Source organism: Burkholderiales bacterium (assembly GCA_036262035.1).
GTDB lineage: Bacteria > Pseudomonadota > Gammaproteobacteria > Burkholderiales > SG8-41 > JAQGMV01.
The window spans coordinates 283374-339711 of record DATAJS010000018.1; the positions used below are offsets into that span (position 1 = coordinate 283374).

Genomic DNA, 56338 nt, shown 5'->3' on the forward strand with positions numbered 1-56338 from the left:
CGCCGGCGACAGCGTCGCCCAATCGCGGAAGCACAGACACAGGCGCCGCCGCGCCCAGTCGTCGGCCAGGGCCGCTATCTCGTAGCCATGCCGCCGCCGGTAGCGGCGAGCGATCCCCCGCGGCAGGACGCCCAGGCCGATTCGGTTCGCCACCATTTCGCACAGGCCTTCGAACGTCTTCATGCGAATGCGCAGCGTGAGCGGGTGTCCCGCAGCGCGCGCATGGTCGTCGATGTGATCCTGCAGCGCATTGCCCGCCGCCAGGCCGACGAAGGGTTCCTGGAGAACGTCCGCCAGGCAGACGCTGTCTCGTTGCGCCAGACGGTGTCCGGGAGGCACGATCAGGACCAGGTGATCCCTGGCGACGGGCTGCAGCTGCAACCCCGCCGCATCGACCGCATCGGAGACGATGCCGGCTTCGGCGAGTCCGGTCGCGATGGTGCGCACGATCTCCACGCTGGTGCGCTCCTTGAGCTCGAGACGCAGGCGCGGCCGATCGCGCAGCCACACCGCGAGCCTGGACGGCAGGAACTCGGTCAGCGCGGCGGTGTTGGCGTAGAGATGAAGCGTGCCGCGCGCCCCATCGGCGAAATCCCGCAGCTCGCCCTTGAGCAGCGCCTGCTGGCGCAGGATCAGGCGCGCATGGTGCGCCAGCGCTTCTCCGGCCTCGGTGGTGAACACGCCGCGCGGACGGCGCTCGAGCAGCGGCACGCCCGCATCGTCTTCGATGTTGCGCAGGCGCTCGCTCGCCGAGGCCAGCGCCAGGTTGGCGCGCGCGGCTCCCTGGGTGATGCTGCCCGCCTCCACCACACACAGGAACAGGCGCAGGTCCGCAAGATCGAGGCGCACGGCGACACCGCCCTTCGGATCGCCCGAAGGCTCGAGGGTAAAAACCGCATTGTGCCGAGGGCCGCGGGCCGCTTCAATAACGCGCATGCACGCAACCTTCTTTTTCGTTCTGCTGACGCTGACCTTCCTGTCTGCCGGGATGGTCAAAGGCGTCACCGGCATGGGTCTGCCGACGGTGGCCATGGGACTGCTGGGCGCCGTCATGCCGCCCGCGGCGGCCGCAGCGATACTGGTGATTCCCTCCTTCGTGACGAATGCCTGGCAACTGCTCGCCGGGCCTGCGACTGCGCGCGTGACGCGGCGTCTGTGGGCGATGATGCTGGGCATCGTGCTGGGCACGCTCGGCGGCGCGGCGCTGCTGGTGCGCGTCGATCCGGAGTGGTCGGCGTTTGCGCTGGGTCTCGCGCTGGTCCTGTATGCGGCCTATGCGCTGATCTCGCCTACGCTGGCGGTACGGCCGCGCGCCGAGCCGTGGCTCTCGCCCCTCGTCGGGCTCGTCACCGGCGCGATCACCGGCGCCACGGGCGTGTTCGTGATGCCGGCGGTGCCCTATCTGCAGGCCCTGCAGCTGGACAGGGACGAGCTGGTGCAGGCGCTGGGACTGTCGTTCACCGTCTCGACGATCGCGCTGGCCGGCGGCCTGGCGGCGCACGGCGCATTCAGGCTGGATCAATTGGGCGTGTCGGCGCTGGCGGTGATACCGGCTCTCGCGGGAATGTGGTTCGGCCAGAAGGTCCGCGCACGCATCACGCCCCAACGCTTCCGGCAGTGCTTTCTCGCGTTCCTGCTGCTGCTCGGACTCGAGCTGGCTTCGCGACCTCTCTTCTAGCGTTCTACGCGCGTCTGACCGTCCGCACGTTGCCTCGACGGCATCGCGCGCCGCGAAGCGCTGACGCCCGCGTGGCTCGCCGGCGCACTCAAGACCGCGAACGTCAGCGTCGAAGCGGACGCCCGTTGAAGATCCTCGTGACCGGCGCGGACCTCGCGCCCGAAGCCCGCGAAGCACTGGCCAGCGGGCACCTGCTCGCGGCCGGGCTGGATACTTTTACGACCGAACCGCCGCCTGCGGAGCTTGCGTTGCGCGGCGTTCCCGGCATCATCATGACACCCCACGTCGGCGGCGTGACGAGCGACGCCTATCGCAACATGGGCACGGCCGCCGCTACCAACGTACTGGCCGTGCTGAACAAAACCCCGGAGGAGATCGAATGAAGCGCACTTTCCAGATTGCGGCCGCGCTCTGCGCAGCCTTTGCGGCGGCGCCCGCCGTTTACGCGCAGGCCAACTATCCGACCAAGCCGATCCGTTTCATCGTCCCGTTCCCGCCCGGCGGGGGCACCGACATCCTGTCGCGGCTCGTCGGCAACAAGCTCACCGAGACGCTGGGCTGGCAGGTCGTCATCGACAACCGCGGCGGCGCCGGCGGCAATATCGGCCTGCAGGCCGCCGCGCAGGCCTCGCCGGACGGTTACACGATGGTGATGGGTCAGACCAGCAACCTCGCGATCAACCCGGCGCTGTACAGCAAGCTGCCGTACGACCCGGTGCGCGACTTCGTGCCGGTGTCGCTCGTGTCGGCGTCGCCGGTCGCGCTGGTCGTGTCGTCGAAGTCGCCTTACAAGTCGCTCGGCGATTTCGTGGCGGCTGCCAAGGCGAAACCGTCGCAACTGACCTTCGGCTCGCCCGGCAGCGGCACGGTCTCGCATCTCACCGGAGAGCTGTTCCAGCGCACCGCCGGCATCAAGTTCGTGCACGTCCCCTACAAAGGCGCCGCCCAGGCGCTGCCGGATCTCATCGGCGGCAGGATCGACCTGTATTCCGGATCGCTCGAGACCGCGATGCCGCACATCAAAGCCGGAACGATCCGCGCGCTCGCCGTGACGTCGGCGCAGCGGGTCCTGGTCGCGCGCGACATCCCGACCGTCGCCGAATCGGGCTACGAGGGCTTCGAGGCGACGACGTGATTCGGCATCCTCGTCGCCAAAGGCACGCCCGACGCGATCGTCAACAAGCTCACCGCCGAGATCACCAAAGTGCTGAATTCTCCCGACGTGAAGGAGCGCATGGCGGCGAGCGGCGGGCTGCCGGTGAAGACCGGGCCGAAGGAGTTCTCGGCGCTGCTCAAGACCGACATCGAGCGCTGGGCGAAAGTGGTCAAGGAATCGGGCGCGAAAGTCGATTGATCGAGCGGCTGTCGCTCGTTCCGCGTAGGGTGCGTCAGTCGTACTGTGTCATCGCGAGGCTCGCACAGCGAGCCGTGGCGATCTCGTGGCGCACGAGCCGTCCCGAGCGCCTCGGGATTGCTTCGTCGCCGCGCGCGCGGCTTCTCGCAATGACCGGCGTAACGCAGTCACGGGGCCGGGAATGACGTGCTACGGCGTGCGGCGCATTCCCGGCGCCGGCCGTGTGCAGACATACGTCCCCACGCAGAGGAAGAGGACGCCGGTGATCGCAGGCACCCAGGGCGACGACGTGACGAAGAGCATGATCAGCCAGCTCATCAACATGAGCGTGCACGCGATGACCTTCGCGCGCGTCGGCACCGCACGCTCGTCGCGCCAGGCGCACAACGAAGGGCCGAAGCGCGGATGGCCGTGCAGCCACGCGTCGAGGCGCGGCGAGCCGCGCGAGGCGGCCCACGCCGCGACGATGAGAAAAGGGGTCGTCGGCAGCAGCGGCAGGACCACGCCCGCCGCGCCGAGGCCGACGCAGACATAGGCGAGGACGATGTAAGGGAGGCGGCGGCGCCGGTCGCCGGGGCTTTCGGTCATGTGCCGCCCGGTTGCAAGAATGAAACCACAGCCGCTCAGATGAGGCTCGTCCCGGTCGGCGCAAAGTAGCCGAGCCCGCCGGCGCGACGGGCGCGCCACGGCACCGTGACGTGGTTCATCGCTTCGTCGTCGCCAGGCACCGGGAGCGCCGCTTCGGCCGTGCCTTCGATCTCGTCGCCGCGCACGCGGCCGACGAAGGCGATGCTGGTGTAGCCCGTGCCGGGCAGCGTCATGCGCACGCTGAACTGCAGCGCCTCGCCGCGCAGGAGCACGTTCTGGAAGAGCTCGCGGCGATTGCCGACGCGCGTCACGCCTTCGGCCTGCTGCATGCGCTGCTCGAAGAGCGCGCTGAAGCGATGGGTGCGGTCCTCGATCGTGAGGTCCCATTCCCACGCGCCTTCGATGCGCGCCGGCACGATCCACTTGCGGATCGCCGGCGCGCCGCCCTGGTCGTCGACCGCGTCGGGCGGCCACGATCCGAGGTCCCACGTCGCGGTGATCACGCGCGTGCCGGGCTTCGCCTGCGCCAGGAGCTTGGGCCGCAGGAGCCGCATGAGCTCGGGAAAGAGCCACATGAAGACGACGTCGACGTTGGCGAGGTCCGCGTCGAACGCGTTCTGGTGGATGAAGCGCGCGCGGTCTGCAAGCCCCTTCGCTTTCGCGGCCGCGTTCGCCTTCTGCACGAGCTCGGCGTTGATGTCGACTCCGATGCCGCGCACGCCGGCGCGTCCTTCCAGCACCGCGAACACGATGCGGCCGTCACCGGAGCCCAGGTCGATCACCGTCTCGCCGGCACGCGGCGCGCCGAGCTCGACCATGCGTCTCACGTTCTCGAGGTTGCTGCCGACGAAGGGCGAGAAGCGCTCCTGCGCGCGTGCCTGCACGCTGCGCAGCGCGGCGGCGGCAGTGACGAGCGAAAGAAACGAGCGGCGGGTGACCATCGATTCCTCCGTTGTTGTGGCAACGGAGTATCCAATGTTTACCTCAGGTGGAAAAGGGAGGGAGGTTCAAGGAGGGAACCGCAGGTTTCCTCCTTGGCGTAACCGGGCGCCTCGCGCCAGCGAGGGAACCGCAGGCTCCCCCCTTGGCGTTCACCGCTCGCTGCAAGCGCGCACGGCGGTGTCAGACACCGCGAGCGCCGCTAGGTGCTCTCGCGCAGTCTGACACGAAGCCGTGCAATAGCTTGCGTGTGGATCTGGCACACGCGCGATTCGGAGACACCCAGCACTTCCCCGATCTCGCGCAGATTCAGCTCCTGCTCGTAGTAAAGGCCCATGACGAGCTTCTCGCGCTCGGGCAGCTCTTCGATGCCGGCGACGAGCGCTTCGCGCAAGCCCCGGTCCTCGAGCACGTGCAGCGGGTCGGCTTCGTGGTCGACGGCGTAGCGATCGAGGAAGGAGTCGTCCTCGTCGGCGCTGAAGTCCTCGTACGAGACGATCTGGTAGCCGCGCGCGTCCTGAAGGAGCTTCTGGTAGTCGGCGAGGCTCATGTCCATCGCTTTGGCGAGCTCGGCCTCGGTCGGCGGGCGTTTGTTCTGCTGCTCGAGGCGCGAGATCATCTTCTCGACCTCGCGCAGGGAGCGGCGCACGCCGCGCGGCAGCCAGTCGCACTGGCGCAGCCCGTCGAGCATGGCGCCGCGGATGCGCTGCACCGCATAGGTCTCGAACTGCGCGCCTTCCGAGGTCTGGTAGCGGCGCGCGGCGTCGAGCAATCCCATCATGCCCGACTGGATGACGTCGTCGATCTCCACCGACGGCGGCAGCGCCGCCATCATGTGATGAGCGATGCGCTTGACCAGGGGGGCAAGCTCTCGCACGCGGGTTTCGACTTCTTTTTCGGTTGCTGCGGCGTACATGATCAAACTCCTGGGCCGGCCATCGCGAGCCGGCTCACCGTAATGGCGCGTTGCATGAAGTTATCGAGGCGGCTCGCGTCGTCCTGGGGAGCGGCCCAGCGCAGCATCGCTGCGGCCTTTCCTTCGAAACGACGCGACGCGTCGGCATAAGGCGTTGCGTGCACGGCGGGCACGAAGCGCTGAGCCGCTTCGGGTATCGCCGCGTCCTGCGGAATCGCGCCCATGAATTCGAGCGCCACCTCGAGATGCTTGCTGGCTGCGTGCGCCATGTTCTTGTTGATGACCTCACCGGTCTCCGCGTCCGCAGCGCGGTTGACCAGCAGGCGAAAACGTTTGCGTCCGGCGGCGCGGCTCATGCGCTTGATCGCGGCATAACCACCGGTGATCGAGCTCGGCCCGGGCGAGACCACGACGACGACTTCCTGTGCGGCGTTCGCGAACGCCGACGCGTCCTTCGCGTCGTTGCGCGCGTCGAGCAGCACGATGTCCGCCGCGTCGTCGAGATCGGCGAAGCACGACACCGCGCGCCGCTGCGACATCGAGTCGAGCCTGGGCAGAGCGTTCACCGCGCGCGACGCCGCAAGCAGCGTGAGCCCCGCAGGCCCCTGCACCAGCGCGTCCTCGAGCGCGCAGTCGCCCGCGATCACGTGGCCCAGGTCGTAGCGCGGCTTGACGCCGAGCATCTGGCCCACGTTCGGGTTCGTGTAGTTCTCGTCGACGATCAGCACGCGCCTGCCCTGCTTCGCCAGCGCGGCGCCGAGGTTGACGACGCACGTCGTCGCACCGGCGCCGCGCGCGCCGGCGACGACCGCGATCGTGCGGGCGCGCGCGAACTTGAGCATGCGGCGCAGGCCTTCGGCCTGGTCGGTCTTGAAATCAACCAAGGTCGGCTCCGGGCGCGTCCTGCGAAAGCTTCGGCATCATGAACGGCAGCTCCTCGGGCATGAGGTCGAACGCGTCGGCATCCGCCGCGGGGGCGAGCGCTTCGCGCACGAGCGACATCGCATCAGGAAGCTGGAGGTCTTCGGGCACGCGCTGGCCGTCGGTCACGTAATGCACCGGCAGCTGATGGCGGATCACCACGTCGAGCGCGGGCCCGATGCTCGCGGCCTCGTCGATCTTGGTGAGGATGCAGCCTTCGACGCCGGTCTTCTTGTAGGCGGTGACGACCTGGTCGAGCGTGCGCGCGTTGGCGGTGGTGTGCACGAGCAGCAGGCGCTTGACGTCGCCGCTGCCCGAGAGCATCGCCGCCTGCTCGGCGAGCGCCTGGTCGCGCTGGCTCATGCCGATGGTGTCGATCAGCACCAGGTGGCGGTCGGAAAGGTTCGCGAGCACGCTGGCGAGCTCTTCGCCGTCGCGTACCGAGTGCACCGGCACGCCGAGGATGCGGCCGTAGATGCGCAGCTGGTCGTGCGCGCCGACGCGATAGCCGTCGGTGGTGAGCAGCGCGACTTTCGACGCGCCGAAGCGCACCACGGCGCGCGCCGCGAGCTTGGCGACGGTCGTCGTCTTGCCGACGCCGGTCGGACCGACGAGCGCGTAGATGCCGCCGTTGTTGACGATCTCGTCGTCGCCGGCGATCCACAGCTCGCGCTCGATGCATTCGGCGACCGCGTCGATCGTCGGGTCGTTGGTGAAGGTGCACACCTCGTCCGCCACGCGGCGCGAGAGGTACGGGGAGAAACCCGCGTTGAGCAGCTCGTGCATCACCTGCGGGCGGCCCGAGGTGCCGGACGTGGCATCGTTGCCGAAAGCGGCGAAGTCGCGCTGCTGGAGCAGGCTCTTCAGCGTCTTGATCTCGTTGAGCAGCGCGTTGTCGGCGGGCGCCGCGGCCGCAGGCGCGGGCGCGGCAGGCGCGCTCGCCGGGGCGGCGGGCTGCGCGACGACCGGCGCAGGCGCGGCGACCGGGGGAATGACGATCGCCGGGCTCACCGTGGCGCGCGTCATCGCCGACGATACGAACGCCGCGGGAATCGCGACGCTGCTCGCGACCGCGACGGCGGGCGCGTGTAGCGCAGGCGCCTCGCCTGCAGCAAAGGGCGCCGGTGCGACCCGGGCCGGAGCGACCGGCGCTTCATACAGCGGCGCGGGCTCGCGCACCGGCTGCTCACGCGACCGCTCGTTGCGGCGGACGAAATCCAGGAAGGCGGCGCTCATCTCGGCTTCGCCGCGGTCCGAGGACGGCTCGTCCTCGTAAGCAGGGGCACGCGACGGCGCGGCACGGCCGCGCGGCTCGACGCGCGAGAGTCCGTCGACGTAGCCGTCGTCCTCGAGCGCGGCGGCGAAATCGCGGCGAGGCGCGGGCGCGGCACGGCGCACCGGCGCCGGATGCTCTTCCGCGACCACGTCGCCGGTGACGGCCACGATCTCGATGCGGCCGTTGACCTCGCGGTTCGACAGGATCAGCGCGTCCTCGCCCAGCGCCTGCTTCACCTTCTGCAGGACTTCGCGCGAGGTCGCGCCCGTGAATCTCATGGTCTTCATGCTTGATTCCCCACTATCGAAACGACTTTGATGGCACGCGTGTCAGGAATCTCCGCGTGCGACATGACTTTGAGCTGCGGTATGGCGCGCCGCAGGAAACGCGAAAGGAGCAAACGAAGCTGCGCCGGCACCAGCAGGCACGCCGGCAGGCCGAACTGCTCCTGCTTCTCGGACGCTTCACGCGCGTCCTCGACCAGGCGCTCGGCGAGCGAAGGCTCGATCACCGCGTTGTCCATCTGCGCGGCCTGGAGCAGCGTGCGCTCCAGCGCCGGGTCGAGCACCATCACCTGCATGTCCGAATTGCCCGGGAACATGTTCTGGGCGATGGCGCGGCCGAGGGCGACGCGCACGTCCGAGGCGAGCTGCTCCGGCGACTGCGTGCGCGCGGCGGCGGTGCCCAGCGCGTCGACGATCGTGCGCATGTCGCGGATGTGGACGTTCTCTTCGAGCAGGTTCTGCAGCACTTTCTGCAGCGTCGCGAGCGGCAGCAGCTTCGGCACCAGGTCCTCGGTGAGCTTCGGAAACTCTTTCGAGAGATGGTCGAGGAGCTGCTGGAGCTCCTGGCGGCCGAGCAGCTCCGCGGCGTGGTTGCCCAGGATCTGCGACAGGTGCGTGGCGATGACCGTGCTCGCGTCGACGACGGTGTAACCCGCCGCCTGCGCGGCGTTGCGTTGATCGGCCTCGATCCACACCGCGGGCAGGCCGAACGCCGGATCGGTGGTCGCGATGCCGGGCACTTCGGAGACGACGCGGCCGGGGTTGATGGCGAGGAACATGCCGGCGTGCGCTTCGTGGTGCGCGATCTCCACGCCTTTCAGCAGGATGCGGTACGCGGCGGGGCGCAGCTCGAGGTTGTCGCGGATGTGGATCGACGGCGGCAGGAAACCGATGTCCTGCGCGAACTTCTTGCGGATCGCCTTGATGCGCTTCAAGAGCTCGCCGTCCTGGCCGCGGTCGACCAGCGGCACGAGGCGGTAACCGACTTCGAGGCCGAGGATGTCGACCGGCGTCACGTCTTCCCACGACACGTCCGGGTTCTCTTTCGGCGTGACGTCGGGCATGACGACGGGGGGCGCTTCGGCGGCGGCTTTCGCCTTCTTCTTCATGAAGTGGGCGATCGCGGCGAGGCCGGCGGCGAGCAGCAGGAACGAGAAGTGCGGCATGCCCGGGACGACGCCCATGATGCCGATGACGCCGGCGGTGATCAGGAACGCTTCGGGACGCTTGAAGAGCTGGCTCGCGAGCTGCTGCGAGACGTTCTGGTCGGAACCGACGCGCGAGACGACGAGGCCGGCCGCGGTCGAGATGATCAGCGCCGGGATCTGCGCGACGAGGCCGTCGCCGATCGCGAGGATGATGTAAGTCTTCGCCGCCTGCGCGATCGGCAGGCTGTGCTGGATCATGCCGACCAGCATGCCGCCGATCAGCGAGATGAAGAGGATGAGGATGCCGGCGATCGCGTCGCCGCGGACGAACTTGCTCGCACCGTCCATCGAGCCGAAGAAGTCCGCTTCCTGCGCGACTTCGGAGCGGCGGCGCTTGGCTTCGTCCTCGCCGATGAGACCGGCGTTCAAGTCGGCGTCGATCGCCATCTGCTTGCCGGGCAGCGCGTCGAGGCTGAAGCGCGCGCCGACTTCGGCGATACGGCCCGCGCCTTTGGTGATGACCACGAAGTTGATGACGGTGAGGATCGCGAAGACGACGATACCGACGGTGTAGTTGTCGCCGATGACGAAGTGGCCGAACGACTCGATCACCTTGCCCGCCGCGCCGGGGCCGGTATGGCCGTCGACCAGCACGACGCGGGTCGAGGCGACGTTGAGCGACAGGCGCAGCAGCGTGGTGACGAGCAGCACCGTCGGGAAGATCGCGAACTCCAGCGGCTTCACGGTGTACATCGCGGTGAGCAGCACCATGACCGCGAACGCGATGTTGAACGTGAAGAACAGATCCAGGAGCAGCGGCGGCAGCGGCAGGATCATCATCGCGAGGATCATGATCACCAGCAGCGGGCCGGCGAGGCTGCGCATCATGGCGGGGCCGCCGAGACGCATCACGAGCGCGCTCATGCGGCCACCTCATTGTTGGGATCCATGTCCGCCGGCACTTCGACCTCGCCGAGCGGCTTCATGCCCGACACGCCGTGGGTCTTGAGCTGGAACACGTAGGCGAGCACTTCCGCGACCGCCGTGTACAGGCGCTCGGGGATCTGCTGGCCGAGGTCGGTGTGCGTGAAGAGCGCGCGGGCGAGGGGCGCGGCTTCGAGGATGGGCACGTTCGCCTGCTCGGCGATGCCGCGGATGCGCGCGGCGAGCAGGTCGGCGCCCTTGGCGATGACGGTCGGGGCGCGCATCGACTCGTCGTACTTGAGCGCGACCGCGTAGTGCGTCGGGTTGGTGACGATCACGTCCGCCTTCGGCACGTCGGCCATCATGCGTTTCTTGGCGGCTTCGCGCTGCGCCTTGCGGATCGCCGACTTGATGTGCGGGTCGCCTTCGGCTTCCTTGTATTCCTGCTTCAGCTCTTCCTTCGTCATGCGCAGCTGCTTGGCGTAGCGCCAGAGCTGCAGCGGCACGTCGACCGCGGCGATGAGCGCGAGCACCGCGCCGATGGTGAACGTGCTCACCATGACGAGGCTGCCCATCGTGCCGACGGCGGCGTGGAACGGCTGGCCGGCGAGCTCGATCATCGACTCGCGCGAATTCCAGAGGACGATCGCGCCGACGCCGCCGATGAGGCCGGCCTTGAGCAGCGCCTTGCCGAGCTCGGTCACGCCGTGCATCGAGAACATGCGGCCGAAGCCCGACATCGGGTTGATGCGGTTGAATTTGGGGGCGGCGGCGCCGGGAACGAACGACCAGCCGCCGATCGCCATGGGCGCGAGGAGCGCGGCGAGCACGGTCACCGCGAGGAGCGGCGCGCCGATCATCAGGGCTTCGGAGGCGAAGGCGTAGAGGCGCTCGGTCATCGCGCCCGGCTCGCGCACGATCGATCGGTCGAGCGTCAAGCCGCTCACCATGAGGCGCTTCATGCCCTCCATCAGCGGCGCGCCCATGAACCAGATCACCGCCATCGCGGAGATCGTCACCGCAAAAGCGGACAGCTCGGGCGAGCGGGCGATATTGCCCTCCGCGCGAGCGTCTTCCAGGCGCTTTTGCGATGCGGGTTCTGTGCGTTCTAGTTCGGAGTCTTCGGCTGCCATGACGGATTACCGTTTGGATGGCAGCGATTATGGTTTCGAGACCCCTAAAGCAGCGGCCCGAATACGGCCGCTAAACGACCGCTTTTCCAGAAACTGAAGTCGCTGACGCGACTTCTTTTCGGGAAAAGTTTCCGGTGTACGCCAAGGAGGGAAACCAAGGTTTCCTCCTTGCGGACCTGCCTTCCTTCAACCCGCGTCACCGCGGAGGGGTCGGCAAGAACGCCCCCTCCCCCTCAGGGGGAAGGGTCAGGGTGGGGGCGGGTTCAGACCACCAGGCCGGTGATGGCCGGGGGGATGCCGTAGGCTTCGCACGCCGGCGCGGCCTTGGCGGCGATCTTGAGGATCCGCTCCCGGGCCCCGTCGGGAGACAGGCCGATCAGGCGGCCGATCGCGGCGAAATCGTCGGGGAGCGCCGCGTCGTCCCAGCCGTGGGCGCTGTGGCGCGCCAAGGCGACCGCCAGGCTCACGTTCAGCGCCCGGGGCGTCAGGGCATGGCGCTCGTCCATGAGCTGGCAGATGAGATCCGGGAGCTGCCAGGCGTGGGCGAGCTCGAGCTGGAGCGCGATCATGGGGAAGCCCAGGGTCTCGCGCTGCACCGCTTCGCTGCGCTTCTGGAACAGCCGCCGGGTGTCCTCCATCTCGACCGCCGTCGTCGGCGCGAAGCACCAGAGCAGGAGTTCGGCGAAGTCGTGCAGCAGCGCCGCCGTCGTCACCTCGTCGATCTCGATGTCGTGGCGCAGCACCGCCCAGTCGCGCGCGTAGAGCGCGGCGTGGCGCGCCCGGCTAATCACCGAGCGGGCGCCTTTGAGGGCCATGGGGTTGGCCGCCAGCCTCGATTCGAGCGGTTCCTGGTCCGCGAAATGCGCCATGAACGGCTCGATCCCCAGCATCATCAGGGAGTGGGAGATCGTCGTCACGTCGCCGGTCTGGCGGCGGCTGCGGCGCTGCTGGATGTAACGCAGCACCTTGAAGGTCATCAACGGATCGTGCATGACGGCGTCGGCCAGCCGCGGCATGGAGACGTTGTCGATGTCCTGCCGGACCGCGTCCAGCGCGGCGATGGTCTGCGCCAGCACCGGCAGCTCGGACTGGCCGAAGCGGGAAATCCAGGATTGGGGGGTGCGTAATTCGCTCATCGTGGGCCTGCGCGCATCGTCCAGACGTGCAGCCGGGTATCCATCGCGTCGCCGACGTCGATCTCGCGGTCGGCCGTCACTCCCGGCACTGCAAACGCGCTCACGAGCTTAGTGCCCGGGCGCATCTCGCGCTGTGCTTTTTCCCACAGCCGGGGCATCACGGCCGGCGAAAGATAAGCGTAGACGACGTCGTACTGCGAAAGATCCGCCGCCCACAGGTCGCCGCGGACGACCGCGCAGTCGCCCTGGGCCATGCGGCAGCGGACCCGCGCCATCAGCCACGGCACCAGCGCCTGCTCGACCCCGTCGAACCGGCTGCCGGCGCGCGAGGCGGCGAGGCGCGCGATGACCCGGGCGTCGCCGCAGCCCAGATCGAGAAAACGGACGGGCCCTGCCGGCAGCAGCCGGGCGAGCGCGTCCACCGCGCGCGCCGTCGAGAAGAAGAGCGGCACCCGGCTTTTCCAGATGCGGCCGTAGAAGAGGAGCAGGCCGACGAGCGCCGCGAGCGCCCAGCCCGAGCCGATGTCGAGGGAGAGCCCGAACGAGAGCGCCGGCACGAACAGCGCGTTGATCGCGAGCCACCACGGCGGAAGCCCGACGAGCCAGGACAGCCCGGCCGCGATCGCGGCGACCGCCAGCTCCCACGGCACTCCCGCCGCGGCGGCGAAACCCGCCGCCGGCAGCGCCGCGAGGTAGATGGCAGCGATACGGCCCACCGGCAGCCGCGACGCCGTCGCCGCGCTCATTCCTGGCTCTTGGTGAGCGTGGGCTTGATGTCTTCGACCGAGCCCACGTCCGCCGGCCCGCTCACCTTCTCCACCGCCTGCGCCGTTTCCTTGTTGAGCACGATCAGGCTGATGCGGCGGTTCATCGGGTTGCTGGGGTCGTCCTTGTCGAGCGGCGCGGCGGACGACATGCCGTAGACGCGCACGACGCGCTTTTCGTCCATGCCGCCGGCGACGAGCGCCCGGCGCGACGCGTTGGCGCGGTCGGCCGAGAGCTCCCAGTTGCTGTAGCCCTTCTCGCCGGAGGCGTACTGGCTGGCGTCGGTGTGGCCGGCCACGCTCACCTTGTTGTCGACGGCGTTCAGCGTCTTGCCGATCTCGAGCAGGATGTCGCGCGCGTACGGCTGGAGCTCGGCGCGGCCGAGCGCGAACATCGGGCGGTTCTTGTCGTCGACGATCTGCACGCGCAGGCCTTCGCTCGTGATGTCGAGCAGGAGCTGCTTGCGGTACTGGCGCAGCTGCGCGTTCTGCTCGATCGCGTTCTCCATGCGGCGCTTGAGCTCCTGGAACTTCATGACCTCCATCTTGAGCGCTTCGGTGGTCGGCCGGGACTTCGCGCTGGCGTTGGGCGAGGTCATGTCGCCGCGGCGGCGCTGGCCGTCCGAGCGCGTGAGGTCCTGGCCGCCGCCCTTGATGATGCTCGTCGCGTCCCCGGCGCCGCTGCCGCCCTGGAGGGCGACTTTCAGCGGGGTACGGAAATAGTCGGAGATGCCGTTCAGGTCGCCCTTGGCGGTCGAGCCGAGCAGCCACATGAGCAGGAAGAAGGCCATCATGGCCGTGACGAAGTCGGCGTACGCGATCTTCCACGCGCCGCCGTGGTGCCCGCCGCCTTTTTTCTTCTTGCGGCGGACGATTATCGGCCGTTGAGCGTCGTCGGACATGGTTACTTGGCCGCCGGCGCCTTGCGCTTCACGTGGTTCTCGAGCTCACTGAACGACGGGCGCTCGGTCGAGAACAGCACTTTCCGGCCGAATTCGACCGCGACCGCGGGGGAGTAGCCGTTCAGGCTGGCGAGCAGCGTCACTTTGATGCACTCGAACATCTTGGTGGATTCGGCGAGCTTCTGCTCGAGCACGCTGGCGAGCGGCGCGACGAAGCCGTAGGCGAGCAGGATGCCGAGGAAGGTGCCGACGAGCGCGTGGGCGATGAGCATGCCCAGCTCCGCCGGCGGCAGGCCGACCGAGCCCATGGTGTGCACGACGCCCATGACGGCGGCGACGATGCCGAACGCCGGCATGCCGTCGCCCGCTTTGGAAATGCAGTGGACCGGGATCTCGCCCTCGTGATGGTGGGTCTCGATCTCGTTGTCCATCAGGTTCTCGATCTCGAACGTGTTCAGGTTGCCGCCGACCATGAGACGCAGGTAGTCGGTGATGAACTCGAGCACGTGGTGATCGCCGAGGATCCTGGGGTACTTGCTGAACAGCGCGCTTTTCTCGGGCTCCTCGACGTCGCTCTCGATCGTCATCAGGCCTTCCTTGCGGACTTTGGCCAGGATGTCGTAGAGGAGGGCCATCAGGTCCATGTACGTGTCTTTGGTGTACTGGGATCCCTTGAGCGTCTGGGGCAGCGCCTTGAGCGTCGCCTTGATCGCCTTCATGCCGTTGCCGACGACGAAAGCGCCCGCGGCGGCACCGCCGATCATGAGCAGCTCGATCGGCTGGAACAAAGCGCCGAGATGGCCGCCGGCGAGCGCGAAACCGCCGAAGACGGAACCAAGGACGACGAGATAACCAACGATGACCAGCACGGGCCTGACCCTCCGACTGTGTTGCTTCGGCGCATGGCGCGCGCCGGCTGTGACAGCCTTAACGGCTGCACGGAGCCAGGGTTTAGTCGAGCCGGCGGTTTAAAGGAAAGGGAGGTTCAAGGAGGGAAACCTTGGTTTCCCTCCTTGGCGTTTACTGCCCGAAGGGAGCCGAAGGCTCCCTCCTTGGCGTTTACTGCCCGAAGGGAGCCGAAGGCTCCCTCCCTGGCGTTACCGGTTCTTGACGGCCGAGGTTTCCTCGGCCGTCGGATCTTCATTCTGGAGCCCGCCAGAAGCCTGGTCGAGGCGTCAGGTGGCGGCGGCGGCCGCGCCGCGCCTAGCCTTGGGGCTCATCGCGGCGCCGAGCAGGAAGCCGTGGCTCTCGGGGACCGGCGCGCACACGGCGGGTTTCGCCTTGACCGGCTCTTCGGCGCCCTTCTTCTTGGTCTTGCCGGCGCGCGAAGGCACGTTGCACAGGCCGCATTCGTAATCCTTGGTGAGGTCCATGGTGTGCACGACGAACTTGCCGCCGCAGCACTTGCAGGCAGTGGTCTCGAGGAGCTTCGCCTCGAAGAAGCGCGCCAGGCTCCAGGCGCGGGTGAACGAGAGCACCTTCTCCAGGCCGTTCAGCTCGACGTGCTCGATATACAGCTTGTAAGCGGTGATGATCGCCCGGATGCCTTTCGCCTGGGTGTGCCGGACGAGGTAGGCGTGGATGTTCATGAAGATCGACGCATGGATGTTCGGCATCCAGCTCATGAACCAGTCGGTCGAGAACGGGAGCATGCCCTTGGGCGGCGACTCGCCGCGCACTTCCTTGTAGAGGCGCAGCAGGCGCTCGCGCGACAGGTTGGTCTCGGTCTCCAGCACCTGGAGGCGGGCGCCCAGGCGGGCGAGTTGGGCGGCGAGCTGAACCTGCTCGGCGTCGGATACGACACTCTTCATGCGTGCGGTCATTGTTGTCCTCTCCCGTTCGGCCGCGTTCAGGAGCTCAGGCCGGCGGCCGGCTGCGCCGCCATCAGCACCGCAGCGTGGGTGCCGGCCATGAGCTTGGAGTTGCCGTAGTCGGAGAGCATATCGACGATCATGCTGTCGTCGAAGCGGAACCGGAACAGGAGCTGGTTGGTCGACGCCATCCGCAGGATCTGGGCGGGCGAGAGCTTCTCCAGAATGTTCGCCACCTCCTCGCTGACTCCCAGGCGGAAGATCGCGGTGTCCTTGTCCGCGCGGATCATGTTCTGGGCGAGCATCAGATACGACAGGTTCGCTTCGCGGATTTCGTTCAGCAGCTGCTCGTTTTTCATCTTCGCTCCGGGGAACGTTGGTCGGTCGGGATGGATTGCATTGTGCAGGCGCCGCAAAAAATCCTGAATTGGAGCGCGGCTGGAAAAACCGTGAGAAAGTTGGCCGACCTTACGTACGAGTTTGTCCTACAAAACGGCCTAGACCGTTCTAGGACCTGCGGCCGAGGGCGGAAGCCGCGGGGCCTTCCGCCCTCCCCCGGAAGGCCTAAAAACCGCGCCTTCCGGGGGCCTACGTTTCCCACACGGTGACCCATCCCGACGGGTCCGTTTGCCCCAAACCGGGTGCAAGCTGCGTGCGCGGCGCCGCGGACTCGCTGCAACCCGTTGATTGACTGAGATTCTCCGGCGCGGCCCCGGGGGCACCCTGCGCTCAAGCCGCGGTGCTGCAATGCCGTAAGACTGAAGGGGTGCGCGCTTCCCGCCGCGCTGCGCACGGCCCGCGCAACCTGCCCCGACGAATTTCCAGAAGGATTAGCGGGACGTTTGCCGCCCTTTTCGCGGCTTGGTTGCACGAAGCCGCTTGCTAACCTGCGCACCGTAAAAAAAGTCCCAGGGACTCATGTTCCGGTGTCTCAAGGAATCGCGCGCGCCGGCCGTAACGCAGTTTGCACGCCTCCTTCGGGGCGGGCGGTAGCTTCAATTATTCGAATGCATTAGAGGACTGGTCACAATGTTGAAAAACCTGAAGATTTCCACGCGCCTGCGGCTGATGGCCGTGCTGCCGCTCGTGTTCCTGCTGGCGATCTCCGCCTTCGCGTGGTCGGGCCTGAAGCTCGGCGCCGAAGGCCTGAACACCGTGCAGAAGGACGGCGAATCGGGCGCCATGCTGTCCGGAATCATCACCGACATGTACAACATCCGCGCCCTGCTCGGTAACGCGATCGTCGTGGACGACGCCGACGAGCGCTCGCGCAGCATCCGGAACACCGACGAGCGGATGACCGAGATTCTCAAGAGCTGGAACACCTTCATCGACCTGCCGATGAGCGCCGCGGAGAAAGAGCTCGCTCAGAAGATCGGCAAGGACCTCGACAAGATGCTCGACGGCTACGTGCAGCCCACGGTCGTGGCGCTGCGCCGCGGCGACAAGGAAGCCGCGACCCAGGTCCTGATGAACCCCGAAGCGCGCGATTCGATCGCCCGCGTCCGCGACCAGCTCCTCGGCCTGCAGGACACGCAGAAGAAGCGCGCCGCCGAGATCTTCCACGGCGCCGAGCAGCGCGCGATGATCTTCACCTACGCGATGATCGGCGTGTTCGCCGCCGCCGCCCTCTTCCTCGGCATCTTCTCGTGGCTCGCGATCCGCGCGATCCGCACCCCGGTCGAGAGCATGCGCAAAGCGCTGGTGACCGCGCAGCAGTCGAACGACCTCACGCAGCGCGTGAAAGTCATGGGCAAGGACGAAGTCTCCGAGATGGCGCGCGCTTTCAACGCGCTGATGGAAAGCCTGCAGTCGTCGCTGAACCAGGTGATGGCCGACGCGCACGAAGTCTCGAGCGCCGCCACGCAGATGGCGACCGCGTCGAGCCAGATGACCGAGACCTCGCGCGTGCAGTCCGAGTCCGCCGCCTCCACCGCCGCCGCGGTGGAAGAAGTGACCGTCAGCATCAATCAGGTCGCCGACAACACCCGCGAGACCCGCAGCGTCTCCGAGCAGGCCGCCGAGCTGTCCATGCACGGCGAGAAGAGCGCCCGCGCCGCGGCCGAGCAGATGCTGGGCACCGCGCAGTCGGTCGGCCACTCGATGCAGCTCATCGAGAAGCTCTCGCAGCGCTCCAACGAGATCTCGGGCATCGTCAAGGTCATCCGCGACATCGCAGAGCAGACCAACCTCCTCGCCCTCAACGCCGCCATCGAAGCGGCGCGCGCCGGCGAGCAGGGCCGCGGCTTCGCGGTCGTGGCGGACGAAGTGCGCAAGCTTGCCGAGCGCACCTCGGCGTCCACCTCGGAGATCTCCGAGATGATCGACGCGATCCAGACCGAAGTCGGGCGCGCCGTCGACAACCTCAAGACCAACAACGAGCAGGTCGCGCAGGGCAAGTCGCTGGCCGAAGACGTCGCCGCGACGCTCGCCCGCATCAACGAAGGCGCGCGCCTGACGATGGAGCGCATCAACGACATCAGCTCCGCCGCCGCCGAGCAGGGCACCGCCTCGAACGACATCGCGCGCAACGTGGAAAAGATCGCGCAGATGACCGAAGAGACGAGCGCCGCGATCTCGCAGGCTTCTTCGACCGCGGTGCAGCTCGAGGCCCTCGCGTCCAAGCTGCACGCCGAAGTCGCCCAGTTCAAGACGGCGTGACGCAACACCAGGTGTAGACGCATCCGGGCGGCAAGCCCGGATGCGTCACCGCGATAGAGCAACCGACCAATGTCCGAATTACTGAAAAGCGTCGACGGCAGAACCAAGCTCGCGGGCACCAACCGCCTCGAGATCCTGATGTTCACGCTCGGCCAGGACCCCGCGAACGGCCGCCGCGAGATCTTCGGCGTGAACGTGTTCAAGGTGCGCGAAGTGATGCGCACGCCGGTGATCACGCGCGCGCCCGATATGCCGCCCGCCGTCGAAGGCATGGTCAGCCTGCGCGGCAAGCTCGTGCCGGTGATGGACCTCGCCAAGTACGTGGGACTGTCGTGCGGGCAGAAGCCCGAGATCATGATCGTCACCGAGTACAACGGCCAGACCCAGGGCTTCCTCGTGCACGAGGTCGACACGATCCTGCGCGTGGACTGGGCCAGGATGCGCGTGCCCCCGCACATGCTCTCGGGCAAGACGGCGGGGCTCGTCACCGCGGTGACCGAGCTCGAGAACGGCACGCTCGTCATGATGCTCGACGTGGAGCAGCTCCTCGCCGAGTTCAACGACATCGACCAGAGCACCGCGCTGGAGACGATCGACGCGACGGCGGTGCCGCCGAATCGCACGGTGCTCTTCGCCGACGACTCGACGGTCGCGCGCGGCCAGATCGCGCGCACGCTCGAAGCGATGGGCGTTAAGCACGTGGTGACGCAGAACGGCGCGCAGGCGTGGGCCGAGCTCACGCGCATCGCCGACCAGGCGCGCGCCGCCGGCCGCGACGTGCGGGATTACGTCCAGCTCGTGCTGACCGACGTCGAGATGCCCGAGATGGACGGCTACATGCTCGCCAAGCACGTGAAATCCGATCCGCGCTTCAAGGGCGTGCCGGTGATCATGCACTCGTCGCTCTCCGGACAGTCGAACCAGCAGCTCGGCGTGTCGGTCGGCATCGACGAGTACGTGTCCAAATTCGAGCCGGCGAAGCTCGCGGCCGCGATCGCGCGGCTGCTCGCGGCGCCCGCGCACGCGTAACGCCGGAGATTCAGTGGAAAACAGTATCGACAACCGCAGCATGCTCGATTCGGTCGACGCGCGCACGCGCCTGGCCGGCTCGAACACCATGGAGCTCCTGCTCTTCTCGCTGGGCACGAACGAGATCTTCGCCATCAACGTGTTCAAGGTGCGCGAGATCACCCGCACCCCGTCGATCACGCGCGCCCCCAACCTGCCCCAGGCGGTGGAAGGCGTGGTGTCGCTGCGCGGCAGCATCATCCCGGTGATCTCGCTCTCCAAGGTGATCGGCGTGGGCGCACAGGCGTGCAGCAACCAGACCATGATGGTCACCGAGTTCAGCCGGCACGTTCAGGGTTTCCTGATGAGCGGAGTCGACCGCATCGTGCGCGTCGAGTGGAGCAAGGTGCGCTCGCCCGATCCGATGATCGTCGGCGACACCGGCAACATCACCGCGATCACCGAGCTTCCCAACGGGCAGCTCGTCTCCATCCTCGACGTCGAGCAGGTGCTGGCGAAGGTCTACGGCGAGTCCGAAGTGCCCGAGCTCGAGCCCGCCCCGGCGTCGGACGCGTCGATGTTCTTCGTCGACGACTCGGCGGTCGCCCGCAAGGAGATCGTCAAGGTGCTCGACCAGCTCAAGGTCAACCACCAGCACGCGAGCAACGGCCGCGAGGCGTGGGACCGCCTGCAGGCGATGGCGAACCGCGCGCAGGCCGAAGGCGAAGACCTGACGCGGCGTCTCCACCTCATCCTCACGGATGCCGAGATGCCCGAGATGGACGGCTACGTGCTCACGCGCAACATCAAGAGCGACCACCGGTTCAGGGACATCCCGGTCGTCATGCATTCGTCGCTGTCGTCCGAAGCGAACCGTTCCATGGGCAAGAGCGTGGGCGTGGACGCCTACGTCGCGAAATTCGAACCGCGGGTGCTCGCAGACACGCTGCGCCCGCTGATCGGCAACACCGCCGCAGCCGCGGCTCATACTCAAGAGGCATAAGCACAATGAGCGACTCCAACATGCGTTTCCTGGTCGTCGACGATTTCTCCACCATGCGCCGCATCGTGCGCAACCTCCTGAAGGAGCTGGGCTACACCAATGCCGACGAAGCGGAGGACGGCTCGGTCGCGCTGGCCAAGCTCAAGGCCGAGAGATTCGACTTCGTCGTGTCCGACTGGAACATGCCGAACATGACCGGCATCGAGCTGCTGAAGAGCATCCGCGCGGAGCCGTCGCTGAAAGACCTGCCGGTCCTGATGATCACCGCCGAGGCGCGCAAGGAAAACATCATCGAAGCCGCGCAGAACGGCGCCAACGGCTACATCGTCAAGCCTTTCACCGCGGCGACGCTCGACGAGAAGCTCACCAAGATCTTCAAAGCGCTCGAAGCGAAGAAGGCGGCCTGACCATGAATGCAGAAGCGACGCAGACGGGCGACAGCCCGGAGCTCGAGGACTTGTTCGACAGCATCGCCCTCGCGCCGAAAAAAGAAGCCGCGCCCGCCGCGACCGTGACGCCTTTGCGCCCCGCCGCGCCGGCTGACGGCGCGCCGGCCGACAACGCCGACAGCGCGGAGCTCGAAGACCTGTTCGACAGCATCGCCGGCGCCGCGCTGACGCCCGCGCAGGAAGCCGCGTCCGAGATGACGCAGCCCCTCGCGCCCGAGGCGCCGGACGCGGTCACGCAGGCGGACAGGGTCATCAACTCGGTGGGCCAGCTCACGCGCCAGCTCCACGACACGCTCGTCGAGCTCGGCTACGACCGCCACATCCAGGACGTCGCCGCGGCGGCGCTCCCCGACGCCCGCCAGCGCATCGCGTACGTCGTGCAGCTCACCGAGCAGGCCGCGACGCGCTCGCTCAGCGCGGTGGAGATCGCGACGCCGGTGCAGGAAAGCCTCGCCGCCGACGCCGAGTCGCTCGGCGCGAAATGGGACGCGGTGTTCGGCGGCAAGTCCGGCGTCGAGGACTTCAAGGCCCTCGCGGGCGCGACGCGCGAATACCTCAAGAGCGTGCCCGCGAAGACCGCGACGACCCGCGAGCAGCTCACCGAAGTGATGATGGCGCAGGAGTTCCAGGACCTCACCGGCCAGGTGCTCAAGCGCGTGACCGAGCTCGCGAACAACCTCGAGACCCAGCTCCTCAAGCTCCTCGTCGAATACTCGCCCCAGTCGATCAGGAAAGAGGAGGCGCTCTCGATCCTCGAGGGACCGCAGATCAACGGCGGCTCGGCGGAGACGGTGTCGAACCAGGCGCAGGTGGACGAATTACTGGAAAGTCTGGGGTTCTGAGAACGAACCGAAACGTCATTCCCGCGAAGGCGGGAATCCATTTGACGCTGGACGTTTTGAAAATGGATTCCCGATAGCTCCCGCTGCCGCGGTTCGGGAATGACGAGCACAAGGATCACGCATGGATGAGATGCTTCAGGACTTCCTGACCGAAGCGAGCGAGCTTCTGTCGGACGTCGACAACAAGCTGGTGGATCTCGAGAAGCGCCCCGGAGACGGCGGGCTGCTCAACGACATCTTCCGCGGCTTTCACACGATCAAGGGCGGCGCGGGGTTCCTGAACCTCACGGCGATGGTCGATCTCTGCCATCTCACCGAGAACCTGTTCGACAAGCTGCGCCGCAACGAGCTCACGCTCAACGCTTCGATCATGGACGCGATCCTCGAAGCGACCGGCGTGGTGCGCACGATGTTCGACGAGCTCGGCCGCGGCAGTCAGCCGCCGCCGGCGTCGTCGGCGCTGCTCGCCCGCCTGCGCGCGGTGATCTCCGGCGAGACGGTGCCGGCCGCCGCCGCGGCGCCCGCCGCCGCGACCGCCGCGACCACGGTGAAAGCAGCGGTGCAAGCCGCAGTGACCGCGCCCGCGGTCGGGGAGGGCCCCGACTGGCACGCCTTCTACAACTCGATCACCTCGGTGCCGGCGTCTCAACCCGAGCGCAGCGCCGACAAGCCGTTCGGCCGCCGCGCCAGCGACGATCCGGCCGCGCCCGACGAAGTGCCGACCGGCCGCCGCGCCACCGACCGCGTCGCGGTCGCGCAGCGCGAGACGACGATCCGCATCGACACGTCGCGCCTGGACCAGGTGCTCAACCTGTCGGGAGAGCTCGGCCTCGCGAAGAACCGTCTGACCTGCCTGCGCCAGGACCTCCTCGCCGGCCGCACGACGCCCGACGCGCTGCGCGACATCGACGAAGCGGTCAACCAGCTCGACCTCGTGGTCGGCGACCTGCAGCGCGCGGTGATGAAGACTCGCATGCAGCCGATCGGGCGGCTCTTCCAGAAGTATCCGCGCATGGCGCGCGACCTCTCGCGCTCGCTCGGCAAGCAGGTCGAGCTCGAGCTCGAAGGCGAAGACACCGAGCTCGACCGCGCGATGATCGACGATCTCGGCGATCCGTTGATCCATCTGGTGAGGAACGCGGTCGATCACGGCGTCGAGATGCCGGCCGACCGCGTCGCCGCGGGCAAGCCCGCGCTGTCCACGGTGCGCCTCTCCGCGCGCCAGGAAGGCGACCACGTCACGATCGAGATCCGCGACGACGGCCGCGGCATGAACCCCGAGGTGCTCCGCCGCAAGGCGATGGAGAAAGGCCTGATCGACGCCGACGCGGCGAACCGCCTCGACGGCAACCAGAGCCTGCACCTGGTCTTCCTGCCGGGCTTCTCGACCAAGGATGCGGTTTCGAACATCTCCGGCCGCGGCGTCGGCATGGACGTGGTGAAGACCGCGATCGAAAAGCTCAACGGCCGCATCGACATCGAATCCGAGATCGGCGTCGGCACGATCTTCCGCATCCAGCTTCCGCTCACGCTCGCCATCCTGCCGGTGCTCGTGGTCAGGCATGCGGGGCAGCCGTTCGCGGTGCCGCTCGGCATGGTGCACGAGATCATCACGCTCGAATCGCAGTCGATCCAGCGTGTCGGCGGCGCGGCGACCATCGTCGTGCGCGACAACGTGCTCTCGGTGCGTTCGCTGGGATCGCTCCTCGGCTGGCCGTCGAACGTGAAGCCCAAGTACGGCTGCCTCATGCAAACCTCGACGAGCGCGTTCGTGCTCGCCGTCGACGATTACGTCGGCCGCGAGGACGTCGTGATCAAGCCGCTCACCGACATCAAACCCGAAGGGGTCGCCGGCGCGACGCTCGCGGGCGACGGCTCGGTGGTGCTGGTGCTCGACATCGATCCGCTGCTGCGCGCCGCGCCGGTCGAACCGGCAGAGGCTTTCGCTGCGTAGCGCTATGCGCTACGCGCGAAGCCGCCAGTAAACGCCCCGGAGGGAAACCAAGGTTTCCCTCCCGGACCTCCTTTCCTTCGCTATTCCACGAGCGCCCAGCGTACGCTGAACGGGCCCAGCGATTCGGGGCCGGTTTCGCCCTCGCTCCACAACACCTTCGCGTTGCGTAACTCCTGCACGACGATGTCCTGAGTGGACAGATTCGCGTCGAGCACGAGGTCGCCGCCTTCGAACGACCAGCGCACGCGCACCGCGAGCTCGCCGAGGATCTCGTAACGCCCGCAGCGCTCGATCGTCCCGATCAGCGGAACGATCTCTTTCGCCCGCGCCTGCAGGATGCGCCGATACCACGCGAGCCATTGCGCGTGCGGCGCCCGCACGAGCTCGCTCCAGTCGAGCTTCGCGGAGAGAAACGTCGCGTCCGCCTGCGGATCCGGTATCGCTTTTCTTTTCTCCGGGTCCTGGAATTCGGGGAAGGCGGCGAACTCCTCGCGTCGTCCCTTGCGCACCGCTTCGCCGAGATCGCCCGGGAAATCGCAGAAAAAAGGGAACGGCGACGACGCGTTCCACTCCTCGCCCATGAAGAGCAGCGGCGCCTGCGGCAGCAACAGGTAGATCGCGGCGATCGCGCGCAGCCGCTCCTCGCCCGCGAGGCGGCCGATGCGCTCGCCGCACGCGCGGTTGCCGATCTGGTCGTGGTTCTGGATGAACGCGACGAAAGCAGCCGGCGGCAGCGCAGCGCTCGGCTCGCCGCGCGCGCGGCCGCTGTAGCGCATCGTCTCGCCCTGGAACGCGAAGCCTTCGGCCAGCGCGCGGCCGAGCTTCGCCGTGTCGCCGACGTACTCTGCGTAATAGCCGGTGCCTTCGTTCGTCGCCGCGGTGTGCAGCACGTGGTGCGCGTCGTCGTTCCACTGCGCGGTGTACCACACCGGCTTGGAGGCGCGGCGCGAGAGCAGGCGCGCCGAGTTGTGCTCGTTCTCGAGGACGAGATGGACGTGGCGATCCGGAAAGCTCGACCGCACGCGCTCGGCGAGCGCTTCGAGCACGGGCCGGTCGCTGTCGTCGATGATCGCGTGCACCGCGTCGAGCCTCAGGCCGTCGAAGCGGAACTCCTCGAGCCAGTAGAGCGCGTTGTGCACGACGAAGTCGCGCACGACCTCGCTGCCCTCGCCGTCGTAGTTCACCGCCGCCCCCCACGGTGTCTGGTGGCGCTCGGTGAAGAACTCCGGCGCGTAGGCGCCGAGATAATTGCCGTCGGGACCGAAGTGGTTGTAGACGACGTCCAGCAGCATCGACAGCCCGCGCTCGTGCGCCGCGTCGACGAGCGCCTTGAGGTCTTCCGGCCGGCCGTACGCGGAGTCCGGCGCGTAGAGCAGCGCGCCGTCGTAGCCCCAGTTGCGGCGCCCCGGGAAATCAGCGATCGGCATGATCTCGATCGCGGTCACCCCGAGGTCGACGAGGTGGTCGAGCCGTTCCTGGACGCCTCGAAACGTGCCCTGTGGCGTGAACGCGCCCACGTGCAGCTCGTAGATCACGTGCTCGGACCACGGCCGGCCGCGCGACGACGGGACGCGCCAGCGGTATTCGGCGGGGTCGATGACCTGGCTCGCGCCGTGGATGTCGTCGGGCTGGAAGCGCGACGCGGGATCGGGCACGCGCAATCCGTCGGGAAGCACGTAGCGATAGCGGCTGCGCGCGCCCGCGGCGTCGGTCTCGAGCTCGTGCCAGCCGCCGTCCGCCCATTCCATGGGCAGCGGTGTCGCACGGCCCGCAATCTCGACGCTGACCGTCTCGCACGCCGGCGCCCACAAGCGGAAGCGCACCGCGCCGTCCGGCAGAAGCTGCGCGCCGAACGGCATCCGGTGGATGCTCGCCGCGCCTTTGACGTTGGTGGGGGCTTTGTGCCTCATGCCGCCCGTAACGCGAAAAGCGTTCCCGCTAGAAGATCGCGGTGACCGGATCGTCGCCGGCCCGGACGTAGCCGCGGTACATGCCGTCCGTATTGAAAGGCAGAGCGATGCGCCCTCGCCGGTCGATCGCGATGAGTCCGCCCGTGCCGCCGAGCCTGCGCACGTGCGCGAGCGCGTCGCGGGCGGCGGTCGCGAGGCTCGCGCCGCCGTACGCCATGCGCGCCGACACGTCGTGCGCGAGCACCGAGCGGATGAAGAACTCGCCGTCGCCCGTGCCGGAGACCGCGCACGTCGCGTTGTTGGCGTAGGTGCCTGCGCCGATCAGCGGGGAGTCGCCGACGCGGCCGGGAAGCTTGTTCGTCATCCCGCCGGTCGACGTCGCGGCCGCGAGGCTGCCCTCGCGGTCCAGCGCGACTGCGCCGACGGTGCCGTGACGATCGGCGGCGCTCGCCGCGCTGCGGCGGCCTGCGCGTGCGCGCTGCTTGGCGCGCTCGAGCGCGGCGATGCGCGCGCGGGTCGAGAAATAGCTCTGGGCGACGAGCTCGAGCTCGTGCTTCCGCGCGAACGCGTCGGCGCCGGCGGCGGTGAGCAGCACGTGGTCCGAGCTGTCCATGACCACGCGCGCCACGCGCACGGGGTTCTTCGCGGCGCGCACGGCGGACACCGCACCGGCGCGCAGGCTCGCGCCGTCCATCACCGCCGCGTCGAGCTCGTGCTTGCGCGCGGCGTTGAGCACCGCGCCGCGGCCGGCGTTGAAGAGCTCGCAATCCTCGAGCGCAACGACCGCCGCGACCACCGCGTCGACCGCCGAACCGCCGCGCTCCAGCACGTCGCGGCCCGCGGACAGCGCCGCGGCGAGCGCTTCGTGATAGGGCGCATCGCGCGGTGCCGCGAGCTGCACGCGCGACAGCGTGCCCGCGCCGCCGTGGATGGCGAGCACGTAGCGTTGGGCGCGTGACGATCGGGGCGGCATTGGCGGGCAATCCTTACATGGCCGCTGCCAGGATTGCTCCCGCAAATCGGGGACAGACCCCGATTTTTTCGGCATCGGCGCCTTACTGATCGGGGACGGCCCCCGATTTGATTGGGGTCTGTCCCCGATTTCCAGCCATGGCGAGCCCGCTGCCGGCGAGATAGCCGTGACGCAGCGCGTGCGCGACGCAGTCGGCGCCGCTCCTGAACGTCTGCGACGACTCGCGGGGCAGCCCCGACGCATCGCTCGTGCGCCAGCGCCACCGGCCGGTGGAATCCTCGACGAACTCCCACGCCCCTGTCATCGCGCCGCTCCCTAAGTCGAATCCCCTGCCAGTGCAATGGTGATGCCGAGCAAGGAAGGAAATCGGGGTCTGTCCCCGATTTTTCACCCGACGTGTTTGTGGAGGAATTCCAGGGACCGGCCTTTGGCGATCTTCGCGGATTCCGCGTCGTATGACCCGCGCTGGTCGCAGTTGAAGCCGTGGCCGGCCGGATAGAAGTAATGCTGCCGGTCCTTGTGGACCGATGCCACTTCCCTCGCTTTTTCGAGCGGGATCGAGTGATCGGTCTCGCCCCAGTGGAAGAGCACCGGGCAGCGCGGCTTTTCGTTGATCATCGAGGGGATGGCGCCGCCGTAATAGGCGACCGCGCAGGCCAGCCCGTCGAGGTTGCACGCCGCCTTGAACGACATCGCCCCGCCCCAGCAGTAGCCGAGGATGCCGACCTTGCCCGCCGATTCGACCTGCTTGCGCGCGGCCTCGGCGTCCTTGAGGGCGTCGTTGAAGCTCATCTTCTGCATCAGCGCCCGCGCCTGCTCGATCTCGGGCGGGGAGTAGCCGACGTCCAGGCCGCGCTGGACCCGGTCGAAAAAGGCCGGGGCGATCGCGAGATAGCCTTCCGCGGCGTATTCGTCCGTGACTTTTTTGATGTGGCTGTTGACCCCGAAAATCTCCATCACGACGACCAGCGCTCCACGGGCCTTGCCTTGGGGCTCGGCGACGTAAGCCGAAAATTTGTGGCCGTCGGCGGCGGTGAGCTCGATGTTCCTGCCCATTTCTTCTCCTTGCTGAAAATTCTTTGCCGGCGCCTATTGTCCGTCAATTCGGCATCAAGTTTCGCCCCCGGCGGCCGCTAATAAAGTCCGATAGGTAGACGACGGTCGTTTGATTTCCGACTAGATCCCAATGGTCAAGCAGCGCATAGCGGCCCAGGACCTGCGCCTGGGCATGTACGTGGTAGAGCTCGACCGTCCCTGGCTGGGGACGAGCTTCGCTTTTCAGGGTTTTCAGGTGAATTCCCCCGAAGAGATCGAGTCGCTGCGCTCGTATTGCACCAACGTCTACGTCGATCCGGAACGCGACCGGAACAGCGGACGGGAGCCGCGCTCGGCGCCGCTGCGCGGCACCGCGGTGTACGACAACCAGCAGCCGCTCGAAAAGGAATTCGCGGCCGCACGCGACATCTACGCGCGCTGCCAGGATACGCTGCACGAGCTGATACGGCATTTGCGCAGCGACGGCGACATCGACGCGACCCTGCTGTCGGAGGCCGTGCGCAGCATGTCCGACAGCATCGCGCGCAACCCCGACGCGCTGCTGCTGCTGAACCGTCTGGTGGCCAAGGACAGCCACGAGATCGTGCGCGCGATGGACACCTCGATCCTCATGGTGACCTTCGGGCGCTTTCTCCAGTACCCCAAGGAACGCCTCGAGGCGCTCGGCCTCGCGGGCATGCTGCTCGACATCGGCAAAGTGCGCATGGAGCCGCTCGATTACGTGCAGCGGCCGCTCTACGTGCGCGAGCCGGACGAGCGCATACGCGCGCACGTGCAGGCGTCCGTCGACCTCATCGCCGCCGCGTCCGGGCTGCCCCAGGGCGTCGCGCAGATCGTGGCGCAGCACCACGAGCGCCAGGACGGCGAAGGCTATCCGTCGGGCTTGAAAGCCGAGGAAATCTCGGTCGACGGCGCGATCGCCGCGCTCGTCGATTCCTACGTCGAGCTCACGTGCGGCGGACCGAACAGAGACCAGGCGACGCCGTCGAACGCGCTGTCGATGCTGCACAAGCTGCGCGGCACGCTGTTCCACGAAGCGCTGGTCGAGCAGTTCATCCAGTGCATCGGCATCTATCCGGTCGGCAGCGCTGTCGAGCTCTCCTCCGGCGAGATCGGGCTGGTCATCGCGCAGAACCTGGTGCGCCGGCTGCAGCCGCGCGTCATGGTCGTGCTGGACAGCGACCGCGCGCTGCTCAAGCCGCACCGCATCCTCGACCTCATCAGGGATCCGCTCACGGCGGACGGCGATCCGTACCGGATCCGGCGCACGCTCCCGAAGGACACGCTGCCGATCGACGTGAAGGAATTCTTCATATAGCGTAGCGCCGGCAGGCGCCTAAGCGCGCCTTTGCACGGGGAGGTGCGCGCACCGACCCGCGGTGTCGATCTATATGCCCAGCTCGGCGCGGATCCGGGCGACGGCGGCCGACAGCTCCGCCACCTCCGCTTCCAGCCTCGCGACGTTCGCTTTCAGCGCCGCGACCTCGCCCAACGACGCATCCGCGGGCGCGGGCGGCGCCGCCGCTGCTGAAACATCCACGCTCGGCGCTCCGCTCAGAAGATGCGCCCATCGCGCCTCGCGCGTGCCGGGCGCTCGCGCAAGCTCCACCACCAGCGCGCCGGCCGCTCTCGCCGCGAGCTCGTTCAGAAAAGCTTCCACCGACGAGATGTCGACGAAGCGGTAGAGGCGCTCGGTCGCGATCCGCAGCTCGCCCGGCGTCTGCGGGCCGCGCAGCACGAGCACGGCGAGCAGCGCCGCGGATTGCGGCGGCACCTGCAGCACCCGCTCGAGATTGTGCGCGTAACGCGCGACGCGTCCGCCGCTCGATTCGATCACCAGGCTCATGCCCTTCAGGCTGTCGATCGCCGCCTGCACCTCCGATTCCGAGGCGTCGATCACCGGATTGCGGCTCGACTTCTGGTTGCAGCCCGCGACCAGCGCGTTGAGCGTGAGCGGATAGGTATCCGGAACGGTGTGCTGCTTTTCGTAGAGCACGCCGAGCACGCGGGTCTCGATGAGCGACAGCGCAGGAAGTGTATGGGCCATGATCGCGCGATTGAAACACGAAGGCGCTTCGAGCCACAATGCGGTGCCCTCACGATCACACGGACATGTCTCTCGCCGCAACGCTCGAGGCCCGCGCAAGGCAGCTCAAAGCCGAAGTGACCGCGCTCTACTTCGCGGCGCGCCATCCGCGCACGCCGTGGTACGCCAAGGCGTTCATCGCGGCGATCGTGGCCTACGCGCTCTCGCCCATCGACCTCATCCCCGATTTCATCCCGGTGCTCGGCTTCGTCGACGAGATCGTGCTGCTGCCGTTCGCCATCGTGCTCGCGATCAAGCTCGTGCCCGCGGACGTGATGGCGGAATGCCGCGCGCGCGCGAACGAGACCGGGCGCGTGAAGAGCCTCGCCGGCCGCATCGGCGCGGTGTTGATCGTCGTGCTGTGGATCGCCGCGATCTGGTGGGCCGGATCGTGGGCGTATGGAAAGCTCTACGGCTAACGCGGTCCGAGCCCGCGGTGCGCGCGCTCGGCGATCCAGGCGAGCCGGATGTCGACGCACTCCTGCGCGCGCACGCCGGTGACGACCGGGACGGAGCGTCCGATCATCGCGAAGAACGTCTCCACGGAATAACTGCCAAGGTCCGTGCGCCCGATCGCCGCGTGGCGCGCGCCCAGCACGAGGCCGCCAACCTGCGCTTCGAGAATCGCGTAGCAGCACATCGGGCACGGCTCGAGCGTCGTGTAGAGCGTGAGGTCGGACAGGTCAAGGGTTTTCCGCCTCGCGCACGCGTCGCGAATAACCATCATCTCGCCGTGCGAGGTGGGATCGGAGTCGGTGTAGACGCGGTTGGTCCCGCGCGAGACGATCTCGCCGCCGGAAGACACGAGCAGCGAGCCCAGCGGGCGGTTGCCCGCGGCGGCGGCTTCGCGCGCGAGATCGAGCGCGAGCAGCATGTAACGGTCGTGGTCGAGAGGCATAATCAGTCGATCTTTGCGCCGGATTCCTTCACCACTCTAGCAAACTTCGCGATTTCGGCCTTGAGATAGGCGCCGAGCTCGCCTGGGCCCGCGGGCGTCATCTCGGCGCCCTGCTTCGCGAAGCTCTGCACGACGTCGGCCTGCCTGAGCACGTCGAGCACGTTCGACGACAGCTTCGCGATGACGTCGCGCGGCACGCCCGCCGGCGCCACGAGCGCGTTCCAGATGACGATCTCCGCACCGGGGTAACCGCTGTCGGCGAGCGTCGGCAGCTCCGGCGCGGCACTCACACGCTTGCCGGCAGTGACCGCGAGCCCGCGCAACTTCGCGCTGCGCACGTTGCCGAGCACCGCCGGTACCGCCTGCACGCTCATCTTCGCTTCGCCGCCGAGCACCGCGACGATCGCGGGCGCGCTGCCGTTGTAAGGCACGTGCACCACGTCGATGGCCGCCGCGCGCTTCAGCATCTCCGCCGCGAGGTGGGTCGTCGCGCCGTTGCCCGACGACGCGTAGTTGAGCTCGCCGGGCTTTTGCTTCGCCAGTGCCACGAATTCCTTCAGCGTCTTCGCCGGAACCGCCGGATGCACCACCACCATGAGCGGCGTCGATGCAATCCGCGCGATCGGCACGAAATCGCGCGTCGTGTCGTAGGACAGCTTCGAATAGAGATGCGGATTCACCGCGAGCTCGGTCGACGAGCCCATCAGCAGCGAATATCCGTCGGCCTGCGCTTTCGCGGCGAGCTCGGTGCCTATCGTGCCGCCCGCGCCGGGCCGGTTCTCGACGACGATCTGCTGCCCCCAGCGCTCGGCGAGCTTCTGCCCGATGATGCGCGCGGCGGTATCCGACGCGCCGCCAGGCGAGAACGGCACCATGATCCGCACGGGGCGCGCGGGATATGTCGCGGGCTGCGCATGCGCTTCGAGCGCTGAAGCCATGCACAGAACAGTGAAAACCGCTCGAGCATCGTATCGCGTGAATACCCGCATATCGGATCTTCCTCTGCGCGCCTCTGCGTCCTCTGCGGTAAATAACGCCTTTTACTCCACTACGATCTTCCTCGAGCTCGCGACATTTTTCCACTGCGCGAGCTCCTGCTTCACGCGCGCCGCGAAAGCCGCGGGCGTGACCGACACCGGCAGCATGCCGTCGGGCTCGAGCAGCATGCGCAGCTCCGGTGAAGCCGAGATCTCGTTCAGCGCGCGATTGAGACGCTCCACGATCGCCGCCGGCGTTCCTGCCGGCGCGAACACGCCCACCCACGTTTCGCTCGCGAAGCCCGGCACGGTGTTGACGAGCGGCTGCACGTCGGGAAACGACGGATGGGGCTTGGGCGAGCTCACGCCGATCAACCTCACCTTGCCCGACTTGAGAAACGGCGCGAGCGTCGCCTGGCTCGACATCATCACCTGGATCTGTCCGCCCGCGAGATCGATCGCCGCGTTCGCCGCGCCTTTGTAAGGCACGTGGCGCATCTGCACGTTCGCGCCGGACAGCATGAGCTCGGTCGCCATGTGGCCGATCGAGCCGACGCCCGCCGAGCCGTAAGTGATCTCGCCGGGTCTCGCGCGCGCCGCGGCGATGAGCTCGGCAGCGGTCCTGAACGGCGCCGATGACGAGACCGCGAGCAGCGAAGGGTTCTGGCCGACGATCGCCACCGGCGCAAAGGCGCTCACCGCGTCGTAAGGCAGCTTGGCGTTCGTCGCCGCGACCGTGAGGAACGTCGACGACGTGAGCAGCAGCAGCGAGCCGTCGCGCGGCGCTTTCGCGACGGCGTCGGCGCCGATCGCCCCCGCCGCGCCGGGCCGGTTCTCGACGATCACCTGCGTGTCGAGGCGCTTCGCCAGCGGCGGCGCGACGGTGCGCGCGATCGCATCGTTGCTGGCGCCCGCCGAGAACGGCACCACGAGGCGCACGAGCTTCGGCATCGATTCCTGGGACGCAGCCCCGCCGCTCGTGAGGGCGAGCGCACACAACAGAAGGACCTTTCCCATACGCGGGCTCCGGAAGCGTTTGACCGATTCTATTTCAATCGATAACATCACGAAACTTTTTTTTCACGCCTTCCGATGCCGCCCGCAGCCACCCTGCTCCGCCGCCTGGAAGAGAGCGCCGAAGCGTTCTCCACCAACCAGCGCGTGCTCGCGCGCTTCGTCGCGGCGAACTACCAGGCGGTGGCTTTCGCGACGATCTCCGAGCTCGCGGAGCAGTCGGGCGTGAGCGAAGCGACCATCGTGCGCTTCGCCAAGGCGCTCGATTTCAGCGGCTATCCGGCGTTGCAGAAGGAAATCCGGCGGCTCGTGCGCGCGGAGCTGCCGGGTGCCGAGCGCCTGAAGCTGGGCGCTCGAGCCAAGCCCGCCGCGGCGACTCCGCTCGACCTGGTCATCGACAACGAACGCGAGAACATCGCTTCGCTTCATGAGTCATTTGACGCCAAATCGTTCGGACGCGCGCGGGAGATGCTGCGCGGCGCGTCCGAGGTGCTCGTCGCGGGAACGCGCAGCACCGCCGCCCTCGCCTGCCATCTCGCGTTCGCGCTGAACAAGCTCGCGATCGCGACGACGCGCGCGCTGTCGATCTCTTCGGAAACGTACGACCTGGTGAGCCGCCTGGAGAAGCGCGCGTTGGTGGTCGTCATCGGCTTCCCGCGCTACCTGCGGGAGACGGTGGACCTGCTCGAGTTCGCCAGGGGCCGCGGCCTCTCCACGCTGACGATCACCGACAGCGCGTTCTCGCCGCTCAAGGGCGAGGTGAGCCTCTACGCGCCGGCGGAGTCGGCTTCGTTCGTCGCGTTCCACTGCGCGCCGCTCATCCTCGTCAATGCGCTCGTGCACGAGCTTTCGGTCGCCGACGGCGAGCGCACGCTCGAAGCGCTCGACCGCTTCGAGGAAGTCGCCGAAGACCGGCGCTATTTCGTGAAGACCTGAACCGAACGCCCATGCCCCTCAAAGACACCCTGAAGGTCCTCATCTCGACCGGCCACCTCGGCACCGCGCCGTCGAATCCCGACAGCTTCCATCGCGGCATGGAGGCGAATCCCGATTACGTCGTCGCCGACGGCGGGAGCTCCGATCCCGGTCCGGTCTACCTCGGCGAGGACACGACGCTCGGCCATTTCGTGCGCGAAGAGCTCGAGCTCTTTCTCACCGCGTCACGCAGGAAAGGCATCCCGCTCGTGATCGGCTCGGCCGGCGACACCGGCAGCAACCGCGGCGTCGACGAGTTCGTGCAGCTCATCAAGGAGATCGCGCAGGAACGCCGGATCCCCAAGTTCAGGATCGGCTACTTCTATTCGGAGGTGCCGCGCGAGTACCTGAAGGAGAAGATCGCGCAGGGCAAACGCCTGAGCGGCCTGGGCGGCTTCCCCGATCTCACGGCGTACGAGATCACCAAGGCGACGCGCATCGTCGCGGTCGCGGGCGTGCACCCGTTCCTCGAGCTTCTGGACATGGGCGCCGACGTCATCGTCGCGGGCCGCTGCGGCGACATCAACTTCACCGCAGGGCCGTGCATACACCACGGCTTTCCCGAGCCGCTCGCCTATCACATGGGGAAGATGATCGAGTGCGCTTCACTCGTCGCCGAGCCTTTCATGGGCAAGGAGACGATCATCGGCACGATCTCGAAAGAGGACATCAAGATCACGCCGTACCACCCGCAGCAGCGCTGCACCATCGCCTCGGTCGCAGGTCATTCGATGTACGAGCGCGAGACCCCGTACTTCGAGCAGGCGCTCGGCGGCACGCTCGACATGCGCGAATGCAAGTACGAACAGTTCGACGAGCGCACCGTGCGCATCACCGGGGCGCGCTGGCAGAAGGCCGCGGAGCTGCGGGTGAAGATCGAGGGCGCGAAGAAGATCGGCGAGCGCTACATGGGGTTCGTCGGGTTGCGCGATCCGCACGTCGTGAGGAACGTCGACGCGGCGATCGAATGGTGCAGGAGCGCGGTCGCCAAACGCATCGGAGCCGAGCAGTACGAGCTCTATTTCCACGTGTTCGGCCGCAACGGGGTGCTGAAGGAGCTCGAGCCGGTGCGCGAGACGCAATCGCACGAGCTCGGGATCGTGGTCGAAGGCCTCGCCGGTACCGACGCGCTCGCCGAGAAGATCACCGATTTCGCGGTGCGCATGTTCTTCCTGGCGCGCATTCCGGGCGTGAAAGGGACGGCGGGCACGGCGGCGACGACCAAGAAAACGATGAAGTCCTCGCCCGGCTACATGTGGAACGTCAACCACACCGTGCCGATCGACGATCCGATGGAGCTCTTTCCCGTGCACATGACCGAAGGCGGCGTTTAGCTCGTCGTCCCGGACGCCCGAACGCGCGATCCGGGACCCATTTTGACTTTGCCTTTTTGAACATGGATTCCCGCCTTCGCGGGAATGACGATCAGGGAACCACGATGACCAAGCTCTCCGACCTCGCTTCCACCGTCCGCAGCAAGAACGCGGGCGTGAACCAGATCACCTTCGACATCATCTTCCCGAACGCCGAGAGCTACCGGCGCGTGCTCGAGAGCGGCGCGATCACGAAAGGGTCGGTCGCCGATCTCTTCCGCATCCCGCAGTCGCGCATCTCCGACTTCGTCGCCTTCGACGTCGCCAACGCGATCAAATTCACCCTCTACCGCCTGCGCCCCAGCGGCAGCCCGGGCGACTGGGACATCCTCGGCTGCCAGCAGTACGGCCCGCTGCTCGAGCTCCAAATCCCCGACTAGCCAAAAAATCGATCTGCCCGGAAGAGTCGGGCGCGAGCTTACCCCGCCCCGCCGCGTGAGCTAACATCGGGCTCCATGACGACCGAATTCACAGAAGCGCTGCGCACGCGCGCCGAAAGCGTGCTCGACCAATGCACCGCCTGCGGCGCGTGCTTCGACATCTGTCCGATGACCGGCCCGGCGGGCCTCGATGACCAGAGCGGCGAGGCCGTCACGCGCGGCGTGCTCGACCTGCTGCGCGGCGAGCCGGGCGGCAAAGCGGCCGAGACGTGGGCGAAAGCCTGCTCGGGCAGCGGCACGTGCATCCCGAAATGTCCGCACGGCGTGAACCCGCGCTTCATGCTGACGCTCGCCCGGGTGGCGATCAACCGCCGCACCGACGCGCAGGCGCGCGAAGACAAAGGCCGCGCCGACTTCACCAAGATGGGCCGCGGCGTGCGCATCCTCTCGCACATCCAGCTCTCCGCCGAAGCCCTGGAGCGCGTGCATCCCCGCGCGCCGCAGCAGGGCACGCCGGACGTCGTCTTCTATACCGGCTGCAACGTGCTGAAGACGCCGCACATCGTGCTGCTCTGCCTCGATATCCTCGACGCGCTCGGCGTGTCGTATCGTGTGATGGGCGGCCCGGGCAACTGCTGCGGCGTCATCCAGTTCCGCACGGCCGACCTCGAGACCTCCGGCAAGATCGGCTACCGCACGGCCGACCGCTTCGCCGAGACCGGCGCTTCGAAAGTGGTGTCGTGGTGTCCGACCTGCCAGGTGCAACTCGGCGAGAACGTGCTGCCGGGACGCGAGAGCCGCTACGACTACGAAGGTTTCGTCGTGTTCCTCGCCGAGCACATCGACGAGCTGCGCCCGCACTTCAAACACCGCGTGGAAAAGCGCGTCGGCCTGCACGAGCATCCCGGCGTGGCCGGCATTTCGGAAGCCGCCGAGCGCGTGCTGCGCGCGATCCCCGGCCTCACCTTCGTCGAGCTCGAGCAGCCGCGCGTGGGCTATATGTGCAACACGCTGCCCGCGGCCTACAAGCGCGACCTGCACACGAGCCTGCTCGAGGCCGCTGCGGCCGCCGGCGTCGACACGCTGGCGGGCATCTACCACGCGTGCCACCGCGACCTCTGCGCGCACGAGCGCGACTGGCCTTACGAGGTGGTGAACTTCCTCGAGCTCGTCGGCGAGGCGATGGGCATACGGCACGAGGACCACTTCAAACGCCTGAAGAAGCTCCAGGACGCGGAAGCCGTGCTTGCCGACGTGATGGACCTGGTGAAGACCCACGGCCTCGACGTCGAGGAAGTGCGCAGCGTGATCACGAAAGAGATGCTCGGAGAGCAGACGCTTCCGCTGAAAACGTCCTAGGGTGCGCGCAAGCGCAGCTGCACATTTCCCTCCAATCCCCGCGTATGCCATGTTTTGGGGCACGCCGCTTGCGAATCGGGCTGAAAAATCCATTTTCTGAAATCAAGGCGCTCGACCCGAAAGTGAACCGAACCCATGCCTGAGGCCATCAGGGTCCTGCACCTCGAGGACAATCCCTCCGACGCCGCGCTGATCCAGGCCAAGCTGCGCGCCGATATCCGCTCGTGCGACATCGAGTGGGTGCAGGGGGAAGCCGATTTCGCGGCGGCGCTCGCGCGCTCCGATTTCGACCTGGTGCTGAGCGACTTCAACCTCACCGGCTACAACGGCATGGAGGCGCTCGAGCTCGCGCAGAGCGAGCGGCCCGAAGCGCCGGTGATCCTGCTCTCGGGCGAGCTGACCGAGGAGGAAGCGATCGCGTGCGTGAATCGCGGCGCGACCGATTACGTCTTCAAGGACCGGCTCGAGCGCCTCGTCCCGGCGGTGACGCGCGCGCTGCGCGAATCGGCCGAACGGCGCAGGCGCCTGCAGGCCGAAGCCGCGCTGCGCCTGAACGAGCGGCGGCTGCAGCTCGCGCTCGAAGCGAGCGAGACCGCGGTGTGGGAGCTCGACGTCGAATCCGGCGCGCTCCAGTTCTCGCGCGGGCCCGAGCCCTTGCTCGGCTTTTCCGCCGACGAGCTGCCTGCGACGATCGACGGCTGGACGAAGCTCGTGCACCCGCACGACTCGCACCACGTCGCCGATGCGATCGCGCACGTGCTCTCGGGCGAGAGCCCGAAGCTGCGCATCGAGTACCGCATCCGCTCCAAGCAGGGCTCGTCGCGCTGGCTGCAGACCGTGGGCGGCGTGGTGCAGTCGGCGGGCGGCAAGCCCGTGCGGATTTCGGGCACGCATCGGGACATCACCGATCTCAAGGATTACCAGGCCGAGCTCGAGTTCCGCGCCAATCACGACTGGCTCACCGGACTCGCCAACCGTAACGTGCTCGCCGACCGCATCGATCATTCGGTCGCGATCGCGGAGCGCTCGCGGCGCGGCTTCGGGCTGCTGTATCTCGACCTCGACGGATTCAAGGCGGTGAACGACACGCTCGGCCACGGCGCGGGCGATCAGCTCCTGCAGGCGGTCGTCGGCCGCCTGAAGAGCTGCGTGCGCGACTCGGACACCGTCGCGCGCCTCGGCGGCGACGAGTTCGCGGTCGTGCTGCACGACATCGCGCAGACCGCCGCCGCGGGCACGGTCGCGCACAAGGTGCTGCAGGAGGTGTCGAAGCCGTTCGAGATCGCGGGCCGCGAAGTGCGCGTGTCGGCGAGCATCGGCGTCGCGATCTATCCGACCGACGGCACCAGTCGCGAAACCCTGCTCGCCAACGCCGACACCGCGATGTATCGCGCGAAGCAGAGCGGCCGCAACCAGGTGATCTTCTATACCGCTGAGCTCGGCGCCGACGCGCAGGCGCGGCTGGAGCTCGAATCCGACCTGCGCAAGGCGGTCCAGAACGACGAGCTCGAGCTGCACTACCAGCCGCGCGTGGACTTCTCCACCGGCGCGATCACCGCGATCGAAGCGCTGGTGCGCTGGCGCAGGCCCGGCCACGGGCTCGTCACGCCCGCGCGCTTCCTGCCGATCGCCGAGGGCAACGGCCTCATCGTGCCGATCGGCGAATGGGTGCTGCGCACCGCGTGCGCGCAGATGAAGCGCTGGCGCGACGCGGGCCACACCGCCTCGCGCGTCGCGGTCAACCTCTCGGCGCGCCAGCTGAGGCAGCCCGATCTCGCGGAGAAGATATCCGCGATCCTCCGGGAGATCGGTCTAGAAAGCCGCTATCTCGAGCTCGAGATACCGGAGGAAGCGACCGACGACCCGGGCTCGCACAAGATGATCGAAGCGCTCACCGCGCTCGGCGTCGCGCACACCATCGACGATTTCGGGACGAGCTTCGCGTCGCTCGCGTACCTTAAGCGCTCGGCGGTCGACGTGCTCAAGATCGATCGCTCGTTCGTGCGCGGCCTGCCCGACAACGCCGACGACGCCGGCATCGTGCGCTCGATCATCGCGATCGGCCACAGCCTGGACATCGCGGTCGTCGCCGAAGGCGTGGAGACCGAAGGCCAGCGGCGCTTCCTCGAAGCCCACGGCTGCGACGGGATGCAGGGCTACCTCCACTCCCGCCCGGGACCGGTGGAGGACATGGACATCGAGCGCCGCGTGCCGACGTCGACATAGGCGCAAGGCGTCGCGATACGTCGCGTAGGGTGCGTTAAGGCGTCGCCGTAACGCACCGAGGCTCCTCGGCGCTATCCCGTCGTCCCGGACGCGTCCGCGAAGCGCACGCGATCCGGGACCCATCTTGACGTTCGACGCCGCGACCTTCGTCGTAGGGCGTGCAAACGCACCGCGCCTTACACCGTTCGTCCTCAGCGTAGCGCAGCGAAGTCGAAGGATGAACGGCGCACCCGCCGCCTTGATGCATAGCGTGCTCACCACAGGTTAGCGCCGAGTCGCGCACGGCCTTCCCGCCCGAATCGGCGTCGTTACTGCGCTGCCGCTGCGTAACGATTCGCGTGCTTGCGCGCGCGACCCTGCGCTGCTCGCCGAGGGCGGCGACTGCGCAACCGACGCGACGCAATGTCGCGTCATCCCGGACGCGTGCGCGATAGCGCCCGCGATCCGGGATCCATCTTGACGTTAAAGGGCTCGACAGTCCTCGTCGACAACCCCGCCCTCGTCTGCGCTGCTCGGGCGCCTCCACGGGCTCAAAGACCGCGCCCGACCCGGCGCGTGGGCTGCGCGCGACGTGGACGCGCTCGTGGTATAGGCCAGAAGCGCAAGCTCGGGGCGACACGAGCTCGGCCAGTGCAGGCAGCCCCCCGCCGGACCTAATGTGCGGCGGGACATTCTCGCTGTCGTGGCGATGCCTGTCCTCGTGAGTAGATTCGGGCCGCGACCAGAGCGCTCGAACTTGACCTTGCAAAGGCCGCGGCCGCAGCGCCTCGAAAATTTCCGACTACAATCGCTCGATCCCGCATTAATGACAAGAACGTGGGGGAATTCCAGCCATGGCGACAACCAATGACCAGTTACTGGCGGAGTTTGAGGACTTACTTCGCACTACTCCGAATCCCGCAACCATCCGCCATTTCACAGATGCAGACTTAGATTGGCTTGGGAGACTTTCTGCCGCGGTTGAAGCATGGAATTCAAGTAAGGCAGCAGTGCTTGCAAAGCTACTCGATACGTTGCACCAGCCAGGCGAAGCGCGCGCGGCTGCGGCGGCATACCGGCAGATCATGGCATTGCTGCGTCAAGCGCGGCATGACCTTCGAATGAAAACTGTGGGACCGCTGACAGTAGCAGTAGGCGAAGGCATGGTTTTCGATTACTTCGACGAATTACGCAAGACTGTTGAAGCAGCAAAAGAAGATGCTTTCTTTATCGACCCATACTTAGATGCCGAGTTCGTGTCCAAGTATCTTCCACATATCACCCCCGGCACGGCGATTCGACTCCTCGCACGTGAAAAACTTTCGATGCTACTCCCCGCGGTCGACGCCTTCGCAAAGCAATGCGCAGCAACCGTGGCCGTTCGTTCGGCTGCACAGTTCCATGATCGTTACGTGATAATCGATCGCGCTGCCTGTTATCAGTCAGGTGCGTCTTTCAAGGACGGCGCCAAGAAGGCGCCGACGACACTAACACAAATTACCGACGCGTTTACCGCCGTCTTGAAGACGTACGAGGATATCTGGGCGTCTGCGAAAGTGGAGCGCTAGTCGAGCACTGTATGTTTCTTGGAGAGAGCCTATGTCGGGGATTTTCCAAGTTGGCGACGTAGTTCAGCTCAAGTCAGGCGGTCGACAAATGACGGTTGAAGAAATTGGTGCTGATGGTTACGTCACGTGTGTGTATTTTGTCGGCGACCATTGTGAGCGCCACGCCTTTCTTGAGGCGACGCTCAAGAAATACGTGTCAGTATCGCCAGTTGTGCGCACGCGGCGAGTTTGAAGCCATCACCTCGTTTGGGGATATTTGCCGCGAGGGCTGTTCGCAAATGCCGCTTTGAAGCGGTCGTAGCGGCCCTGGAGTTCCGCTTCCGGGTCGCGTGCGGCGGCTGATCTTCGAAGATCGCCCGGAAGAATCCTCGCGCGGTTGAAGCGGTACGCGTGATGGGGTTAGATCCGTCGAACAACATAGTCGTTGCCGTCCAGTCGTCTGCAGAATGATTACCAAACCAGGACGGTCAACCGGATAAATGTAGGCAAATGTATGAGGCGATGTCTCGCGTTGCGCTCGGAGTTGAGAACGCAGTGGGTGCCCCCGAAGTATCACCCGCAGATGGGAAGTGCCGCGTTGCTACGGCCTCCGCGAGGAGGTTTCATTCGCCTGTATCACTTTACTACGGCGGACTACGCGATTCAGGCCATCAGCTTGCGTAGGTTGAAGGTAGCGAGGTTCTCCGACCTTAATGACCCTTTCGAACTCGAGGCGGTGAACTTTCGTGAAGCACGAACAAGGCGCATCGTGCGGGCCTTCAAGGATCAATATGGGGAGAGAACGGGACTACTTTCGTTCAGTGCCGATTGGACGAATCCTCTACTATGGAGTCACTACTCGGCGAAACATCAGGGAATTTGCCTCGGGTTCAATGTCATGGAAAGCGAGGTAGAGCACGTGCGCTACGAAGACGTACGTATTCGAGATGCCTTCAGAGATGGAGACCCAGGAAGTCTAAGCGAAGATTTGCAGCAGCAACTACTCTGCACGAAGTACAGCGGCTGGAGTTATGAGGATGAATGGAGACGTTTTATTCCGCTTGATGATACAACGAAGCAAGGACGCTTTCAGTTCTTCGGCTTTGACGCAACGATCGAACTAGCGGAAGTTATATTGGGTACTCAGTGTTCGGCCGATGTGCTGCAAGTCGCAGAGCTCGCAACTAAGCTACACCCTACCGTAGACGCCGTCCTGAGAGGGCGGCTCATGCATAAAGATTTCAAGATCGTCCCAGACGAATTTAATCCGGCTTGGTTTGCCCCTGAGTATCGCTCAGCTCTCGTCCCCAACTAAGCACATGGATGTCAGACGGTCCCTTTCGCCCTCATAATTCTGAGCGACTGCTTCGGGGTCGCTTTCTGCTGTTCGTCGACACGTTCGCAGCGCTTGCCACCCAGGGCGCCTTGTCGGGCAGTCGTGGCCACAGCCCACGCGCCGGGTCGGGCGCGGTCTTTGAGCCCGTGGAGGCGCCCGAGCAGCGCAGACGAGGGCGGGGTTGTCGACGGGGACTGTCGAGCCCTTTAACGTCAAGATGGATCCCGGATCGCGCGCGCCACGGCGCACGCGTCCGGGACGACGCGACACGCGTCGCGTCGGTTCCGCAGGAGTCGCCCTCGGCGAGCAGCGCAGGGTCGCGCACACGTGCACGCGAATCGCTACGCAGCGGCAGCGCAGTAGAGACGCCGATTCGGGCGAGAAGGCCGTGCGCGACTCGGCGCTACCCAGTGATGAGCACGCGATGCATCAAGGCGGCGGTGTAAGGCGGCCTGTTCGCACGTACCCTACGGAACGGATGTCGCGGCGTCGAACGTCAAGATGGGTCCCGGATCGCGTGCGCTTCGCGGACGCGTCCGGGACGACGTGATATGTGGTCTCGGAGCTTTGCGGTGCGTTACGTCGCTGCGCGACTAACACACCCTACGTCAGACGGCGACCTGAGTGCGTAGCTCGACGACTCTGTCCGGCGGCAGGCGCAGGTAATCCGCCACCGTCGGCGAGTTCTGGAGCATCCACGCGAAGAGCTTGCGCCGCAGGCCGAAGCCGCGCGGCTGGGTGACCGATACGAGCTCGCCCTTGCTCGTGAAGAACGAGGCGGTGTCGGCGTCGATGCGCAGGCCGCGCAGCCCCGCGAGCCGGATGATCATCGCGACGTCGGGATCCTCGCGGAAGCCGAACTGCGCGATCACGCGCCACTTGCTGTCGTCGAGGCGCTCGATGTCGAGCCGCTCGTCGTCGTCGATGTACGGCACGTTCGCGAACTCGATGCACACGAACACCGTCTTCTCGTGCACGACCATGTTGTGCTTCAGGTTGTGCAGGAATGCGCTGGGATAACCGGTGCGGCGCGAGCTGAAGAAGACGCCGGTGCGCGGCACCCGCACCGCCGCGGACAGGCCCACGCGGACGATGTCGGCGCGCGCCTCGGGCTGCACCGCGCGGCGCGCCTGGAGGAGCTCGACGCCTTTACGCCACGTCGTGAGCACCGTGAAGATCACGCTCGCGAGCGCGAGCGGGAACCAGCCGCCGTCGTCGATCTTGGTGCCGTTGGAGGTGAGGAAGGTCGCTTCGATCGAGAGGAACACGACGAGCGCGGCGAGGATGCCCCACTTCGTGCGGCCCTTGCGCGTGAACAGCACCACCGCGAGCAGGATCGAGCTGATGATCATGTCGCCGTTGACCGCGATGCCGTACGCGCCGGCGAGCGCGCTCGACGAGCCGAAGCCGATGACCAGCGACACCACGCCGACGAGCATCAGGTAGTTCACCAGCGGCACGTAGATCTGGCCCTGCGCGGTGTCGGAGGTGTGCAGCACGCGTAAGCGAGGCAGGAAGTTGAGGCGAGACGCCTGCTGGGTCACCGAATACGCCGCGGAGATCGTCGCCTGCGAAGCGATGATCGTCGCGCACGTCGCGAGCACGACCAGCGGCAGCAGCAGCGGCTCGGGCGCGAGCAGGTAGAACGGGTTCTTGGCGGCCGCGGGCGTCCTCAGCACGAGCGCGCCCTGCCCGAAGTAGTTGAGGAGGAGCGACGGGAAGACGAGGCCGTACCACGCGATGCGGATCGGTATCTTGCCGAAGTGCCCCATGTCGGCATACAGCGCTTCCGCGCCGGTCACGCACAGGAACACCGCCCCGAGCGCGAGCAGCGCGAGGCCCGGCCGATGCGCGGCGAAATCGATCGCGTAGCGCGGATCGACGGCTTGCAGCACCTCGGGCGTCTTCAGCACGCTGGCGAGACCGAGCCCGGCGAGCGTGAGAAACCACAGGATCATCACCGGCCCGAAGATGCGCCCGATGCGCGCGGTGCCGCGGCGCTGGACCATGAACAGCGACACCAGCAGCACGATCGCGATGGGGATCACCCAGTGCTCGAATCGCGGCGTCGCGACCGACAGCCCTTCCACCGCCGACAGCACCGAGATCGCCGGAGTGATGATCGCGTCGCCGTAGAAAAGCGACGCCGCGGTCGCGCCCAGCATTACGACGGCGGCATGGAAGCGCCGGCGGCTGCCGGCGGCATCGAGGGCGAAGGTGAGCAGCGCCAGCACCCCGCCTTCGCCGCGATGGTCGAAGCGCAGCATGAACGTCACGTACTTGACCGCGACGACGAGCGTGATCGCCCACACCATCATCGACAGCACGGCATACACGTTGTGCGGGTTGACCGGCAGCGCGTGCGTGCCGCCGAACGCCTCCTTGAAGGCGTACAGCGGGCTCGTGCCGATGTCGCCGTAGACGACGCCGAGGGCCGCGAGCGTCAACGCCGCGACAGCCTTCGGTCCGTGTGCCGAAACGCTCAAGACTGCTGAACTCCGTTATCGCGCAAGCGCCGGATGATACCTCGCTTGACGTGCGGAGTAGGCAAGCAGCGGGCCGTAGGCCTGCGGCCTGCGGCCAAGGCCCGGTGAACGCCAAGGCGGGAAACCAAGGTTTCCCGCCTTGACCTCCCTTCCTTTTTAATCAGGCGTCGCGCCGGTGGCTTTCACCACCTTCGCCCACTGCGCGATCTCGGCGCGCAGGCGCTTGTCGAATGCTTCCGGCGTCGTCGGGATGGGCTCGAGGCCCTGGGTGCGGAGCTGCTCGCGCATGGCGGCGCTCGTCAGCGCTTTGGTCGTCTCGCCATGCAGCTTCGACACGATGTCGCGAGGCGTGCGGGCGGGCGCCCACAGCGCGTACCAGCCGCTGCTCTCGTAACCGGGCACGCCCGATTCGTCCACCGTCGGGGTATCGGGGAAGAGTCCGAAGCGCTTCTTCGTCGTCACCGCGAGCAGGCGCAGCTTGCCGGATTTCACGTGCGGCAGCGCCGTCGAGACGTTGGACACCGCCATCTGCACCTGGCCGCCGACGAGCTCGGTGATCGCCGGGCCGAGGCCCTTGTAGGGCACGTGCAGCATCTCGACGTTCGCCTTCATGAGGAAGAGCACCGTCGCGAAGTGGCTGTTGCTGCCCACTCCGCCCGAGCCGTAGGTGACCTGCCCGGGTTTCGCTTTCGCGAGCGCGACGAGATCGCGCACCGACTTCGCCGGCACCGACGGATGCACGACCACGATGTTCGGCTGCTCGGCGAGCATCGTGATCGGCGCGAGATCGCGCAGCGTGTCGTACGGCAGCTTCGGATACAGCACGGCGCTGACCGCCACGCCCATGCTGCCGATGAGCAGCGTGTAGCCGTCCGGCCGCGCTTTGGCGACGATGTCGGTGCCGATCGTGCCGCCGGCGCCGCCGCGATTGTCGACGACGACGGTCTGGCCCAGCGCCTCGCCGAGCCTTTGCGCGGTCATGCGCGCGACGATGTCGACCGCGCCGCCCGGAGCGAAAGGCACGACCGCGCGGACCGGACGGTCGGGATAGTTGTCGGCGGCCGCGGCGCTCGCTGCGCAGACGAGCGCGGCCGTCAGTGCATAGCGCCTCATGTCGTCAGGTACCTCACCATCTCGTCGACGTGGCGCAGCGTCACGTCGCGCATCTGCTCCGTCGTGAGGTTGCTGATCGGATGCGGCAGCTCGACGAAAGGATGCCCGTCGAGGCCGCGCACCTTGAACTGATGGATCGCCGCGTTGGTGAAGACGCTGGTGAGGACCATCGTCGCGGGGATGCCGCGTTTTTCGAATTCGACCGTGTCGTGCACACTGCACAACGTGCAGGATCCTCATCCACCGACGGCGGCGATCGCCACCTGCACCTTCTTCGCCATCTCGTCGATGATCTCCGGCGCCGCGGGCTTGGAGAAGTACTGCTTCTTGCGGATCACCACATCGGCGACGCCGTAGCGCTCGCGCAGCGCCCGCCCCACCGTCTCGAGGATGACGTCGCCCTGCTCCTTGGTGTTGTCGAGCAACCCGACCACCTTGCCGGCGAGGTCGATGGGGCGCGGGGCGCGGGACAGTTTGGTTTTCCCGCCGCCGCGGCTGGGATCAATGAAGGGCAATTCGTTCATATGTGCTCCTTGTTCGTAGGGTGCGCGCGAGCGCACCAGGATCTTTGGCGGTGCGTTATCACGCACCCTACGTTCAGATCTCGTATGTACCGTGGACCGCGCGCGACGACTCGTTCCACCCATGGCACACGGCCGTGATCGGCCCGACGCCGCCGGCGACGATGAGCTGCACGCGATCGAGCTCCTTCACCGCCTTGATCGGCTGGGCGTCGTCGTCGGGGTCGAATCCCATCGCGCGCGCGCGCTCGGGGCGCCAGTTGCCGCCGCGCTTGAGATTGCCCTGCGGGCGCTCCGCGAGCTCCCACAGGCGCTTCTGCACGTCGGCGCGGCTCATGCCGGCTTTGGCGCACAGGCCTGCGTGCTGCGGCGTCATCGCGACGACCACGTCGGAGCTGAACCACATGTTCCACGAGCCGGTGGAGGTCATCGAATCTGCGATGCCGCGCAGCAGCCGCTCGGGCTCGGTGCTGACGTCGTCGAAGTGCAGTCGCGGGCTCTCGACCATCGCGCAGGTGATCACGTTCTGGTCGGGCTCGTAGCCGCGCGAGACCGCGATCGTCTCCCACGGCGACTTGTCGACGTTCTCGGCGAGGCACGCGGTGTAGCGGATCGGCGAAGAGAACACCGTCGCCGACGCCTTGCCGGCGAGACCCGCGCCGAGGTTCATCAGGATGAGCCGCACCGCGCGGCCGATGGTCGCGTTGGCGCGGAAGCCCGGACCGAAGCAGCCGTTGCCGGCGTGGATGCCGATCTCCTTGGCGTACGGGCCGTTGACGATCATCAAGGGTGCCACGCCGTGCATCGTGCACTGCACGCCGCCCATGTTGAACTCTTCGCGCAGGATGAGCCGCATCGCGCCGATGACCACGGGCAGGAATGAAGGCTTGCAGCCCGCCATCAGCGCGTGCACCGCGACGTCGCGCACGCTCATCACTTCGTGCGCCGGCGGCACGTAGCCGATGACGTCGTCGGGATTGCAGCGCGTGCCCGTCAGCATCCAGGCGACGCGCTCTTCGGTCGGCGTGACGACCGGAAAGCCGTCGGACCACTCCTTCTCTAGGAAGTACTGGAACTCGTCCGTGGCGGGATTGTGCCAACGGTCGGGGTCAGACCCCGGCTCTTTTGGGGTCTGACCCCGATTTACTTCACTCATCCTTGATCCCCGCCGCCTTGATGACTTTGCTCCACTTCGCGATCTCCGCGACGATGCGCTTTTCCAGCTCTTCAGGCGTGCTCGTGTGCACTTCCGACCCGTCGGTGGCGAGCTTCGCCCTGACGTCGGCGTTCTGCACTGCCTTGTGGACCTCGCCGTTGAGACGCCGCACGATCTCGCGCGGCGTGCCCGCGGGCGCGAGCGCCGCATAGAGCTGCTCCACCTCGAAGCCCGGCAGCGTGCTCGCCATCGTCGACACGCCGGGCAGGATCGCGCTGGGCCTGGCGCTCGTGACGCCGAGCGCGCGCAGCCGCCCGCTCTTGATCGCAGGCAGCGCCGGCAGGAGGTTGCTGAACATCGCGTCGGTCTCGCCCTGCACGACCGACAGCGTTCCCGGCGAGCTGCCCTTGTACGGCACGTGCACCATCTTCACGCCCGCCAGCGCTTCGAACAGCTCGCCCGCGAGATGCGCGGGGCCGCCCGGGCCCGACGACGCGTAGGAAAGCTTATCGGGGGCCTGCTTCGCGATCGCGATGAAGTCCTTCACGCTGCGCGCCGGCACCGACGGATGCACGACGAGCACGTACGCCGTCGATGCGACGAGCGAGATCGGCGCGAAATCCTTCGGCATGTCGAACGGCAGCTTCGGATACAGCGCGGGCGCAGTGACCATGACGCTGCTCGTCGCGAACAGCAGCGTGTAACCGTCGGCGGGCGCGCGCGCGGCGATCTCGGTGCCGATGCGCCCGCCCGCGCCGGCGCGGTTCTCGACGACGACCTGCTGGCCGAGCGACGCCGACAGGCGCTGCGCGAGCACGCGCCCGACGAGGTCGGAGCCGCCGCCCGGCGCGAACGGCACGATCATGCGGATGGGTTTGGTCGGATAGGTCTGCGCGTGTGCGCCCGACACCGTCATGAGAACGGTCATCGCGAGGCGCCAAAGGCGCCGTGGCGATCTCGTGGCGCACGAACGTTTCCGAGCGTCTCGGGATTGCTTCGTCGCTACGCTCCTCGCAATGACAGCACTCATGAAGTCTCCACCACTTTCGAAACCGCCAGGCTCTGTCCGCCCGCCGTCGGCAGGAACATCGATTTGCCGCCCGCGCCGCCGCCGACGATCACGATGAGGTCTTGCGGCTCGCGGATGATGGGCACCGTGGAGCGGTCGTCGCTCTTGTCGACGAACTCCGGAAAGCGCGGCCCCTTGGACTTGCCGCGGCTCTTCACGATCCCCCACGGCTGCCGCGCCCGCTCGAAGATCGCGCGCTGCAGGTCGTGCTTGCTCCAGCCGCCGGCCGCGATGTGCTGCGTATGCTCGATCCCGAGCACGAGCACCGGCGTGCCCTGCGAATAGAGGTTGTTCACCCCGAGCGTCGCCATGCTCGACGTGAAGGTGCGCACGATCTCGTCGGGATCGGTCTGGATGTTCTCGGTCATGCTGTGCGGCGCTTCGGTGTTGACCACCGTCACGACGCTTTGCTCAGCGCCGAAGCCGCGCTCGACGTGCAGCGGCGCCCACGGGTTCGCCGCCTCGTACTCGGCGATGCAGTAGGTGTACTTGCCGGGATGTCCGGTCTGCGAGGCGTCCACGCCGGGGCCCGCGCCGCCGACGTTGACGAGCACCAGGCGCAACGCGCGCCCGATCGTCGCGTTGGCGCGCCAGCCCGGACCGAAGAGCCCGCGCCCGCAGTTGATGCGCAGGCGCTCGACGATGGGACCGTTGACGATGATGAGCGGCGCGCCGGCATGCGTCGTGGTCTGGCGGTGCGAGAGACCGTATTCGGGCTCCGATACCGCCTGCAGCGCGGCGACGATCACCGGCAGATACTCAGGTCTAGCGCCCGCCATGACCGCGTTCACCGCGATCTGGCGCATCGTCGCGGTGCCGTTGCGCGGCGGCACCACCGCGATCACGTCGTCGGCGTTACGCCACGGCATGCCCGCCAGCATCGCCTCCACGCGCGCTTCGGTGGGCGGCACGATGGGCAAGCCGTCGGTCCAGCCGCGCTCGTAGAAGTAATCGTTGATCTCGTCGAGCGATGCATGCTGCTCGACGACTGAAATAATCGGATGGTTACTCATGCGGCAAATCCAGAGCGGCGGAGCGAGCGATGCGAGCCGAAGGAAAGGAGGTCTCGGAGGGAAACCATGGGTTTCCCTCCGAGGCGTTCACTGGCGAGCGCCGCGATGAGAAGCCGCAGGCTTCTCATCGCGGCATCACCCCTTTGGGCAGCGGATACTGCTTCCCCGCGAACTCCTTCTCGAGCGCATTCACGTCGCCGGTCAGCACCCGCACGCACTCGCGCGCGATCGCCGCGCCGTATTCGATGATCGCCTGCTCGTCGCGGTGCCCGAGGGGATGCGGGACGACGACGATCGGCAGGCTCGCGTGTCCGATGCCTTCGGCGGTGACCTGTGCGAGGGGCGCGAACGCGGCGCTGATCACCGTCGCGGTGGGAATTCCGAGGTCTTCGAGCGCGGCCGCGTCACGCGCGGTCCAGGGTGTCGAAGAGCCTCAGTGGCCGACGCCGTTGATGACGGCGTCGCATCCTCCCGCCATCGCCTCCGAGTACGGCGACGGTATGCCGAGATAGCTCTTCTGCCAGATCTTCACCTCGGCGACGTTGTGCTCGCGCTTCAGCACCGAGGCGACGCCGCGCAGCACGAGGTCGGCGAACTCCTTGTGATTGTCGAGGATGCCGATGCGCGCGCCTTCCAGCGTGCCCGGCCGCGGCGCCAGCCGCTTCGAATGGATATCCACCTCGCCCGTCGGCACATACACCGACACGCCACCGATCTCGACTTTCCCGCTCATATCGTCACCGCCTCATCCGTCACCGCTTCATCCGTCACCGCTTCACCCGTCACCGCTTCATCCGTCACTTGTTCGCAACGTCCACCTTCACGCCCTGCACCACCTTCGCCCACTTCGCGATCTCGCTCCTGATCATCGCCGCGAAGTCCGCGGGCGAGCCGGCGCCCGGCTCGGCGCCGGACTCGACGAGCTTCTGGCGGATCTCCTTCTTCGCGAGGATGCGGACGATCTCGGCGTTGATCCTGGCCACGACGTCCTTCGGCACGCCCGCGGGCGCGAGCACGCCGTTCCACTGGATGACTTCGTAACCCGGCACGCCCGCTTCGGCGGCCGTCGGTATATTGGGCGCGACCTGCGACCGCTTCGTGGTCGACACCGCCAGCGCGCGCAGCCGCCCGGCGTTCACCTGCGGCAGCGCTTCGAGGATGTTAACGAACCCGGTCTGCACGTGGCCCGCGACGAGGTCGATGATCGCCTGACCGCCGCCCTTGTAAGGGACGTGCACCATCCGCACTTTCGCGGTCTTCGCGAAAAGCTCGGCGGCGAGATGGCTCGTCGTGCCTTCGCCCGAAGACGCGTAATTGAGCTTTGCCGACGGATCTCGCGCGAGCGCGATCAGCTCCTTCACCGATTTCGCCGGCACCGACGGATGGACGACGAGCACCAGCGGCACGGTCGAGATGTGGACGACCGGCGCGAAATCCCTGATCGGATCGAAAGGCACTTTGCTGAACAGCGGATTGATGACGATCGTGCTCGCGGTCGCCATCACCAGGGTGTAACCGTCCGCCGGCGAGCGCGCCGCCACCTCGGTGCCGATCGACCCGCCCGCGCCGGGACGGTTGTCCACGACGACCGGCTGCCCCCACGCTTCGGTGAGCTCCGGCGCGATCATCCGCGCCACCGTCGACGCGCCGCCGCCGGGCGAGAACGGCGAGATCAGGCGGATGGGTTTGTGGGGATACGGACCGCCGGGCTGCGCGTGCGCGGCAGCGCAGGCGGCCGCCAGAGCAACACCAAGCGCTTTGACTGAGAGCTGCACTACTACTACTCCTCCTCGCCCCTTTTTTAAATGGATCCCCGCCTTCGCGGGGATGACGCTATCGCGTCACCTTCTTCGTGACGGGACTATAACTGAACGACGTCGGCACGAACTGGCTGTGGATGCCCGGACCGCCGGCGACGACGATGTTGACGTGCGACGGGTGATCGGCGACGCCGATGTTCTCGGAATCGTTCGCGATCTCGAACCAGCGCGAGCGGCGGTGCTTCAATCCTTTTTGCGTGCGCTCCGGGAAACGCGACAGCGGGATGCGCGCGCGCTCGAAGATGTACTGGCGGATCTTCGGCTTGTCCCAGCCGTCGCGCGCGAGCACGCCGGCGTGCTCGGGCCCGATGACGAGCAGCGGACCGGTCGGGAAGATCACGTTGTTGTGGCCGAGCGCGGTCATCGCGCCGACGAAGTGGTCGAGGATCTCTTCGCCGGTCTCGCAGCCGTAGGTGAACACGTTGTGTCCCGCCGAAGCGCCGATCACGGTGACCGCGCTGTCTTCCGCCGAAAAACCGCGCTCGACGTGGAACGGCGTCCACGGGCTCTCGGCTTCGTTCTCGGCGATGCAGAACGTGAACTTGCCCGGCTGGCCCTGGGTCGACATGTCGGTCTCGCCGGGCATGTCGCCGCCGATGTTGCGCAGCACGAGCGTGAGCGCGCGGCCGATCGTCGCGTTGGCGCGCCAGCCCTGGCCGAAGACATTGCCGCCGCCGTTCACGTCGAGCTCGCGCGCGATCGGACCGTTGACGATGACGAGCGGCGTGCCGTTGTTGGTCGCGGTGCGGATGCCGTAGAGGCGGCACTCCGGATCGAGCATCGCTTCGACCGCCGCGAGCACCGCCGGGAAGTAGTCGGCGCGGCAGCCCGCCATCACCGCGTTGATCGCGATCTGCTCGACCGTCGCGGCGCGCATGCGGGGCGGCACGGTGCCGATCAGGTCGTCGGCCGCGCGGCCCGACGCTTTGACCATCGCCTGCACTGCTCGCCGGGTCGGCGGCACCACCGGCAGGCCGTCGGTCCACCCCTGCTGAAAGAAGAATTCCTGGAGCGCGTCCGGCGCATCGTCGATCGCGACCTCGCGCGTCCACATCGGCGCGGCGGCGTTCGTCGCACTCTCTTCGCGACGCGTGAGCGCGTCGGCAAGACGCTGCACGGCGGCTTCCGCGCGTTCGCGCACCGCGGTCTTCGGCGCGGTGTGCATCGGGTGCGGCACTTCGACGATCGGCAGATCGCCCATGCCGCGTCCCGCCGCCTGGTGCTTCGCCGCTTTGGAGAACGCGGTGCTGATCACCGTCGCGGTCGGAATGCCGAGGCTCTCGATCTTCACGCCGTCGGCGACCGTCATCGAGGTCGACGTTCCGCAGTCGCCGAAGCATTGGATCACCGCCTGGCAATCGGCGAGCTTGTCCAGCTCGGCCTGCGAGAGCTCCTCCTTGGGGGCGAGCTTGCGCACCACGACCGCGGCTTCGGCGCCGTAGCGCTCGCGCAGGATGGGCGCGACGTGGGTGAGGAAGAGGTCCGCGTTGACCTTGCTGTTGTCGACGAAGCCGATCTTCGCGCCCTGCAGGCTTGGAAGCTGGGGAGCGAGCTTGGCGGCGACCGCGTCGTCGGCGACGCGGGGATTGAGGACGGTGAGCTTTTGCATGGGGAGCGCCGGGGGAAGGTGCAGCGATTCTCCCACTCGCGTTTCATGCCGGCTATGACTATGATTCACCGTTCTCATAACAATTCTGGTATGCACGATGAAGCTCGAGCAGATGCGCGCGGTGCTGGAGATCGCCGAGCGCGGCTACAGTGTCTCGCGCGCGGCGGAGGCGCTCGGACAACCTCAGCCTGCGGTGAGCCGGCACCTGAAGGCGCTCGAGCGCGAGCTGGGCGTCGACCTCTTCGTGCGCGGCAGGAAGCGGCTCCAGGGGCCGACCCAACCCGGCGCGCAAATCATCGAGGCCATGCAGCGCGCGCTCGCCGAGACCGCGCGGATCGCCAAGATCGCGCGCGACTTCCACGCCGAGGAAGCGGGCACGCTGACGATCGCGACCACGCACACCCAGGCGCGCTACGCGCTGCCGCCGCTGATCGAGCGCTTCGCGAAGCAGCATCCGGCGGTGCAGTTGATGATCCGCCAGGGCAGCCCCGAGGAGATCGTCGGCTGCGTGCGCGCGGGCGAGGCCGACGTGTGCATAGGCTCCGAATCGGCGAAGGACGGCGCGGACCTCGCGCTCTTCCCCTGCTACGAGATGCGCCGCATCGTCGTGACGCCGCCCGATCACCCGCTGCTCGAAGCCAAGCGCCTCACGCTCGAGACGCTGGTGCGCTATCCCATCATCACCTACGACGCGCCTTTCATCGGGCGTTCGCGGCTCCTGCGCTCGTTCGCCGAGCGCGGCCTCACCCCGCGCATCGTGCTCTCGGCGATCGACACCGACGTGATCAAGGCGTACGTCGAGCGGGGTCTGGGTGTCGCGATCATCGCGAGCCTCGCGTTCGACGCCGAGCGCGACGTGTACCTGCGCGCGCGCGACGCGAGCCACCTCTTCGAGTCGAACACCATCCACCTCGGCGTGCGCCGCAACGACTATCTGCGCGGCTACGTGCTCGATTTCATCGAGATGTACTCGCCGAAGCTCACGCGCGATCGCGTGACGCGGCAGATGCGAACAGGCGCCTAGGGCCGGCGCGTCTTGCGCATCGACCCCCGCCCGGTCTTCAGCCCTTTCTTGGTGTCCAGGCGCGAGGCGCCGATGTCGTCGTGCCACACCTGGTCGTCGCTGCCGTGCTTGCCTTTGAGCGGGTCGAAGAAGCCGATATAGCCGCCGGGATTGATGCCGAAGGATGCGAGCGAGCGGCCGTTGTAGCGCGTGCCGAGAAAGTCGTTGCGGCCGCCGGCCTGCTCGTCGAGCGTGAAATACAGCGGCAGCACGAAGTTCGCCACCTGCACCCCGTCGATGGCGTAGGTCTCGGACTGCACCGCGTCGCACATCTCGAACCAGTGGTAGACCATGTGGCCCTTGCGTCTGCCCGGCGCGACGATCGGGTGCGGGCCCTGCGCGAGCATGTTGGCCTGCGGATCGCCGAGGAGCTCGAGCGCTTCGTGGGAGAACGTGACCGTCCAGTCCTCGCCGAGCCTGCGCGCGAGGTCGACGTAGACCACGCCGTACGGAATGCCGCGATTGTTCTTCTCGTGATAGCCGTCGGCTTCGGCGACGTCGATGCGGTCCCAGACGTAAAGGATCGCGTCGCCCCGCAGCTCGGGCGCGGTGTTGCCGCGCGGGCGCTTGCCCACCCGACCTTCGAGCCGCAGCGTCGCGCCGAAGCTCCAGTACGGCGCGTAGTCGCCTTCGATCTGCCGGTTGATCGCCCGGATCGCTTTCTGGATGTCGGCGTCCGAGAGGATCTCGTTGGTGAAGTTCACGACCGAGATGATCATGGCATCCTCCGTCTAAAGGACACCGCCATATTATCGCCGCTAGGGAACGGCCGTTCGGACGAGCGCAATGAGCTCGGATTGGCGGTTCGTGTTGGTCTTGTAGAAGATCTGCTTCAGGTGCGCGCGCACGGTGTGGATGCTGCATCCGAGCACGGTCGCGATCGCCTGGGGCTTGGCGCCGCCCGCGAGCAGCTCCGCCACCCTGCACTCCGCCTGCGACAGGCCGTAGAGCTCGCACACCGCGCGGATCTGCTCCGGCGCCACGTCCGCCGAGCGGCAGACGATCAGCGCGAGACGCTCCGGCGGCCCGTCCTCTCCGCCCATCGGCAGCGGCAGCACGCGACAGAACGCCGAGGTGGCGCCGCGCTGGTCGTGCATCTTGAGCGCGCTGACCTTGCCTTGCTCGATCGCGGCGCGGACCGCCGCATGCACCGTCGCGCGATCGACGGGACAACCGATCGCGAGCTTGCGTCCCTGCAGCGTCACGCACGGGCTCGCGGAGAACGTGCGCCGCGCGCCGCGGTTGTGAAACACGACGTTCATCTCGGCGTCCACCACCGCGATCGATTCGTTGATCGCGGAGAGAATGCCGTACAGATCGCGCTTCTTCACCTGCATGTCGTTCGACCGGACGTTGATCGGCGTATTCGTTTTTTAGCGCGCTCGTCGTCGCGACGAATCACCCATATGAACAGTCAGCCCTGTCACCCATATGGGTAATTGCGACGAGTGCCTTGCGCTCGCGATACTCGCCGCACAAAAGCTCATCAGGGGGTCGGTCGGATGGAAGGCAGCGCACAGGCGAGCATCGCTTACGAAACAGCGGGCGCATACGAAGACACGGAGCTCATCGAGCTGCTCGACACGGTCGCCGCAGCGTTCGAGAGCGGCGTGACGTATCCGGCGATGGCGCAGCTCGTCGAAGGGCTCGCGGCAATCGGCGCGGCGAACCGCGGCAGCGACTGGATAGAGCACGCGAAGAGCGTCGCGCGCCGTCACCCGATATCGAAGTACGTCTTCGACTGTCCCTTCACGCGGCACTCGGCTTCGAAACCGCGCGGCTATCCCGGCGACGCGCAGCTCATCGACTTCATCTATCGCCATCCGGCCACTGCGCCGGCCGAGCAGCAGGCGTCCGACTTCGGCCGCAGCGTGATGCTGCACAACGTCGACAGTCCCGCGCCCGCCGCGGTACGCGCGCGCAGGCATCTCACCGCGACGTACATCGGCGACGTCGTCGCGCAGCGGCCGGGCGCGCGCGTGATGTCGGTCGCGTGCGGTCACGCGCGCGAGCTCGAGCTGCTCGCGCCGAAGGTCGCGCGCGCGATCGGCCGCTTCGTGGCGTACGACCAGGATCCCGCGAGTCTCGCGGTCGCTTCGAGCTACGCCGCGAAAGGCATCCCGATCGAGCCGGTAAAGGGCACGATCCTCGAGCTACTGAAGGAGAAGGATCTCACCGGTTTCGATCTCGTCTTTTCGGCGGGCCTGTACGACTACCTTTCGGACAGGCTCGCCGAGAAGCTGACGGCGAACCTCTTCGGCCGGCTGAATCCCGGCGGCAAGCTCATCGTCGCGAACTTCCTCCCCGACATCCGCGACGCGGGCTACATGGAGATCTTCATGGACTGGCGGCTCATCTACCGCGACGAGCGCCAGATCCGCGCGTTCGCGAGGAAGATCGATCCGATGGATATCGCCGGAGCGCGCTATTTCCCCGAGCCCAATCGCAATGTCGGCTTCCTCGAGCTGACGCGACGCTAGCGTCATTCCCGCGCAGGCGACGTACAACGTCATTCCCGCGCAGCGACCTACAACGTCTTTCCCGCGCGGGCGACCTACAGCGTCATTCCCGCGCAGCGACGTACAACGTCATTCCCGCACAGGCCACGTACGACGTCATTCCCGCGCAGGCGGGAATCCATTTTGACTTTCGACATCGGGCGCGTTCGAACGCACCGCGGCCCCGCTGTTAGAATCCTCCGCACTTGC

Annotated in this window: 54 protein-coding genes and 1 pseudogene (1 of these 55 running past the window's edge); 20 read left to right on the plus strand and 35 right to left on the minus strand. The window is 67.1% G+C overall.

Features of this window, described 5'->3' with window-relative positions:
- Positions 1 to 1032, minus strand: the 5' portion of a protein-coding gene (locus tag VHP37_21810) for a LysR family transcriptional regulator (GenBank protein ID HEX2829001.1). 102 nt of this gene lie to the left of the window's left edge; 1032 of the gene's 1134 nt are visible here — the first part of the coding sequence; the start codon lies at positions 1030 to 1032; the stop codon falls past the left edge of the window.
- Here VHP37_21810 and VHP37_21815 point away from each other — a divergent pair.
- The 3 genes and pseudogenes from VHP37_21815 (at position 989) to VHP37_21825 (ending at position 3032) form a co-directional block, all read left to right on the plus strand.
- Positions 989 to 1678: a sulfite exporter TauE/SafE family protein gene (locus tag VHP37_21815; protein HEX2829002.1), complete on the plus strand. Its 690-nt coding sequence runs from the start codon at positions 989 to 991 to the stop codon at positions 1676 to 1678. The two genes, VHP37_21810 and VHP37_21815, sit on opposite strands and share 44 nt — an antisense overlap.
- A gap of 125 nt (positions 1679 to 1803) precedes the next feature.
- Positions 1804 to 2061, plus strand: coding sequence for an NAD(P)-dependent oxidoreductase (locus VHP37_21820; protein ID HEX2829003.1), 258 nt, complete (start codon positions 1804 to 1806; stop codon positions 2059 to 2061).
- Positions 2058 to 3032 (plus strand): annotated as a pseudogene (locus VHP37_21825) (tripartite tricarboxylate transporter substrate binding protein). The gene VHP37_21820 and the pseudogene VHP37_21825 overlap by 4 nt, the downstream one beginning before the upstream one ends.
- 189 nt (positions 3033 to 3221) lie before the next feature.
- Here VHP37_21825 and VHP37_21830 read toward each other — a convergent pair.
- The 13 genes from VHP37_21830 to flhD form a co-directional block, all read right to left on the minus strand.
- A complete protein-coding gene (locus tag VHP37_21830) occupies positions 3222 to 3620 on the minus strand; it encodes a YbaN family protein (protein HEX2829004.1) in 399 nt (132 codons plus the stop codon).
- Positions 3621 to 3655: 35 nt separating this feature from the next.
- A complete protein-coding gene (locus VHP37_21835; protein ID HEX2829005.1) occupies positions 3656 to 4561 on the minus strand; it encodes a class I SAM-dependent methyltransferase in 906 nt (301 codons plus the stop codon).
- Between the two features lie 200 nt (positions 4562 to 4761).
- Positions 4762 to 5475, minus strand: coding sequence for an RNA polymerase sigma factor FliA (locus tag VHP37_21840; GenBank protein ID HEX2829006.1), 714 nt, complete (start codon positions 5473 to 5475; stop codon positions 4762 to 4764).
- A gap of 2 nt (positions 5476 to 5477) precedes the next feature.
- Positions 5478 to 6359, minus strand: coding sequence for an AAA family ATPase (locus VHP37_21845; protein HEX2829007.1), 882 nt, complete (start codon positions 6357 to 6359; stop codon positions 5478 to 5480).
- Positions 6352 to 7959 (minus strand): flagellar biosynthesis protein FlhF, encoded by a 1608-nt coding sequence (flhF, locus tag VHP37_21850; GenBank protein HEX2829008.1) that lies wholly within the window; start codon positions 7957 to 7959, stop codon positions 6352 to 6354. Before flhF ends, VHP37_21845 begins: the two co-directional genes overlap by 8 nt.
- Entirely contained in the window at positions 7956 to 10028 is a 2073-nt protein-coding gene (flhA, locus tag VHP37_21855) for a flagellar biosynthesis protein FlhA (protein ID HEX2829009.1), read from the minus strand. The genes flhF and flhA overlap by 4 nt, the downstream gene beginning before the upstream one ends.
- A complete protein-coding gene (flhB, locus tag VHP37_21860; protein ID HEX2829010.1) occupies positions 10025 to 11161 on the minus strand; it encodes a flagellar biosynthesis protein FlhB in 1137 nt (378 codons plus the stop codon). The genes flhA and flhB overlap by 4 nt, the downstream gene beginning before the upstream one ends.
- Before the next feature lie 263 nt (positions 11162 to 11424).
- The gene (locus VHP37_21865) at positions 11425 to 12297 is read right to left on the minus strand and encodes an HDOD domain-containing protein (GenBank protein ID HEX2829011.1); all 873 of its coding nucleotides are present in this window, start codon (positions 12295 to 12297) and stop codon (positions 11425 to 11427) included.
- A complete protein-coding gene (locus tag VHP37_21870; GenBank protein HEX2829012.1) occupies positions 12294 to 13043 on the minus strand; it encodes a class I SAM-dependent methyltransferase in 750 nt (249 codons plus the stop codon). Before VHP37_21870 ends, VHP37_21865 begins: the two co-directional genes overlap by 4 nt.
- Positions 13040 to 13963: a flagellar motor protein MotB gene (gene motB, locus VHP37_21875; protein ID HEX2829013.1), complete on the minus strand. Its 924-nt coding sequence runs from the start codon at positions 13961 to 13963 to the stop codon at positions 13040 to 13042. Before motB ends, VHP37_21870 begins: the two co-directional genes overlap by 4 nt.
- A 2-nt stretch (positions 13964 to 13965) precedes the next feature.
- On the minus strand, positions 13966 to 14832 hold the full coding sequence (motA, locus tag VHP37_21880) for a flagellar motor stator protein MotA (protein HEX2829014.1): 867 nt from the start codon (positions 14830 to 14832) through the stop codon (positions 13966 to 13968).
- A gap of 306 nt (positions 14833 to 15138) precedes the next feature.
- Complete coding sequence (flhC, locus tag VHP37_21885) at positions 15139 to 15774, minus strand: flagellar transcriptional regulator FlhC (GenBank protein ID HEX2829015.1); 636 nt, start codon at positions 15772 to 15774, stop codon at positions 15139 to 15141.
- 38 nt (positions 15775 to 15812) lie between these two features.
- The gene (gene flhD / locus VHP37_21890) at positions 15813 to 16133 is read right to left on the minus strand and encodes a flagellar transcriptional regulator FlhD (protein ID HEX2829016.1); all 321 of its coding nucleotides are present in this window, start codon (positions 16131 to 16133) and stop codon (positions 15813 to 15815) included.
- A gap of 670 nt (positions 16134 to 16803) precedes the next feature.
- Here flhD and VHP37_21895 point away from each other — a divergent pair.
- From VHP37_21895 to VHP37_21920, 6 genes are all read left to right on the plus strand, one after another.
- The gene (locus VHP37_21895; GenBank protein HEX2829017.1) at positions 16804 to 18435 is read left to right on the plus strand and encodes a methyl-accepting chemotaxis protein; all 1632 of its coding nucleotides are present in this window, start codon (positions 16804 to 16806) and stop codon (positions 18433 to 18435) included.
- Positions 18436 to 18504: 69 nt separating this feature from the next.
- Complete coding sequence (locus VHP37_21900; protein HEX2829018.1) at positions 18505 to 19464, plus strand: chemotaxis protein; 960 nt, start codon at positions 18505 to 18507, stop codon at positions 19462 to 19464.
- A gap of 13 nt (positions 19465 to 19477) precedes the next feature.
- Positions 19478 to 20446 carry a chemotaxis protein gene (locus tag VHP37_21905; GenBank protein HEX2829019.1) on the plus strand — a complete coding sequence of 323 codons (969 nt, stop codon included), beginning with the start codon at positions 19478 to 19480 and terminating at the stop codon, positions 20444 to 20446.
- Between the two features lie 5 nt (positions 20447 to 20451).
- A complete protein-coding gene (gene cheY, locus VHP37_21910; GenBank protein ID HEX2829020.1) occupies positions 20452 to 20853 on the plus strand; it encodes a chemotaxis response regulator CheY in 402 nt (133 codons plus the stop codon).
- Between the two features lie 2 nt (positions 20854 to 20855).
- On the plus strand, positions 20856 to 21737 hold the full coding sequence (gene cheZ, locus VHP37_21915; GenBank protein ID HEX2829021.1) for a protein phosphatase CheZ: 882 nt from the start codon (positions 20856 to 20858) through the stop codon (positions 21735 to 21737).
- Positions 21738 to 21858: 121 nt separating this feature from the next.
- Positions 21859 to 23691, plus strand: a complete 1833-nt coding sequence (locus VHP37_21920; protein HEX2829022.1) for a chemotaxis protein CheA — start codon at positions 21859 to 21861, stop codon at positions 23689 to 23691.
- 80 nt (positions 23692 to 23771) lie between these two features.
- Here the strand turns inward: VHP37_21920 and treZ are convergent, their stop codons facing one another.
- From treZ to VHP37_21940, 4 genes are all read right to left on the minus strand, one after another.
- Positions 23772 to 25601 carry a malto-oligosyltrehalose trehalohydrolase gene (treZ, locus tag VHP37_21925; GenBank protein HEX2829023.1) on the minus strand — a complete coding sequence of 610 codons (1830 nt, stop codon included), beginning with the start codon at positions 25599 to 25601 and terminating at the stop codon, positions 23772 to 23774.
- A gap of 28 nt (positions 25602 to 25629) precedes the next feature.
- On the minus strand, positions 25630 to 26574 hold the full coding sequence (locus VHP37_21930) for an isoaspartyl peptidase/L-asparaginase (GenBank protein ID HEX2829024.1): 945 nt from the start codon (positions 26572 to 26574) through the stop codon (positions 25630 to 25632).
- 82 nt (positions 26575 to 26656) lie between these two features.
- Positions 26657 to 26878, minus strand: coding sequence for a hypothetical protein (locus VHP37_21935; GenBank protein ID HEX2829025.1), 222 nt, complete (start codon positions 26876 to 26878; stop codon positions 26657 to 26659).
- A gap of 83 nt (positions 26879 to 26961) precedes the next feature.
- Positions 26962 to 27630, minus strand: a complete 669-nt coding sequence (locus VHP37_21940; GenBank protein ID HEX2829026.1) for a dienelactone hydrolase family protein — start codon at positions 27628 to 27630, stop codon at positions 26962 to 26964.
- Positions 27631 to 27760: 130 nt separating this feature from the next.
- Here VHP37_21940 and VHP37_21945 point away from each other — a divergent pair, with 130 nt between their 5' ends.
- Positions 27761 to 28948: an HD domain-containing phosphohydrolase gene (locus tag VHP37_21945; protein HEX2829027.1), complete on the plus strand. Its 1188-nt coding sequence runs from the start codon at positions 27761 to 27763 to the stop codon at positions 28946 to 28948.
- A 69-nt stretch (positions 28949 to 29017) separates the two neighbouring features.
- On the opposite strand, the gene VHP37_21950 is transcribed toward VHP37_21945, so the two are convergent.
- Entirely contained in the window at positions 29018 to 29677 is a 660-nt protein-coding gene (locus VHP37_21950) for a YceH family protein (protein ID HEX2829028.1), read from the minus strand.
- A gap of 65 nt (positions 29678 to 29742) precedes the next feature.
- On the opposite strand from VHP37_21950, the gene VHP37_21955 reads away from it, so the two are divergent.
- Positions 29743 to 30135 carry a YkvA family protein gene (locus VHP37_21955; GenBank protein ID HEX2829029.1) on the plus strand — a complete coding sequence of 131 codons (393 nt, stop codon included), beginning with the start codon at positions 29743 to 29745 and terminating at the stop codon, positions 30133 to 30135.
- On the opposite strand, the gene VHP37_21960 is transcribed toward VHP37_21955, so the two are convergent.
- From VHP37_21960 to VHP37_21970, 3 genes are all read right to left on the minus strand, one after another.
- The gene (locus VHP37_21960) at positions 30132 to 30614 is read right to left on the minus strand and encodes a nucleoside deaminase (GenBank protein ID HEX2829030.1); all 483 of its coding nucleotides are present in this window, start codon (positions 30612 to 30614) and stop codon (positions 30132 to 30134) included. The two genes, VHP37_21955 and VHP37_21960, sit on opposite strands and share 4 nt — an antisense overlap.
- A gap of 2 nt (positions 30615 to 30616) precedes the next feature.
- The gene (locus VHP37_21965; GenBank protein HEX2829031.1) at positions 30617 to 31552 is read right to left on the minus strand and encodes a tripartite tricarboxylate transporter substrate binding protein; all 936 of its coding nucleotides are present in this window, start codon (positions 31550 to 31552) and stop codon (positions 30617 to 30619) included.
- Positions 31553 to 31654: 102 nt separating this feature from the next.
- A complete protein-coding gene (locus tag VHP37_21970) occupies positions 31655 to 32608 on the minus strand; it encodes a tripartite tricarboxylate transporter substrate-binding protein (GenBank protein ID HEX2829032.1) in 954 nt (317 codons plus the stop codon).
- A 75-nt stretch (positions 32609 to 32683) separates the two neighbouring features.
- On the opposite strand from VHP37_21970, the gene VHP37_21975 reads away from it, so the two are divergent.
- The 7 genes from VHP37_21975 to VHP37_22005 all read left to right on the plus strand — a co-directional run bounded on the left by VHP37_21975 (position 32684) and on the right by VHP37_22005 (position 41759).
- Complete coding sequence (locus VHP37_21975) at positions 32684 to 33541, plus strand: MurR/RpiR family transcriptional regulator (protein ID HEX2829033.1); 858 nt, start codon at positions 32684 to 32686, stop codon at positions 33539 to 33541.
- Between the two features lie 11 nt (positions 33542 to 33552).
- A complete protein-coding gene (locus tag VHP37_21980; protein HEX2829034.1) occupies positions 33553 to 34914 on the plus strand; it encodes an acyclic terpene utilization AtuA family protein in 1362 nt (453 codons plus the stop codon).
- A 104-nt stretch (positions 34915 to 35018) separates the two neighbouring features.
- Positions 35019 to 35333, plus strand: coding sequence for a DUF4387 domain-containing protein (locus VHP37_21985; GenBank protein ID HEX2829035.1), 315 nt, complete (start codon positions 35019 to 35021; stop codon positions 35331 to 35333).
- A gap of 75 nt (positions 35334 to 35408) precedes the next feature.
- Positions 35409 to 36692 carry a (Fe-S)-binding protein gene (locus VHP37_21990; protein HEX2829036.1) on the plus strand — a complete coding sequence of 428 codons (1284 nt, stop codon included), beginning with the start codon at positions 35409 to 35411 and terminating at the stop codon, positions 36690 to 36692.
- 135 nt (positions 36693 to 36827) lie between these two features.
- The gene (locus VHP37_21995) at positions 36828 to 38918 is read left to right on the plus strand and encodes an EAL domain-containing protein (protein ID HEX2829037.1); all 2091 of its coding nucleotides are present in this window, start codon (positions 36828 to 36830) and stop codon (positions 38916 to 38918) included.
- A gap of 833 nt (positions 38919 to 39751) precedes the next feature.
- A complete protein-coding gene (locus tag VHP37_22000; GenBank protein ID HEX2829038.1) occupies positions 39752 to 40465 on the plus strand; it encodes a hypothetical protein in 714 nt (237 codons plus the stop codon).
- 562 nt (positions 40466 to 41027) lie between these two features.
- Positions 41028 to 41759, plus strand: coding sequence for a DUF2971 domain-containing protein (locus VHP37_22005; GenBank protein ID HEX2829039.1), 732 nt, complete (start codon positions 41028 to 41030; stop codon positions 41757 to 41759).
- A gap of 629 nt (positions 41760 to 42388) precedes the next feature.
- Here the strand turns inward: VHP37_22005 and VHP37_22010 are convergent.
- The 11 genes from VHP37_22010 to VHP37_22060 all read right to left on the minus strand — a co-directional run bounded on the left by VHP37_22010 (position 42389) and on the right by VHP37_22060 (position 52567).
- The gene (locus VHP37_22010; GenBank protein ID HEX2829040.1) at positions 42389 to 44266 is read right to left on the minus strand and encodes a KUP/HAK/KT family potassium transporter; all 1878 of its coding nucleotides are present in this window, start codon (positions 44264 to 44266) and stop codon (positions 42389 to 42391) included.
- Between the two features lie 156 nt (positions 44267 to 44422).
- On the minus strand, positions 44423 to 45379 hold the full coding sequence (locus VHP37_22015) for a tripartite tricarboxylate transporter substrate binding protein (GenBank protein ID HEX2829041.1): 957 nt from the start codon (positions 45377 to 45379) through the stop codon (positions 44423 to 44425).
- A complete protein-coding gene (locus tag VHP37_22020) occupies positions 45376 to 45603 on the minus strand; it encodes a hypothetical protein (GenBank protein HEX2829042.1) in 228 nt (75 codons plus the stop codon). Before VHP37_22020 ends, VHP37_22015 begins: the two co-directional genes overlap by 4 nt.
- Before the next feature lie 12 nt (positions 45604 to 45615).
- The gene (locus VHP37_22025; protein HEX2829043.1) at positions 45616 to 45903 is read right to left on the minus strand and encodes a hypothetical protein; all 288 of its coding nucleotides are present in this window, start codon (positions 45901 to 45903) and stop codon (positions 45616 to 45618) included.
- Positions 45904 to 45976: 73 nt separating this feature from the next.
- Positions 45977 to 47056: a hypothetical protein gene (locus VHP37_22030; GenBank protein HEX2829044.1), complete on the minus strand. Its 1080-nt coding sequence runs from the start codon at positions 47054 to 47056 to the stop codon at positions 45977 to 45979.
- A complete protein-coding gene (locus VHP37_22035) occupies positions 47049 to 47984 on the minus strand; it encodes a tripartite tricarboxylate transporter substrate binding protein (protein HEX2829045.1) in 936 nt (311 codons plus the stop codon). The genes VHP37_22030 and VHP37_22035 overlap by 8 nt, the downstream gene beginning before the upstream one ends.
- 98 nt (positions 47985 to 48082) lie before the next feature.
- Positions 48083 to 49138 carry a hypothetical protein gene (locus tag VHP37_22040; protein ID HEX2829046.1) on the minus strand — a complete coding sequence of 352 codons (1056 nt, stop codon included), beginning with the start codon at positions 49136 to 49138 and terminating at the stop codon, positions 48083 to 48085.
- Positions 49139 to 49262: 124 nt separating this feature from the next.
- On the minus strand, positions 49263 to 49502 hold the full coding sequence (locus VHP37_22045) for a hypothetical protein (protein ID HEX2829047.1): 240 nt from the start codon (positions 49500 to 49502) through the stop codon (positions 49263 to 49265).
- Between the two features lie 69 nt (positions 49503 to 49571).
- A complete protein-coding gene (locus VHP37_22050) occupies positions 49572 to 49871 on the minus strand; it encodes a hypothetical protein (protein ID HEX2829048.1) in 300 nt (99 codons plus the stop codon).
- 64 nt (positions 49872 to 49935) lie between these two features.
- Positions 49936 to 50913 (minus strand): tripartite tricarboxylate transporter substrate binding protein, encoded by a 978-nt coding sequence (locus tag VHP37_22055; GenBank protein ID HEX2829049.1) that lies wholly within the window; start codon positions 50911 to 50913, stop codon positions 49936 to 49938.
- 58 nt (positions 50914 to 50971) lie between these two features.
- On the minus strand, positions 50972 to 52567 hold the full coding sequence (locus VHP37_22060; GenBank protein ID HEX2829050.1) for a hypothetical protein: 1596 nt from the start codon (positions 52565 to 52567) through the stop codon (positions 50972 to 50974).
- Between the two features lie 97 nt (positions 52568 to 52664).
- Between VHP37_22060 and VHP37_22065 the strand changes: the two genes are divergently transcribed.
- Positions 52665 to 53591 carry a LysR substrate-binding domain-containing protein gene (locus VHP37_22065; GenBank protein HEX2829051.1) on the plus strand — a complete coding sequence of 309 codons (927 nt, stop codon included), beginning with the start codon at positions 52665 to 52667 and terminating at the stop codon, positions 53589 to 53591.
- Here the strand turns inward: VHP37_22065 and VHP37_22070 are convergent.
- Positions 53588 to 54349, minus strand: coding sequence for a hypothetical protein (locus VHP37_22070; protein HEX2829052.1), 762 nt, complete (start codon positions 54347 to 54349; stop codon positions 53588 to 53590). The two genes, VHP37_22065 and VHP37_22070, sit on opposite strands and share 4 nt — an antisense overlap.
- Positions 54350 to 54388: 39 nt before the next feature.
- Positions 54389 to 54961, minus strand: coding sequence for a LuxR C-terminal-related transcriptional regulator (locus tag VHP37_22075; GenBank protein HEX2829053.1), 573 nt, complete (start codon positions 54959 to 54961; stop codon positions 54389 to 54391).
- Positions 54962 to 55132: 171 nt separating this feature from the next.
- Here VHP37_22075 and VHP37_22080 point away from each other — a divergent pair, with 171 nt between their 5' ends.
- Positions 55133 to 56110 carry a class I SAM-dependent methyltransferase gene (locus VHP37_22080; GenBank protein ID HEX2829054.1) on the plus strand — a complete coding sequence of 326 codons (978 nt, stop codon included), beginning with the start codon at positions 55133 to 55135 and terminating at the stop codon, positions 56108 to 56110.
- Positions 56111 to 56338: the final 228 nt, after the last annotated feature.

What these genes read in the sequence shown, in the direction of transcription:
- VHP37_21815 (HEX2829002.1), top strand. Translation starts at nt 989, where the DNA reads ATGGTCAAAGGCGTCACCGGCATGGGTCTGCCGACGGTGGCCATGGGA.
- VHP37_21830 (HEX2829004.1), bottom strand. Translation starts at nt 3,620, where the DNA reads ATGACCGAAAGCCCCGGCGACCGGCGCCGCCGCCTCCCTTACATCGTC.
- VHP37_21835 (HEX2829005.1), bottom strand. Translation starts at nt 4,561, where the DNA reads ATGGTCACCCGCCGCTCGTTTCTTTCGCTCGTCACTGCCGCCGCCGCG.
- VHP37_21840 (HEX2829006.1), bottom strand. Translation starts at nt 5,475, where the DNA reads ATGTACGCCGCAGCAACCGAAAAAGAAGTCGAAACCCGCGTGCGAGAG.
- flhF (HEX2829008.1), bottom strand. Translation starts at nt 7,959, where the DNA reads ATGAAGACCATGAGATTCACGGGCGCGACCTCGCGCGAAGTCCTGCAG.
- flhA (HEX2829009.1), bottom strand. Translation starts at nt 10,028, where the DNA reads ATGAGCGCGCTCGTGATGCGTCTCGGCGGCCCCGCCATGATGCGCAGC.
- flhB (HEX2829010.1), bottom strand. Translation starts at nt 11,161, where the DNA reads ATGGCAGCCGAAGACTCCGAACTAGAACGCACAGAACCCGCATCGCAA.
- VHP37_21865 (HEX2829011.1), bottom strand. Translation starts at nt 12,297, where the DNA reads ATGAGCGAATTACGCACCCCCCAATCCTGGATTTCCCGCTTCGGCCAG.
- VHP37_21870 (HEX2829012.1), bottom strand. Translation starts at nt 13,043, where the DNA reads ATGAGCGCGGCGACGGCGTCGCGGCTGCCGGTGGGCCGTATCGCTGCC.
- motB (HEX2829013.1), bottom strand. Translation starts at nt 13,963, where the DNA reads ATGTCCGACGACGCTCAACGGCCGATAATCGTCCGCCGCAAGAAGAAA.
- flhC (HEX2829015.1), bottom strand. Translation starts at nt 15,774, where the DNA reads ATGAAGAGTGTCGTATCCGACGCCGAGCAGGTTCAGCTCGCCGCCCAA.
- flhD (HEX2829016.1), bottom strand. Translation starts at nt 16,133, where the DNA reads ATGAAAAACGAGCAGCTGCTGAACGAAATCCGCGAAGCGAACCTGTCG.
- VHP37_21895 (HEX2829017.1), top strand. Translation starts at nt 16,804, where the DNA reads ATGTTGAAAAACCTGAAGATTTCCACGCGCCTGCGGCTGATGGCCGTG.
- VHP37_21900 (HEX2829018.1), top strand. Translation starts at nt 18,505, where the DNA reads ATGTCCGAATTACTGAAAAGCGTCGACGGCAGAACCAAGCTCGCGGGC.
- cheY (HEX2829020.1), top strand. Translation starts at nt 20,452, where the DNA reads ATGAGCGACTCCAACATGCGTTTCCTGGTCGTCGACGATTTCTCCACC.
- cheZ (HEX2829021.1), top strand. Translation starts at nt 20,856, where the DNA reads ATGAATGCAGAAGCGACGCAGACGGGCGACAGCCCGGAGCTCGAGGAC.
- VHP37_21920 (HEX2829022.1), top strand. Translation starts at nt 21,859, where the DNA reads ATGGATGAGATGCTTCAGGACTTCCTGACCGAAGCGAGCGAGCTTCTG.
- treZ (HEX2829023.1), bottom strand. Translation starts at nt 25,601, where the DNA reads ATGAGGCACAAAGCCCCCACCAACGTCAAAGGCGCGGCGAGCATCCAC.
- VHP37_21930 (HEX2829024.1), bottom strand. Translation starts at nt 26,574, where the DNA reads ATGCCGCCCCGATCGTCACGCGCCCAACGCTACGTGCTCGCCATCCAC.
- VHP37_21935 (HEX2829025.1), bottom strand. Translation starts at nt 26,878, where the DNA reads ATGACAGGGGCGTGGGAGTTCGTCGAGGATTCCACCGGCCGGTGGCGC.
- VHP37_21940 (HEX2829026.1), bottom strand. Translation starts at nt 27,630, where the DNA reads ATGGGCAGGAACATCGAGCTCACCGCCGCCGACGGCCACAAATTTTCG.
- VHP37_21945 (HEX2829027.1), top strand. Translation starts at nt 27,761, where the DNA reads ATGGTCAAGCAGCGCATAGCGGCCCAGGACCTGCGCCTGGGCATGTAC.
- VHP37_21950 (HEX2829028.1), bottom strand. Translation starts at nt 29,677, where the DNA reads ATGGCCCATACACTTCCTGCGCTGTCGCTCATCGAGACCCGCGTGCTC.
- VHP37_21955 (HEX2829029.1), top strand. Translation starts at nt 29,743, where the DNA reads ATGTCTCTCGCCGCAACGCTCGAGGCCCGCGCAAGGCAGCTCAAAGCC.
- VHP37_21960 (HEX2829030.1), bottom strand. Translation starts at nt 30,614, where the DNA reads ATGCCTCTCGACCACGACCGTTACATGCTGCTCGCGCTCGATCTCGCG.
- VHP37_21965 (HEX2829031.1), bottom strand. Translation starts at nt 31,552, where the DNA reads ATGGCTTCAGCGCTCGAAGCGCATGCGCAGCCCGCGACATATCCCGCG.
- VHP37_21970 (HEX2829032.1), bottom strand. Translation starts at nt 32,608, where the DNA reads ATGGGAAAGGTCCTTCTGTTGTGTGCGCTCGCCCTCACGAGCGGCGGG.
- VHP37_21975 (HEX2829033.1), top strand. Translation starts at nt 32,684, where the DNA reads ATGCCGCCCGCAGCCACCCTGCTCCGCCGCCTGGAAGAGAGCGCCGAA.
- VHP37_21980 (HEX2829034.1), top strand. Translation starts at nt 33,553, where the DNA reads ATGCCCCTCAAAGACACCCTGAAGGTCCTCATCTCGACCGGCCACCTC.
- VHP37_21985 (HEX2829035.1), top strand. Translation starts at nt 35,019, where the DNA reads ATGACCAAGCTCTCCGACCTCGCTTCCACCGTCCGCAGCAAGAACGCG.
- VHP37_21990 (HEX2829036.1), top strand. Translation starts at nt 35,409, where the DNA reads ATGACGACCGAATTCACAGAAGCGCTGCGCACGCGCGCCGAAAGCGTG.
- VHP37_21995 (HEX2829037.1), top strand. Translation starts at nt 36,828, where the DNA reads ATGCCTGAGGCCATCAGGGTCCTGCACCTCGAGGACAATCCCTCCGAC.
- VHP37_22000 (HEX2829038.1), top strand. Translation starts at nt 39,752, where the DNA reads ATGGCGACAACCAATGACCAGTTACTGGCGGAGTTTGAGGACTTACTT.
- VHP37_22005 (HEX2829039.1), top strand. Translation starts at nt 41,028, where the DNA reads ATGGGAAGTGCCGCGTTGCTACGGCCTCCGCGAGGAGGTTTCATTCGC.
- VHP37_22015 (HEX2829041.1), bottom strand. Translation starts at nt 45,379, where the DNA reads ATGAGGCGCTATGCACTGACGGCCGCGCTCGTCTGCGCAGCGAGCGCC.
- VHP37_22025 (HEX2829043.1), bottom strand. Translation starts at nt 45,903, where the DNA reads ATGAACGAATTGCCCTTCATTGATCCCAGCCGCGGCGGCGGGAAAACC.
- VHP37_22030 (HEX2829044.1), bottom strand. Translation starts at nt 47,056, where the DNA reads ATGAGTGAAGTAAATCGGGGTCAGACCCCAAAAGAGCCGGGGTCTGAC.
- VHP37_22035 (HEX2829045.1), bottom strand. Translation starts at nt 47,984, where the DNA reads ATGACCGTTCTCATGACGGTGTCGGGCGCACACGCGCAGACCTATCCG.
- VHP37_22040 (HEX2829046.1), bottom strand. Translation starts at nt 49,138, where the DNA reads ATGAGTAACCATCCGATTATTTCAGTCGTCGAGCAGCATGCATCGCTC.
- VHP37_22050 (HEX2829048.1), bottom strand. Translation starts at nt 49,871, where the DNA reads ATGAGCGGGAAAGTCGAGATCGGTGGCGTGTCGGTGTATGTGCCGACG.
- VHP37_22060 (HEX2829050.1), bottom strand. Translation starts at nt 52,567, where the DNA reads ATGCAAAAGCTCACCGTCCTCAATCCCCGCGTCGCCGACGACGCGGTC.
- VHP37_22065 (HEX2829051.1), top strand. Translation starts at nt 52,665, where the DNA reads ATGAAGCTCGAGCAGATGCGCGCGGTGCTGGAGATCGCCGAGCGCGGC.
- VHP37_22070 (HEX2829052.1), bottom strand. Translation starts at nt 54,349, where the DNA reads ATGATCATCTCGGTCGTGAACTTCACCAACGAGATCCTCTCGGACGCC.
- VHP37_22080 (HEX2829054.1), top strand. Translation starts at nt 55,133, where the DNA reads ATGGAAGGCAGCGCACAGGCGAGCATCGCTTACGAAACAGCGGGCGCA.